This window comes from Cupriavidus sp. FW305-3-2-15-C-LB2 (assembly GCF_058787575.1).
In genome coordinates this window covers 33281-84987 of the sequence record NZ_JBYSZW010000034.1, presented here as the reverse complement: position 1 = coordinate 84987, position 51707 = coordinate 33281, and the positions used below count along the sequence as shown (strand labels likewise).

Genomic DNA, 51707 nt, shown 5'->3' with positions numbered 1-51707 from the left:
GGCCTGGGCGCGCACGGTGGCGGGCAGGCTGAGCATGGCAGGGAAGAGCGCGGCGGCCGGCATGGCCTTGAGCAGTGTGCGCCGGCGGGCGTCGGGTGGGCGGGGCATGTGGTCTCCTTGTCTGGTCTGCGGCAGCGCGGGCGGGCTGGTTGCCGGATGCGTTCGAAGCGTCCCGTGTGGTCCGGGCTTTGCGCGATCGCCGTCCTGTGCTGCATGCGGAAAAGTCTATGGCGCATGTCGGCGCGCATTGATGCCGGCGCCCGGCAAACCGATTCCGAACCGGAATCGCGGACTAAAATGCCCCGGCCACCGTCGCAACATCGCGCTATATCGGCCAACCACAGGAATCGCTGCATGAAGACCGAAGACCTCAGACTGTTCCTGGTGGTGGCCGAGCACGGCAACCTGCACAAGGCTGCCGGCACGCTGGGGCTGACCCAGTCGTCGCTGTCCAAGGTATTGGCGCGGCTGGAGGGCGAGGCCGGACTGCAGCTGTTCGAGCGCATGCCGCGCGGCGTCATGCTGACGCCGGTGGGCCACAAGCTGCTGGCGCACGCGCGGCGCATCGTGCTGGCCAATGACGATATGGAGAACGAGATCAACGACGAGCGCCAGGCGCGCGTCGGCCAGGTGCGCGTGGCGACGCTGCCGCACGTGGTGCCGTCGCTGTTCTCGCCGCTGCTTGAGCAGTTCCTGGCCAGCCGGCCGCTGGCCAGGTTCTCGATCACCACGCACCTGAGCCCGCAGCTGATGGCCGCGCTGCAGGGCGGCGAGGTGGACCTGGTCTGCGCCGCCATGCCGGACGGCGAAACCGATGGCGTCGAGTACCTGCCGCTGGGCGCGCTGACGCTGCAGGTGGTGGCGCGCGCGGGGCATCCGCGGCGCGCGCGCTTCCGCTCGCTGGCCGATCTGGTGGACGAGCACTGGGTGGCGCCCGCCACCTCGCTCTATGTGCGCAGCGGCTTCGAGGGGCGCTTCACCAGCCGGGGCCTGCCGCCGCCGCGCGTGACCGTGGAAAGCACCAGTTCGTCAGTGTCATTCGCGGACCTGCTGCGCAACACCGACCTGCTCGGCATCATGCCGCAGCGGCTGCTGGGCCAGGCGGTGGCGCAGGGCCTGGAAGCCGTGGAGGGCGATGGCATGTGCTGGCAGTATGAGCTGGCCGTGTTCTGGCGATCCAGCGCCTACCTGTCGCCGCTGTGCCGCGACTTCCGCGACGCGCTGGTGCGCTGGTGCGGGGAAGCCGGCATCTGAGCCGATGCCGGCAACACCATGCCTCAATCCAGCCGGATATTGTTTTCCTTGATCACGTTGCCCCAGTACGCCTGGTCCGCTCTGGCCGTCGCCGCGAACGCCGCCGGCTGCGTCGTCTTAACGATCAGCCCCAGCTCGGCGAGGCGCTGGCGGATGTCCGGCGCGGCCATCACCGTTTCCACATCGGCCGAGACCTTGTCGACGATGGCCTGCGGCGTGCCGGCGGTGGTGAACAGGCCCAGCCAGGCCGGGCCGTCCAGGCCCTTGTAGCCGAGTTCCTGGAAGGTCGGCACATCCGGCAGCATCGGCGCGCGGGTATTGCCGGTGACCGCCAGCGGCTGGAGCTTGCCGGTGCGCGCATGCTGGCGCACCGTCATCGGCGACAGCGTTCCCAGCGAGATCTGGCCGCCGATCAGGTCGGTGGCGATGGGGGCTTCGCCCTTGTACGGGACATGGACCAGTTCGGCGCCAGCTCCCTTGAGAAAGACCTGCATATAGAGATGGGCGCCGGTGCCAATGCCATAGGTGCCATAGGAATACTTGTCGGGCTGGGACTTGGCCAGGCTGACCATCTGCGGCAGCGTGCGCGGCATGGCGCTGCTGGCGGTCAGCACCAGGCTCGAGGTGCACAGCTGGCAGATGGCGGTCAGGTCGCGCAGCGGATCGAACGGCGGCTTGGCCACCATATAGGGCGTCTGCACCAGGCTGGGCAAGCCCAGCAGCAGCGTGTAGCCGTCCGCCGGCGCCTTGGCGACCACGTCGGCGCCGATCATGCCACCCACGCCGGGGCGGTTCTCGACGATCACAGGGCGCTGCCACAGCTTGCTGAGCGGATCGCCCAGCGCGCGCGCCAGCACGTCGGTGGCACCGCCGGGCGGGTAGGGCACTACCACCCGCACCGGGCGCGACGGGTAAGCCTGCTGGGCCCACGCCCGGCTGATTCCAAGAGTCGAGGCGGTGGTTGCCAGGGAACCTGCTCCCAGCCAGTGCAGGGCTTTGCGGCGGTCGGCTTGCATGGTGTTTCCTCCAGTCGTTGACATCGTGTCGGTGCGCGGTACGGGTGCGCCAGGGCGCCAGTGACCACGGCAACCTGCAGCCTACGAGGCAGCGCCATGGCGGGGCATCGGCGGGATGGACGAAAAGAGTGGGGAGTACTTACCCGGGGGCCTGTGCGGGAGGGTTATTGCGGCAGTGCCGCAATCCGAGCCGACGTTTCCCTTATGATGGGCGCCGCCGTCTCTGCTGCTTGCCTGCCTGATCCCGTGCGGCGTCCGATCCATTTTTTGCTTTTCCATCATGGCCCGCCTCAAACTCGACCTGCCTGCCGACCAGTTCTGCTACGCCACGCACCTGACCGTGCGCGTGACCGACATCAACTCGGCCAACCACCTGGCCAACGATTCGATGATCTCGATGATCTCCGAGGCGCGGGCGCGCTTCCTGTATGAATTCGGCAGCGAGGATGTGCGGCAGGAAGGCGTCGGCATCATCGTGACCGACCTGGCCACGATGTACCGCAACGAGGCGCATGCGCGCGACCAGCTGCAGTTCGAGGTGGGGGTGATGGACTTCAACAAGTACGGCGGCGACATCATCTTCCGCATCACGCGGCCGGCCGACGGCACGCTGATCGCGATGGCCAAGTCGGGCTTTGTCTTCTTCGACTACGTGGGGAAGAAAGTGGTGGCGATGCCGGAGGGATTCGCCAAGCGGTTCCCGAAGGTGAACTGGATGGAGTAATCGCCTGCGTGGCGCTGTCCTTCAACAGCGCCACGGTTCCTGCAAGAGGTTCGGCTTACGCCTTGCGCTCGCCGCCCAGCGCCTCGGTGAGGTCGCCGAGCATGCCGGAGAGTTCGCCGGCCATCATGGTGAAATCGGCGTCGAAGCGCTCGTCTTCATCGTGCGCCGTGCCATCGGCCTGTTCCTTGATCACGTCCAGCGGCGCCACCTTCTTCACCACCAGCCCGTCGGTCAGCACGAACGAGACCCGGTCGTTCCACGTCATCGCCAGGCGCGTGCAGCGCTTGCCGGCGGCGATATGGCGGCGCAGGTCTTCCGGGTCCAGCGGGTGGCGCACGTAACGCACGGTGGCCTTGCTTTCGGCGCCGGACTGCAGCTCGATTTCCTGGTCGACGCTGAAACCGCCCGGTGCCGCATCGCCGGCCAGCCATTCGGTCATGGCTGCCACCGGCGACTGGTTGACGTGCAGGTTGATCAGCGGCAGCGGATCCAGTGCCTTGAACAGCATGCCGCGCACTTCATCGGCCTTGGCCGTGGCGGCGGCGTCAATGGCAAGCCAGCCGTTGTCCGGGTCGATCCACACACGCGTGTCGCGGCGGATGCTGAAGGCGCGCGGCAGCAGTTCTTCGGTGACCTGCTCCTTCAGTTCCTTCATTTGCTTGCGGCCCGGCTTGTAGCCTTGCTGCTCTTCGATTTCCGCGGCGCGGGCGCGCGTGACCTGGTTGACCACGGTGGTGGGCAGCAGCTTCTTTTCAGTGCGCAGCGTCAGCAGCATCTGGCCGCCGACGGTATGGACCAGCTGGCCGTTGTCACGCGGCGAGGCCCAGCCCTGGGTTTGCATTTCGAGGCTGGTACCGGGGAAGAAGGCGTGCTTCGCCAGGCTGGCTTCAACCTCGTCGGCGCTCAGCGACCACGGGGCGGAGAAACGATGGACCTGCAGATTCTTGAACCACATGGGAATTCGGCCAAAGGGACGAATTCTATCCGTTAGCGGCGCGCGGTCGCGAAAAATGAGGGCGCCGCGCGGAACGCAAGCCGCGCGGCGGTCACCGCAAGCCCGCCCTTACAGGTCGAGCTTGGTGATCTTGCTGCCCTCTAGGCTCAGGCCCGCCATCAGGCCCGCATTGGTCATGACGAAGCCGACGATGGGTTGCTGGGCGGTCTTGGTGTCCAGCACGCCGCTGGCGCCAACCGTTGCCACGGCCACGGTGGCATCGACGCCCGCGACCCAGCCTTCGCTGCGCACGAACTTGTCATAGGTGTCCTGCGTCAGGAACATCAGGATCACGGACTTGGACTGCGCACCGATCTGCCAGCCGACCGAGCCGGAGATCAGGCGGTAATAACCGCGCGTGGCGCCGCCCGAGCGCAGGGCACCGTCGCCATACTCGCCGCCGACGATAAAGCCGGCCGACAGCGTCTTCGGGAACACCAGGATGCCGCGCGCGCGGTTGCCCAGCTCGCGCGACCCCTGGACCGAGCTGTACAGGCGCGACAGCGTGGCGTCCACGCCGGAGTCAAGCTCGCGCCGGCGTGCGGCCTTGTCGGTGGGAGCATCGGGCTTGGTGGTGGTGCAGGCACCCAGGGCCAGGCTGCCGAGGGCCAGACCCGCGCTGGCCGAAAGGAAGGTTCGACGTTTCATCTCGTCTCCTTGGTGTTGTTGTCGTCTTTGAAGCATAGGCGCCGGAAGCACCCGGGCAAATACCGGACCGCGCAGAGACGTTTCCATTTGTGACGAAGGTGGCGCCGGGAGGCCATTCGCGGCAAGAATAGCCAGTCTTGCGCCCGGAACGTCCCATGGCTACCCATGGGACGGCCCAATGCGCCGTGACCGCATCATCCAGCCATGAAAAAACTCCTGACAGCCCTGCCGCTGGCCTTCCTGGCCGCGTGCGCTTCACATCCTTCGGGTTCTTCCAATGACGCCGGCGCCGCAGCTGCCGGATCGCAGTCGGCCGTCGACAGCAGCGGCTGGCAGGCGCTGCGCGCCAAATACATGGACTGCGCCCAGAAGAAGGCCAACGATAACCTGTCGGCCAAGGGCCAGCCCAAGGACGTGGCCAACCTGGCGCTGGCCGCGTGCGAGCCTGAGCTGGGCGCCATGCATGATTCCTTCCGCACCTACCTGGATGGGCAGATGTCGTCGTCGCACGGCAAGAGCAGCGCGCGCCAGGCAGCGGCGCGCGTGACCACCGACACCCGCGAGAAGGCGCGCAACTACCTGGTGCGCTACGTCGAGCGCGAGCGCTACGTGGCCCGCGTGCCCTGAGGGCACGCGCGGCAGCCTGGTCAGAGCATTTCCAGCGGGCCCGGGCCGCCGGGCGGCGGGAAGATGCGGTCGAGCTCGGCCAGCTGGGCGGCCGACAGCGTATGCGACAGCGCGCCCAGGTTCTCCAGCAGGCGCTCGCGCCGGCTGGTCTTGGGGATGGCGATGACGCCGTCCTGCGCCAGCAGCCAGGCCAGCGCCGCCTGTGCCGCCGTCATGCCGTGGTCGCGCGCAAAGCGCTTCAGACCGGGGTTGCCCAGCAGGCGTGACTGCTCGATCGGCGAATAGGCCATCACCGGCACGCCGCGCTGGCGCAGCCACGGCAGCAGGTCCCATTCGATGCCGCGCCGGCCCAGGTTGTACAGCAACTGGTTGATGGCCAGCCGGTCGCCGCCCGGTGCGTCCCACAACTCCTGCATATCGGACAGGTCCAGGTTGCTCACGCCCCAGCGGCGGATCTTGCCGTCGCGCTGCAGCGCCTCCATGGCCTGCACGGTCTCTTCCAGCGGCACGCCGCCGCGCCAGTGCAATAAATAGAGGTCGATGCGGTCGGTGCGCAGCCGCTTCAGGCTGCGCTCGCAGGCCTGCACGGTGCCGCGCCGGCTGGCGTTGAAGGGATAGACCTTGCTGACGAGGAAGGCCTCGTCGCGGCGCCCGGCGATGGCCTCGCCGATCATCTCCTCGGACTGGCCCTCGCCATACATCTCGGCGGTATCGATCAGCCGCAGGCCAAGGTCCAGGCCCAGGCGCAGCGTGGCGATTTCTTCGGCGCGCGCGGCGCGCGACTCGCCCATATTCCACGTTCCCATGCCGAGCGCCGGGACGCGCTCGCCGTCGGGCAGGGTGACTTGCTTCATGTGTCGGCTTCCTGGTTTGCCGGGTCAGGTGCCGGGCGGCACCCAACCACACTAGTTAACAACACCTGGAATGTACAAGCCGCGCGGGCCGGGATTGCTTCAGACCAGTCCGGTCAGAAAATACACCGAGATGACGAAGAACACCGCGGCGGTCTTGATCATTGTGACGGCGAAGATATCGCGGTAGGACTCGCGGTGGGTCAGGCCGGTCACCGCCAGCAGCGTGATCACGGCGCCGTTGTGCGGCAGCGTGTCCATGCCGCCGCTGGCCATCGACACCACGCGGTGCAGTACTTCCAGCGGGATCTGCATGGCCTGCGCGCCCGCGATAAAGGTCTGCGACATCGCCGCCAGCGCGATGCTCATGCCGCCCGAGGCCGAGCCGGTGATGCCGGCCAGCGTGCTGACCGAGACCGCGGCATTGACCAGCGGGTTGGGAATCGCGCGCAGCGCGTCGCTGACCACCAGGAAGCCGGGCAGGGCGGCGATGACCCCGCCGAAGCCGTATTCCGATGCCGTGTTCATCGATGCCAGCAGCGCGCCGCCGACGGCGCCCTTGGTGCCCTCGGCAAAGCGCTCGCGCAGGGCGCCGAAGGCGGTCACCAGCACCACGGCGATGCCCAGCAGCAGCGCGCCTTCCACTGCCCAGATCGCGGTCACGCTGGCGATCTTGGTTTCCACCGGCTTGGGCAGGCCCGGCAGCGCCACGCTGTTGGAAGGGCCATACCAGAGCGGGATCATCCGCGTCAGCCAGAAGTTGGCCACGCCCACCACCACCAGCGGCAGCAGCGCCAGCAGCGGGTGCGGCAGCTTGCCGGACTGGCTGCGCTCGGGCTCGTTGCGCAGGTTGGTGCCGTAGCCTTCGCCACGCGCGGCGGCGGCGCGGCGGCGCCATTCCAGGTAGCTCAGGCCCACCACCAGGATAAACAGCGAGCCGGCCACGCCCAGCACCGGTGCGGCCCAGGAGGTGGTGTTGAAGAAGTTGGTGGGGATGATGTTCTGGATCTGCGGCGTGCCCGGCAGCGAATCCATGGTGAACGAGAACGCGCCCAGTGCGATCGCGCCCGGCATCAGCCGCTTGGGGATGTTGCTCTGGCGGTACAGCTCGGCCGCGAACGGATAGACCGCGAACACCACCACGAACAGCGACACGCCGCCATAGGTCAGCAGCGCGCATACCGTGACGATCACCGCATTGGCGCGCGAGCGCCCGATATAGCGGATCGCCGCGGCGACGATGGACTCGGAAAAGCCGGACAGCTCGACCACCTTGCCGAATACCGCGCCTAATAGGAACACGGGGAAATACAGTTTCACGAAGCCGACCATCTTCTCCATGAAGATACCGGTGAACACCGGCGCGACCGCGGACGGGTCGGTCAGCAGCACCGCGCCCAGCGCGGCGATGGGCGCGAACAGGATCACGCTGTAGCCGCGGTACGCGGCGAACATCAGAAAGGCAAGGGCTGCCAGCACGATCAGAAACGACATCGGATCTCCTTCAGGGTTTCCTTGTCCTGAGGTTCGGTCCGTTGCCGCGCGGGGGCTGGCGCTTGTGGCGCCTTGTCTCTGTCAGTCCGTCAGGAAAAGGGATCAGCCGGCGACTTTGCCACAGCTTGGCCCGCGGCGTAACCTCCGGTCTCGCCGCGGGGGCACTGGGATGACAGTTGCCGGCATGAAGGAGATGCGCCGTTTCAGCCGTGCTGGTGGCGGTACTCCTGCGTGCGCCCGCCGTAGCCATAGGCCGCGGCGCGGGCGTCGATCACGTGCACGTACGACACCGGATGCAGCTTGCCCAGCAGCCCCGACATGGTCTCGAACACGGCCTCGATGAACTGCGCTTTCTCCGCCTTGGTGTTGGTTTCATCGGTCACGCTGATGTCCAGGTGGAAGGCGTTGCGGCCCTGCTCCGACAGCGGCACGTCGGCGATGATCCAGCTGTCGTGCGGGATGTACTGGACCGTGACGGCAATCACCTCGCGCTTCTTGCCGAGCACGCGCTCGGTCAGGTCGGCGATCGCCCTGGCGCTGCGGCGGGTGAGGTCGGCATCGGGTTGGCCGGACAGGTGCAGGACGATGTGGGGCATGGCTGGCTCCTTGGTTTTTCGTGGGTTGGTGATGCCATGGTAGGGGGTGGTGTAGTATCGGAAAAGCGGGAATATTCGATGCGTAACATCGGATTATCCGAAGTAATGCCACCCTTGCCGGAGCCTTGCCATGCGTGGATTCGAAACCGACCAGTTACGCACCTTTGTCACGGTCGCGGACAGCGGCAGCCTGTCGGCGGCCGCGCCCAGGCTGTTCCTGTCGCAGTCGTCGGTCAGCGAGCAGCTGCGCAAGCTGGAGGAGCGCGCCGGCGTGCCGCTGCTGTCGCGCGGCCGGCATGGCGCGGTGCCGACGCCGGCGGGCGAGCGGTTGCTGGAACACGCGCGGCGCATCCTGGCGCTCAACGAGCTGGCCCTGCAGGACCTGCGCGGCCACGCGCTGGCGGGCGAACTGCGGCTGGCCGTGACCGACTACTTCCGCCCGGGCGAGATCGCCGGCATGTTGCGGCGCCTGCGCGAGCGCTACCCCTACCTGCGCCTGCACGTGACGGTGATGAAGAGCGCGGCGATCGACGCCGCCGCGGAGATGGACACCTTCGATATCGGCCTCAGCATGCGCCTGCCGGGCACGCGCGGGCAGGGCACGCGCGGCACTATGCTGCGGCGTGAGCCGCTGGCCTGGGTAGCCGCGCCGGCCGAGGCCGACAGCCTGTCCGCGACGCTGCCGCTGGTGCTGCTGCCCGATACCTGCTCGCTGCATCAGTACGTGGTGCAGCTGCTGCTGCGCAAGCGGCTTCCGTTCGAGATTGCGCACTCCGCGTCAGGCGTGGCGGGGCTGCATCTGGCACTGGCGGCGGGGCTTGGGATGTCGTGCCTGAACGCCTCGGCGATCGGCCCCGGCGTGGCGCCGCTGGACGCCGCCACCATTGCACGGCTGGGGCTGCCGCGGCTGCCTGAGGCGGAGTTCTTCCTGCTGCCCGCGCGGCGCGGGGAGTCAGCGTTTGTAGCCGAGGCGCGCGATGCGCTTGCCGGGCAGCTGGGCTAAGAGACGGGCATTCAGTACGACACCTCAAGTCGGGGAATGGATCACAAGACGGACTGTGGCAACCGCCACTTGTGCCGAAAGCAACATATATTGATCGCGAATAGGAATAATTCGCAATCTCGTTGACCCTGGCAATCCTGTAATCGATAATGCGCCCGCGTTTTCAAAACTATTACAGCCGATTACAGGGAAATGAGAATAAAACTTCACCCGATCTGTGCCGCGGTGGCGGGGAGCTTCGTATTTCAACCGGTGCTGACGTGGGCCCAGGCCGCGCCAGGCGCTTCGGCGCAGTTGCCTGAGGTCACGGTCAGGGCCGATGTCAGCCGCGAGCTTGGCACCGGCTATAACCCGCCCAATGCGGTCAGCGCGACCAAGACCGAGGCGCCGCTGCGCGACATCCCGCAGACCGTCAACGTGGTCACCGCCGATGTCATGCGCGACCAGCACGCCACTTCGATGCAGGATGCGCTGAAGAACGTGCCGGGCGTGTCGTTCTCGCACGGCGACGGCCAGCGCGACCAGGTGTCGATCCGCGGCTTTTCCGCCATCGCCGACCAGTTCGTCGACGGCATCCGCGACGATGCGCTGTACTTCCGCGACATGTCCAATGTCGACCGCGTCGAAGTCATCAAGGGTCCCGCGGCGGTGCTGTACGGGCGCGGCTCGTCGGGCGGCCTGATCAACCGCGTGACCAAGAAGCCGGGCATCGACGTCACCGACTTCGCACTCAGCTACGGCATGTGGGCCGACCGCCGCGCCGAAGCCGACGTGGGCCGCGTGTTTGCCGACGGCGCCGCCGCCTTCCGCGTGACCGGCGCGGTGGAGAAGGCCAACAGCTACCGCTCGCAGCAGTTCCTGGACCGCTCGGCGATCGCGCCGTCGCTGGAGCTGCGCATCGCTCCCGAAACCACCGTGCTGTTCCAGGCAGACTACCTGGAAGACCGCCGCGTGACCGACTTCGGCATCCCGGCCTACAAGGGACGCCCGGTGGACGTGCCGGCCTCGCGCTACTACGGCGCGGCCAACGCGCGCGATGCCGACTACTCGCAGTCGCGCGTGTTCTCCGGCACCGCCACGGTCAACCATCGCTTCAATGAGAACTGGTCGATCCGCAACGCTACGCGCTACTACCACTACTCGCTGGACCGCAACAACACGCTGACCAACACGGTGAACGAGGCGGCGCGCACCCTCACCATGAACCACGGCAATGTCCGCCGCGAGGAACATGGCTGGTTCAACCAGACCGACCTGACCCAGAAGGCCACCTTCCTGGGCATGAAGCACGAGATCCTGTACGGCATGGAGATCGGCCAGCAGAACAAGGACCAGGTCAACAACACCAAGCCGGTGGTCGGCGCCAACGGCCTGCCGATCGCTTTCGACCTGTTCAACCCGGTGTTGGTGGCGCTGCCGCGCCAGGCACCCGGCACGCCGGGCACGTCGAACCTTGGCGTGTTCAATACCCTGGCGTTCTACACCCAGGACATGATCACCTTCAGCGAGCAGTGGAAGGCGCTGCTGGGCGTGCGCTACGACAACTTCCAGCAGGAGACGCAGACCCGCATCGCCGGCCAGCGCAATCTGTCGCGCACCGACACCGCCTGGAGCCCGCGCGCCGGCCTGGTGTGGCAGCCGTCGAAGTCGCAGTCGTACTACGTGTCCTGGAGCAAGTCGTTCCAGCCCTCCGGCGAGGCTTTCGCGCTGGCGGCCAACAATGCCGACCTGGCACCGGAGACCACCAACAACACCGAGGTGGGCGCAAAGTACGACTGGCTGAACGGCAAGGCGAGCACGACGATCTCGGTGTTCAGGCTGGAGCGCAGCAATATCAAGATCGCCAACGCCACCAACACGGCGCTGCTGCCGATCGGCGAACAGCGCACCGACGGCATCGAGATCTCCGGCGCGGCTGAACTCGGCGGCGGCTGGCGCATGCTGGCCGGCTACGCCTACCTGGATGCCACCGTCACCAAGTCCACCGCCGCGCTGCAGGGCAAGCGCGCCACCATCACGCCGCGCCACTCCGGCAACGCGTGGCTGACCAAGGACCTGGGCCACGGCTTCGGCGTTGGCGCCGGCCTGAACCTGGTGGGCGCGCGCTATGCCGACCCGCTGAACACCGTGACGCTGCCCGGCTATGTCACCGCCGATGCGATGGCCTGGTACCGCCGCGGCGCCTTCGAGGCACAGCTGAACCTGTACAACCTGTTCGACAAGGGCTACATCGTGTCCGCGCATGGCACCAGCCCCAACCTGAACATGCCGGGTGCCCCGCGCAGCGTGATGGCCACCCTGCGCTACCGGATGTAAAGCGCAGCATCGTGGACAAAAAAACCGGGCGGTGATGAACCGCCCGGTATTTTTCGACTGCCGTTTCTCGTTCGGCGGGGACACGCAACGGCATGCCCCGGAGAAACCCTGAGTCCCGCGCCGTGCCGGCAGGGTCAGTGGTCGCGTTCCCAGGTCTGGGTGCGGCCGATCAGGCTGATGCCGATGAAGCCGCGCACGTTGAGCTTGTTGCCGTCCTCGGCCAGCGACATCTTGCTCTTGTAGACCTTGCCGTTCTCCGGATCGAGGATCTCGCCGCCGCTCCACTCGTTGTCGCCGGTCTTGCGCAGGCCGGAGAGGATGGTCATGCCGATGACGGGCTGGTCCTTGCGTGCGTCGGTGCACTTGTCGCACACGCGCGGCTTGCCGTCGCTCTCGACGAAGGTCTTGACCAGGCGTCCGCTGAAGACGCCGTTCTTCTCGGTGATCTCCACCAGCCCGCGCGGCTTGCCGGTGTTGTCGTCGATGGTCTTCCACATGCCGCTGGGCGTGGCCTGCGCCATCGCCGCGGCGCTGCCGAGCAGGGTTGCGGCGATCACGGCGGCGCGCAGGGTCGAAGCAAGGGGGGAATGGATGCGCATGATGTCTCCTTTGAGGTTCGTAGCCACGCCAATCTACTGGCGCCGGGGGCGCGCCGCAATCCGGCGCGGCGCGGCGCGCGCCTTTCCGCGGCCATTGCCTGCTACCCGGAAAGCCGCATGCAGCCGCCGTTTGCGGGTTATTGTGATGCAGCAAAAGGCGCCGGCGGGCGGGCGCTGAAGCAATCCTCTAAGCGGACGTACGACGCGCTGCCGGCAGGGCGAGGCGAGTGGCGCGCAGAGTCGCGAGGGGGATTGCGCGAACACGCGAGGCACGGCGCGCGCGATCCGGATCGCTCGGCAAGCGCGCGGATCGAACACGCATGCCGATGGCTTGATCGAAGCGTCTGCCGAAGTGTTGCCGCGATGCTTCGCGAGCGTCGCGGCTTGGCTCGATCGCAACGCTTTGATGACCTCGCGATGCCTTCGCGCTGTTGCGTCGATGCAAACCGTTGCGTGCACGCATCACTCTTGGATGGTGTGTGCGACGGTGTCGCGCGAAGCGCGAAGCGAGCATGGCCGAGGCCTGGTCGCATAACGGCGCGTGCGTGCGCTGCCGACTGTGTAAAGCATGCAGGGCGTGTGTCGCGCAGCGCGGCGCGCGCGCGATCAGGAACGTGTCCACGCCAGTCGAAGGCTGCCGCACGCGTATCGGTGCATCGCCCGCAAAGCCTTTGTCCATGCGGCTTTTCGGAAAACGCGATGACGCGCGCAGCGGCATTGCGCAGTCGTCAGGCGCGCGTTGCGATGCTGGTCGTCAGGGTTTGTCGCGGCGTGTAAAAGCTGCGATGCGCGGTGCGTGCGATGGGGTGTCGCGCTGCATGTGCGAGCGTGCGAAACGAGCGTCGGCACCAGCGTGCGAGCGACGCGTTGCGATGCTATCGGCAACGTCTTCGTGACCCTGCGCGTGAGAACTAGTTCGAGCGATACATGCAGGCAAGTTTTTTTGCACTTTTTTCTTAACATCATCGTGCAAACGAATTATGATTCGCCTTGACAAGAGTCTCACTTCATTGCAGAGAAGCAGGAAGCAAGATGGAACGACGAGCGCGATGCGCGCTTCGATGCAGTGACGAAGGTAGTAGCTGAGGAGCACGAGAACTTTGACGCAGACCAGGCCGGACCGGCTTCTTAAAACGCGTGCAGTCTCCCTTGGTCCATTAACGGGTTGGACCCGCTACCACCGAATGAATGCCGTCTGCCGTGCGCGAGGCCAAGCCCGCACCGCGGGCCAGCTGTCCGATATCTCCTCATTTCTGGCCGTGCGCCGGCTCAACGGGCGGTGCGGGCTGATCGAATATTCCAGGGCGCGGCACGTGCCCGAGACCCGCTTGCGGGCTCGCTCCGGCCGCCAAGTCACCGCCAGGGGCGGTGCGCCTGCAACCAAATTCATTAGCGTGCAGCAGTGGTCGGGCCGCACGCCGATGAATCGCTCGCTCGACTGGGGCCGCGCTGCTGTAGTGCGCCTCGGGTCGGTCGGGTCGCCAACTTAGGTCATTCGATATTCACTCTCTAGTGAAGGAGTTATCCATGGCAACTGCTGCAAAGAAAAAGCCGGCGGCTAAGAAGGCCGCCAAGCCGGCCGCCAAGAAGGCTGCTGTGAAGAAGGTAGCCGCCAAGAAGGCAGCACCGGCCGCCAAGAAGGCACCGGCCAAGAAGGCCGCTGTGAAGAAGGTCGCAGCCAAGAAGGCGCCGGCCAAGAAGGCCGCCGCCAAGAAGGCCCCGGCCAAGAAGGCCGCGGTGAAGAAGGTAGCCGCCAAGAAGGTCGCGACCAAGAAGGTTGCAGCCAAGAAGGCTCCGGCCAAGAAGGCCGCGGTGAAGAAGGTAGCCGCCAAGAAGGTCGTGGCCAAGAAGGCTGTCGCCAAGAAGGCTCCGGCCAAGAAGGCTGCAGTGAAGAAGGTTGCTGCCAAGAAGGCTGCGCCGGCCAAGAAGGCTGCCGCCAAGAAGCCGGCTGCCAAGAAGGCTGCTGCCAAGAAGCCGGCTGCCAAGAAGGCTGCCGCCAAGCCTGCCGCGGCCCCTGCCGTTGCTCCCGCTTCGGCTGCCAAGACCGCGCTGAACCCGGCTGCTGCCTGGCCGTTCCCGACGGGCAACCGTCCGTAAGCTGCTCCGCCACGGAGTGGACCTTACACGTTCCGCAAGGAACCGCACCGGCACGCAGCGCGTGCCCGCATGACCGGATACTGCGTATCCGGTCCGCAAGACACCAGGTCTTGCCGACCCGCCGATGGCATCCGCCCGGCGGGTTTTTTCATGGGCGCGCGCCCGCGCGCGGAGCGGTCCGCCGCAATGTTACGGAATTGCAAAGCCGAAAAAAAGCGCCGCGACCCTTGCAGGTGCGGCGCGTTCTGCTGCGCCCTGGCGCGGCCCTGCGGGGCCGCGAGGGCTCAGTGCGTGACCCGGGTCACGCCGCCCGAGGACAGCAGCCGTACGCGTTCGCCAGGGCGGAAGGCTTCGTCGGCCTCCTGCGTGATCGCGCGCATCTCGCCGTTGTCCAGGCGCACGGTGATTTCCAGCCCGCGGCGCTGGTTGATCTTGTTCTCGGCCGCGCTGCCGGCAATGCCGCCGAGCACCGCACCAAGGATCCCGGCCGCCACCGCGCCGTTGCCGCCGCCGATGGTGCTGCCTGCGGCAATGCCGCCGATGGCACCGCCCGCGAGCGTGCCGGCACCGCTCTGGCCACCCTGGATGGTGACCTCGCGGATGCCTTCGACCACGCCGTAGCGCACGGTCTGTTCACGCTGCGCCTGGCCCGTGCCATAGACGCTGTTGGAGTTGGATTGGGTAGCGCAGCCGGCAACCAGGGCGGTGACGGCAAGGACGGCAACGGCACCGCCACGTAGCTTGTTGTTCATGTCGTTTCCCGAGAAGAAGCCACGCGCTGGCCGCAGGTCAGGCGTAGCGGTACCCGAATGCAGACTGGAACCGGTTGCCGATTTCCTCGCGCGACAACCAGTGATTCTGCGGACCCTGTTGCGCGATCTTGACCGAACCCATCAGCGATGCCAGGCGGCCAGTCGTTTCCCAGTCTAATCCGTTTTCAATGCCGTAGAGCAGGCCGCCACGGAAGGCATCGCCACACCCGGTCGGGTCCACGATGCGCTCGGCCGCAACCGCCGGAATCGCGTACTGGCGACCCTCGGCAAAGATGCTGGCGCCGCGCTCGCCGTGCGTGACGATGAAGGCACGAACCTTGGCGGCAACCTCGGCGCTGGTCCAGGCGGTGCGGGACAGCAGGACCTGCGCCTCGTAGTCATTGACTGTCACGTAACTGGCGAGTTCAACGAACTCGCGCAGGTCTTCCCCGTTGAACAGGGGCATGGCCTGACCCAGATCAAAGATGAACGGCACGCCGGCCTCGGCGAACTGGCGCGCGTGGTGCAGCATGCCCTCGCGGCTGTCGGGCGCGACGATGCCCAGGCCCGGCGCGCTGGCGCCGCCCAGCGCATCCTTGACGTGGTTCAGCTGCGACTGGCTCATTGCGCCAGGGTGGAAGGCGGTGATCTGGTTGTTGTCCAGGTCAGTGGTGATCATGGCCTGCGCCGTGAAGGTCTCCGGCAGCACGCGGATGTGGCCGGTGGGGATCTCCAGCTTGCGCAGGTAGTCCAGATAGGGTTCGGCATCGGCGCCGACGGTGGCCATCACCACGGGATCGCCGCCCAGCATCTTCAGCGTGTAGGCGATGTTGCCGGCGCAGCCGCCGAACTCGCGGCGCATGCCGGGCACCAGGAACGAGACGTTCAGCATGTGGATCTGGTCCGGCAGGATGTGTTCACGGAAGCGTCCATCGAACGTCATGATGGTGTCGTAGGCGACGGAGCCGCAGATCAGGCTGGCCATGCTCTCTCCAGGTGTTGGGGTGATTGGTGGAATGGAGCCCTTGCGGGCAGTATCGGTCGGGCAGAAAACAAAAAGCGGCCGCCCCGGGATGCGGGCGGCCGCTGCCGCCCCGGCGCCCCCCTGCCGCCCGGGAACCCGCGGGTTCCCGGGCGTGCCGCTGATTTACTTCAGCGCGGCCAGGGCTGCGTCGTAGTCCGGCTCGGTCTTGATTTCCGGCACCAGCTGGCTGTACTTGACGGTGTCGTTCTCGTCGAGCACCACCACGGCACGTGCGGTCACGCCGGCCAGCGGGCCGGACTTGATGTCCACGCCGTAGTTGCCCTTGAACTCGGCGCCGCGCATGGTCGACAGCGGCACCACGTTGGCCAGGCCTTCAGCGGTGCAGAAGCGGCCCATGGCGAACGGCAGGTCGGCCGAGATCGTCAGCACCACGGTGTTGGCGAGGCCGCTGGCGGCTTCATTGAACTTGCGCGCGGAGGCCTGGCACACCGGGGTGTCCAGGCTCGGGACGATGTTCAGCACCTTGCGCTTGCCGGCGAAGTCAGCCAGCGTGACGTCCTTCAGGTCCTTGCCGACCAGCGAGAAGGCGGGGGCCTTGTCGCCGGCTTGCGGGAACTTGCCTGCGACTTCGATGGCGTTGCCGCCGAGGGTGACGTTGCTCATGTCTACTCCTTGTTGTCTGATGGATTTCCGGTTCGTGTCCGGAGCGGGGGGCGCGGCCTGCCGCCGGACTCGGATCCGGTCCGGCGGCGGGCCAGGGATTCAGGGGTAAAAAATCAGCACGCGATAGTTGGCCGGCGCCTGCTGCGTCCGGAATCGTACCCGAACCGGCAGCTCCATGCCCGCGCGAAGACCCTGCGCGGCAAAGGCCTTTTGCGACGGCTCCAGGTACTCCGCGGGTTGCAGCACGCGGCGCAGCAGCAGCTGGTCCTGCAGGTCGGTCATCACCAGCTCGATCGCGGGCAGGGCGGTGCTGGCGCGGCCCAGGTTGCGCAGCGTGACCGACAGCAGGTAGGTGTCGCCGTCTTCATCCTGGCGCTGCAGCTGCGAGGTCTCGATGCGCAGCGCATCGATGTCGCGCCATGGCGGCACGTCGCAGCCCAGCGGCGCGCAGGCGGCCTCGAGTGCCGGGCGCAGCATCGGGAACTGGCCGGCCAGCTGGCTGCGTGCCAGGTAGACCACTTGCACGGCAGCGGCGATGGCAAGCACCACGGCGGCCACGCGCCAGGCGGAGCGGGGCACCGTCACGGGCTTGCGGGGCTGCCGTTCGCGCTCGCGCTCGCGCTCACGCGCGTGGCGCAGGAAGTCGGGGGCGAAGACCGGGCCGGCCGGTGCTTCGGTGCGTGCCCAGCGGCGCGTGGTCTGCTCGCGCGCGACGGCGCCGCCGGTGACGCTGGACGGCTGTCCGGTGTCGGGGGCGTTGTCGTCGTCGCCAACGGTGGGTGAGGTGGGCGCGGCAGGCGAGGTGGCAAGGCGGGCCGATGCCTCATCCGGCCATGCGGTCGGCTCGGACCCGGCATCGGCAGACGCCGCGCGCAGGAACTCGCTTGCGCTGGGGATGTTGGCAGCGGGTGCCACTGGCACGGGCTTGGCGTCAGCATCAGCCGGTTGCGGTGCTGCCGGTGCCGCCGCAGCGGCCGGGGAGGGGGGCGGTGCGGCCGGGGTATCGAGCGCGCCGTGATCGAGTGCCGGCCAGGCGGACGCGGACGCCGCTTGTGCCGGCTGTGCCGGCGCATCCTCGGCGGGTTTCGGTGCCGTGACGGGGGCGGGCCCGGCCGCCTCCGGGCCGGCAGCCTGGCGTTCCGCCTCGCGCGCATCGCGATGGGCGACGGCTTCGTTGGCTTCGCGCAGCGCCTGCTCGATCTCTACGTCTTCCATGCCGGCGGGTGCCGGCATGGCCATGTCCTCCGGCGACGACATCAGCATCGTCGGCGCATCCAGCGCCGGCACGTCATAGCCGGGGTCGATGGTCGGGGTGAAGGCAGGCTGCGGCGCAGGCGCGGCTTTAGCCGATGCGGGCGCCGCCGAGGGGGCGGGAGGGGTGGCCGGCGAAGCAGCCGCCGATGGCGCCGATGACGCCGATGATGCAGCGCCGGCCGGCAGCGGAATCTCAATCAGGTGCTCGCGCGCGTCGAACACCGTTTCGCACTGGCCGCAGCGCACCAGGCCCTGGCGCAGGCGCAACTGGTCGGCGACCAGCCGGAAGGCGGTACGGCAGGCCGGGCAGCGCGTGACTAGCTTGACGGCGGCCATCGGTGTGAATCAGGGTTGGGCGCCGCGGGTGCCATGCAGGCACACCCAGCCTTCCTCGCTGCGCCACACCGTCAGCGGCAGCCAGGGCGCGTAGGCCGCGGCGACTTCATCCGCCTGGCGTTCCAGCACGCCGGACAGCACCAGCCGTCCGCCGGCGCGCACGCGCGCGCTCAGCATGGCGGCCATCAGCTTGAGCGGATTGGACAGGATGTTGGCGACCACCAGGTCGTAGCTGGCCTCGGACACCGATTCGGGCAGCGCGAACGAGGCTTCCACGCGGTTGCGCTCGGCGTTGTAGCGCGACGCTTCCACCGCGTTGGGATCGATGTCGATGCCGACGGTATCGCCGGCGCCCAGCTTGCGTGCCACGATGGCCAGGATGCCGGAGCCGCAGCCGTAGTCGAGCACGGTTTCGCCCGGCTTCAGGTTCTGCTCCAGCCACTGCATGCACAGCCGCGTGGTGGGATGGCTGCCGGTGCCAAAGGCCAGGCCGGGGTCCAGTTCCAGCACCACGGCATCGGGCTCGGGTGCATCGTGCCACGACGGCACCACCCAGATGCGCTCGCCGATGCGGATCGGCTCGAACTGGGATTGCGTCAGCCGCACCCAGTCCTGGTCCTCGACCGCGCGCAGCTGGTAGGCCGGCACCGGGTCGATGCCGAGCTGGTTGGCGGCTGCCGCCACCACCACGGCCGGATCGGCATCGTCGCCGAACAGCGCCACCACGCGCGAGCGGTTCCACGCGAGTTGCTTCGGTTCCAGCCCGGGCTCGCCAAAGAGCGGCTGCTCGTCGGGCGTGTCGGCATCGGCGTCTTCCACCGAGACCGACAGCGCGCCGAGGTCGAACAGGGCATCAGACCAGGCTTCGGCCTGGTCCTGCGCCACTTCGATCACACATTCCTGAAATGCCACGGGCTTCCTTGCTTGCTGCTTGTGTATTGCGGATAACGTTGCGTTGCGTCAGGCCTTCGCGCGCTCCGCCAGGCGATGCTCGAGATAGTGGATGCTGGTGCCGCCTTCAACGAAGTTGGCGTCCATCATCAGCTCGCGGTGCAGCGGCACGTTGGTCTGGATCCCGTCCACCACCATTTCCGACAGCGCGATGCGCATGCGGGCAATGGCCTGCTCGCGCGTGGCGCCGTAAGTGATGATCTTGCCGATCATCGAATCGTAGTTGGGCGGGACGAAGTAACCATCATACGCGTGCGAGTCGACCCGCACACCCGGGCCGCCGGGCATGTGCCAGGCGGTGATGCGGCCCGGCGACGGCGTGAACTTGAACGGATCCTCGGCGTTCACGCGGCATTCGATCGCGTGGCCACGGAACTGCACGTCCTTCTGGCGCAAGCGCAGCTTCTCGCCGAAGGCGATGCGGATCTGCTCCTGGACGATGTCGATGCCGGTGATCATCTCGGTGACCGGGTGCTCGACCTGCACGCGCGTGTTCATCTCGATGAAGTAGAACTCGTTGTTCTCGTACAGGAACTCGAACGTGCCGGCGCCGCGGTAGCCCATCTTCTTGCAGGCCTCGGCGCAGCGGTCGCCGATGCGCTCGATCAGGCGGCGCGGAATGTGCGGTGCGGGAGCTTCCTCGATCACCTTCTGGTGGCGGCGCTGCATCGAGCAGTCGCGCTCGCCCAGCCAGATCGCCTGGCGGTGCTGGTCGGCGAGGATCTGGATTTCCACATGGCGCGGGTTCTCAAGGAACTTCTCCATGTAGACCTCGGGATTGCCGAAGGCGCGGCCGGCTTCTTCACGCGTCATGTTGACGGCGTTGATCAGCGCGGCTTCCGTGTGCACCACGCGCATGCCGCGGCCACCGCCGCCGCCGGCGGCCTTGATGATCACCGGGTAGCCCACGCGGCGCGCGGTGGCCAGGATTTCCTTGGGGTCGTCGGGCAGGGCGCCGTCCGAGCCGGGCACGCACGGCACGCCGGCCTTGATCATGGCTTGCTTGGCCGACACCTTGTCGCCCATCAGGCGGATGCTGTCGGCGGTCGGGCCGATAAAGACAAAGCCGGATTTCTCCACGCGCTCGGCAAAATCGGCGTTCTCGGACAGGAAGCCGTAGCCGGGGTGGATGGCCTGCGCGTCGGTCACTTCGGCGGCCGAGATGATGGCCGGCATGTTCAGGTACGACAGCGGCGACGGGGCCGGGCCGATGCAGACGGCTTCGTCTGCCAGGCGTACATACTTGGCCTCTTTGTCAGCCTCGGAGTACACCACGACCGTCTTGATGCCCAGTTCGCGGCAGGCGCGCTGGATGCGAAGAGCGATTTCGCCGCGGTTCGCGATCAGAATTTTTTCAAACATGGTCTCTCTCTGCGAGAACAGTAGCGGTCCCGCTGCGCGCCGCAATGGCACGCCGGGCGCGCGGCCCGGGGGCTGTCGCCGCCGCGGCCGCCATACTGCGCGGAACTGCATGGAACTGCACGGAACGGGCCGCGAAGCCCACAACGTCCCTGGCGCCAAACAACGCCATGGCATGCCGCGCGGGCGCTGCTGCGGGGGCCACTTGCGTGGCCGGTGGCAGCGTGCGGCGTGGCATGCCGGTCAGGATCAGCCGATCACGAACAGCGGCTGGCCGTATTCGACGGCCTGGCCGTTCTCGACCAGGATTTCCTTGATGACGCCGGCCTTGTCGCACTCGATTTCGTTGAGCAGCTTCATGGCTTCGATGATGCAGACGGTCTGGCCTTCCTTGACCGAGTCGCCGACGTTGACGAACGGCGCGGCACCCGGCGACGGCGCGCGGTAGAACGTGCCCACCATCGGCGAGGTCACCACGTGGCCGGCGGGCAGCTGGGCGGCGGCGGGCTCTGCAGCCGGAGCCACGGCACCGGCGGCCGGTGCGGCGGCCGCGGCGGGCGGCAGCGCCTGCATCTGCGGCATGGCCATCGGCGCGGCGACGATTTGCGGCGGTTGCTTGACGATGCGTACCTTGCCGTCGCCTTCGGTGACTTCCAGCTCGGAGATGCCGGATTCGGCCACCAGGTCGATAAGCGTCTTCAGCTTGCGCAGGTCCATCTTTTTATCCTCCTGAATCGGGTTATCCGGCCGCGCTGCCCGGGACGGGCCGCGGCGGAAGAATCGTGTTGCCGGCCACCGGAAATCCGCGCCCGCCGTGCCGAGGCACGCCAACGGGCGCAGGCCGCCGGGCGGCGCGCGCAGGTTGTTGAAAAAATCTTGGGAGTTCAGCTCCCCGAACTCTCGGGTGGCGGCTGCTCCTGGCCCAGCACATAGTCCAGCGCCAGCAGGTAACCCTGCCAGCCAAGCCCGCAGATCACTCCGACCGCCACGTCGGAGAAATAGGAGTGGTGGCGAAAGCTTTCGCGCCGGTGCACGTTGGACAGGTGCACCTCGACGAACGGGATCGCCACGCCGGCCAGGGCATCGCGCAGTGCCACGCTGGTATGCGTGTAGGCAGCCGGGTTGATGATGATGAACTCGACCCCTTCCGCGCGTGCGGCGTGGATGCGGTCGACCAGTGCCCCCTCATGGTTGGACTGGAACGTATCCAGCGAAACGCCGGCTTTTGCCGCGCGTTCGGCCAGGGCCGCGTCGATGTCGGCAAGCGTCGTGTGCCCGTAGGTTTCCGGCTCGCGCGTGCCCAGCAGGTTCAGGTTCGGCCCATGCAGGACCAGCACCTTGCGGTAGCGGGCTGAGCGACGGATAGAGCGGGTTGCAGTCACGGCGGCTCGACCAGATCAACGAAATTGCGCGGAGATTACCGTAGCTTAGAGGGATTTGTCTAGCGCGCGATACAAGGCTTGGCGACCTTGCGCGGCGCTTTGGCGGCCCTTTAAGCACTTTCCGGCAGTTTTGGCGCCCCGGCGAAACAAATCGCTGAAGAAAAACGAAATTCAGCGAATTTGGCGGAAGAATAGCTCAGGCTCGTGGCAGCACGGCCCGCAGTTCCTCGGCCGTCACCCGTCCCATCTTGCGGTACTTGACCGATCCGTCCGGGTTGATCACCACCGTGTAGGGCAGGCCGCCGGCGCTGTTGCCGAAGTTGCGCGACAGCTCGGTGCCGGCAAAACCGGCCACGGCGAGCGGGTAGGCCACCGGGACCTTGGTGGTGAACTGCTGGATATTGGCGGCTGAATCGATGCCGATGCCGACAAACTCCACCTGGCGGTCCTTGTATTCCTCATGCAGCGCGGTCAGCTCCGGCATTTCCTCGACACACGGCCCGCACCAGGGCGCCCAGAAGTTGATCACCACGGTCTTGCCGCGCAGCTTGCCCAGGTCCAGGTCGGCGCCGGCGGCGTCGGGCAGGCGTGTCTGGAAGAAGGTTTCCACCGCCTGGTCGCTGGCGGGCTTGGGCGAGAACACGAAATGGCCGGCCAGTGCGCCAGCGGCGCAGGCAACCACGGCCACGGCGATCCACAGCCAGAGGCGGGAGCGGCGGGCGGGCGAGGAAACGGTTTCAGTCATGGGATGGCTTGGACCAGTGAAGTGGGGCGGGCCGTCAGGCCGGGTCGGCATCGCCGGGCGCGTCCACCAGCGCCCGTACCGCCTGCAGGTCGGCGCGGGCCGGGCGCCCCGAGGCGTCGGCACGCACGGCGCCGCGTTCGTCGACGGCATCATACAGTGCAATATGAATGCCGACTGGGGCACCCAGTTCCGCGCGCACCTCGCCGGCGAGGAGCCGCGCCTCGCGGCGGTCGGGCCACTGGCCCTTCCACAGGAAGCTGAGGGTCTCGACCTCGCCGCGGCCGCCGAAATGCCGGCTCTCGCTGGTCTCGAAGTCCACGCCGGCGTTGATCAGGTACAGTGCCGCGTCCTTGGCGCTGTCGCAGAAGCACTGCAGATAGATATCGGAGTGCTCGGTGGCGGTGCCGTTGAGCACGGCGCCGACCAGGTAAGGCCGGAACGGCGCCAGGTCTTCCATGGCCAGCACCGCCAGCCGGCGCAGCAGTGCCAGCACGCGGGGCTGGCTGTCGGCGTGGAACAGCGCCTGGTAGGCGCGCACTTCGGCTTCGACCTGTTCGTTGTCGGGCAGCCATTCGCCGGGCACGCGCTGCTCGCCCAGCACCTGGCGGGTGGCCTTGCGCTTGGCGGTGGCGTAGTCGGCACCGTCCTCGGCGATCATCCGGGCGGCAGCCTGGGCGATTTCCTCGCGCAGGCGGGTGGGGTCGGGGGTGGTGCGTCGGGTCATGCCCCATGATACCGGACGCTCCCGCGCAACCGGTGCGCGCGCTGCCGCAGTGCAGCGAAGGCCGCGGGCGCTCGGGTACAATCGGAGGCTTCCTGCCCGGCCACCGCACCGCAAGACACGGCCTGAAACAGCCGCCGTGCCGCCGCGCCACGCCGGGTGCCGAATCCCCACGCCTGCGGGCTTCAAGTCTTTCCGGGAACCCATGCATATTCATATCCTTGGCATCTGCGGCACCTTCATGGGCGGCCTGGCGGTGCTGGCCAAAGAGGCCGGCCACCGCGTCACCGGCTGCGATGCCAATGTCTACCCGCCGATGAGCACCCAGCTCGAGGCCCAGGGGATCGAGCTGATCGAAGGCTTCGACCCCGCGCAACTGTCGCTGGAGCCGGACCTGTTCGTGATCGGCAACGTGGTCTCGCGCGGCAATCCGCTGATGGAGGCCATCCTCGACCGCAACCTGCCCTATGTGTCGGGTCCGCAATGGCTGGGCGAGCACGTGCTGGCGCGCAAGTGGGTGCTGGCGGTGGCCGGCACGCATGGCAAGACCACCACCACGTCGATGCTGGCCTGGATCCTGGAGGATGCCGGCTACAACCCCGGCTTCCTGGTGGGCGGGGTGCCGCAGAACTTCGGCATCTCGGCGCGCGTGACCGAATCGGACTTTTTCGTGATCGAGGCCGACGAGTACGACACCGCCTTCTTCGACAAGCGCAGCAAGTTTGTCCACTACCGCCCGCGCACCGCGATCCTGAACAACCTGGAATACGATCACGCCGACATCTTCCCGGATCTGGCGGCGATCGAGACCCAGCTCCACCACCTGGTGCGCACCGTGCCCGGCCAGGGCCGGATCGTCGTCAACGGCGTGGAGGAAAGCCTGGCACGCGTGCTGGAGCGCGGCTGCTGGAGCGAAGTCGAGCAGTTTGGCGTGGGCGACTGGCGCGAGAGCGATGCCGCCGCCACTGCGGCGCCCGGCAAGGATGCTTTCGACGTCTGGTTTGGCGACGCCGTTCAGGGCACCGTGGTGTGGGACCTGCAGGGCACCCACAACCGCATGAATGCGCTGGCCGCGATCGCCGCCGCGCGCCATGTGGGCGTGCCGGCCGCGCAGGCGATCGAATCGCTGTCCCGCTTTGCCAACGTCAAGCGCCGCATGGAAGTGCGCGGCGTGGCGGGCGGCGTGACCGTCTATGACGATTTCGCCCACCATCCGACCGCGATCCAGACCACGCTGGACGGGCTGCGCCGCCGCGTCGGCGATGCCCGCATCCTGGCGGTGCTGGAGCCGCGCTCCAACACCATGAAGCTGGGCGTGATGAAGGCGCAACTGCCGGCCAGCCTGGAGCAGGCCGACCTGGTGTTCGGCTACGGCGCCCCGGCCGGCAAGGACGCGCTGGGCTGGGACCTGGCCGGATCGCTGGCGCCGCTGGGCGACAAGGCCGCCGCCTTCCAGGACCTGGGCACGCTGGTGCAGGCCGTGCGTGCCGCGGCGCAGCCGGGCGACCACGTGCTGGTGATGAGCAACGGCGGCTTCGGCGGCGTGCACCAGAAGCTGCTGGACGCCCTGGGCCAGGGCGCCGCAAGCTGACCGGCGGGAAGGACCACCATGCTGCTGTACCTGCACGGATTCCGCTCCTCGCCCCAGTCGTTCAAGGCCCGGCTGGTGCAGGAGCGCATGCGCGAGTGGGGCGTGGGCCGCTACTACGCCTGCCCCACGCTCAATGTCTCGCCCGAAATGGCCATTGCCCAGGCGCAGGCTGCGATCCGCGCCGCGCAGGCCGGCGGCGACCAGGAGATCGCCATCGTCGGCTCGTCGCTGGGTGGCTTCTATGCCCGCTGGCTGGGCGAGCGCCATGGCTGCAGGACCGTGCTGCTCAATCCGGCCATCCATCCCTGGACCGACCTGGAAGCGTACCTGGGCGAGCAGCCGCTGTGGCACGGCGGCGGCTCGGTCACGGTCGAGCGCCGCCATCTGCAGGAATTGCTGGACCTGCGCGTGGACACCATTACCGATCCCGGACGCTATTACCTGCTCGCCGCCACCGGGGACGAAGTGCTGGACTACCGTGAGATGGTCGCGGCCTGCCCGGGCGCAAACATCCGCGTGATCGAGGGCAGCGACCACGGCATCAGCGAATTTGCCGACTACGTCGACGATGTGCTCGCCTTCTGCGGCTATGGCCCCGGCGGCAAGGTGCCGGCGGGCACAGGCCCGGCATGAGCGCGCAGTCCGCGCGCCGCTGCAGCTGGAGCCCGCACCTGGCCTTTGATGCAGCCATCACGCCCAACCTGCGGCGCTGGGTGACCGGTGACGACGGCTCGCTGACCGCGCGCCTGGTGGCAGCATCGGAGCGCTTTCGCGTGGCGCGCCTGCTGCAGCGCCCGCAGCGCCCGCTCGCCGATGAATGGCAGGTGCTGGGCCAGCACGACCGCACCCCCGCGCTGACGCGCGAGGTGCTGCTGATCTGCGACGATATTCCCGCCATATTTGCCCATACTGTGGTGCGCCAGCGCCATGCGCGCCGCGACTGGCCGTTCCTGCGCGGGCTGGGCGAGCGCCCGCTGGGCGGCCGGCTGTTTGTCGACCCGGCGGTGGCGCGCGAGCCGTTCCAGTTTGCGCGGCTGCTGCCGCACCATCCGCTGCGCCAGGCCTTGCAGCGTGTGCTGCCGGCCATGGCGCCACTGCCCATGCTGCCGGCGCGGCGCTCGGTGTTCCGGCGCGGCGACGGCGTCATGCTCGTGACAGAAGTGTTCCTGCCGGACCTGCTGTCGCGGCCATCCCCGGGGACCGAGGCGATTCCGCATCCCAGGTATTTGCGGACTACAGACCGAAGCCCCTCTACACACACTACCGAAACCAAGAAAGAGACCACGAGATGAAACTGCAGGGTCGGGTTGCCATCATCACCGGTGCCGCCGCCGGCATCGGGTTTGCCACCGCGCAGCGCTTTGCCGCCGACGGCGCCATTGTCGTCCTGTGCGACGTGCAGGAAGCGCGCGTGCGCGAGGCCGCCGACAAGCTGGCCGCCACCGGCGCCACCGTGTCGGCCTACCGCGTCGACGTGACCCGGCGCGACGAAGTCGATGCCATGGTGGCCGCCGTGCTGGCCGCGCACGAACGCGTCGACATCCTCGTCAATAACGCCGGCATCACCAAGGATGCACGCCTGGGCAAGATGACCGAGGCCCAGTTCGATGCCGTCATCGACGTCAACCTGAAGGGCGTGTTCAACTGCGCGCAGGCCGTGGCCGGCCTGATGAGCGAGCAGGGCAAGGGCGTGATCCTGAACGCTTCCAGCGTGGTCGGCCTGTACGGCAACTTCGGCCAGACCAACTACGCCGCCAGCAAGTTCGGCGTGATCGGCTTTACCAAGACCTGGGCGCGCGAGCTGGGCCCCAAGGGCGTGCGCGTGAACGCGGTGTGCCCGGGCTTCGTCAATACCGAGATCCTGCAGACCGTGCCGGAAAAGGTGCTGGACGGCATGAAATCGTCGTGCTGGCTGCGCCGCCTGGCCGAGCCGGCCGAGATCGCCAGCATCTACGCCTTCCTGGCCAGCGACGACGCCAGCTACGTCAACGGCGTGGCGATCGAGGCCAGCGGCGGCATGTCGCTCTGAACTGCGTGGGTGCACGCACCCCGCCGGGGCGCCGGCCCCCGCAGGCGCCGGAGCGGGGTGCGGTATCATTCCACGTCTCAGGCCGTATCGATACGGCGTGGCCCGCGGCCAGCGATTTGCACGCCGCGCGCCGCACTCGCTTCCGTTCGCACGCATTTGCGCCCGGTTGCACCATTTCTCCCACAGGACCCGCCCCGGCGCTGCCTCTTGGCGGCCAGACGCGGTTCCGCGCATTTCTGAAAGTACCGATCGATGCAGTTGCTGTTCGAAGAAGGCGGCGAAATCCGCGCCGGCACCGTGCTGAACCAGCAGGGCGAGGCTTACCAGGTGGAGCTGCCAGCCGGCAAGCGTACCAAGGTCAAGTCGCGCGACGTGCTGCTGCAGTTCGCGCAGCCGTCGGCAATCGAGCTGGTGCGCCAGACCGGCGACATGATGGCCGAGATCGACCTGGACTTCCTGTGGGAATGCGCGCCCGAGGCTGAATTCGGCTTCACCGAGCTGGCCGCCGAGTACTACGGCGCCGAGCCCGGCCCGGTGCAGCAGGCGGCGCTGGCGATGGCGCTGCACGGCAACCCGGTGTACTTCCGCCGCAAGGGGCGCGGCCGCTACCAGCGCGCGCCCGAAGACCAGCTCAAGGCGGCGCTGGCCGCGCTCGAGCGCAAGCGCCAGCAGGCGCTGGTGCAGGCCGAGTACGAAGAGCAGCTCAAGGCGCTGACGCTGCCTGAGACCTTCCGCAACAAGGTGCTGCAGCTGCTGTTCAAGCCGGACAAGAACAGCCTGGAATACAAGGCCATGGACGCCGCCTGCACCGCGCTGGGCATGACCCCGATGCGGCTGATGGTGGCCGCCGGCGGCGTCGCCAGTGCGCGCGCGCTGCATGAGGCCAAGTTCCTGGCCGAGTGCTTCCCCAAGGGCACGGGCTTTCCGGAAACCGACGTGCCCGAGCCGCCCGCCGACCTGCCGGTGGCCGACGTGGAGGCATTCTCGATCGACGACGTCACCACCACCGAGATCGACGATGCGCTGTCCGTGACCAGGCTGCCCGACGGCAAGCTGCGCATCGGCATCCATATCGCCGCGCCCGCGCTGGGCATCCGCCGCAGCGAACCGCTCGATGCGGTCGCGCGCCAGCGGCTGTCCACGGTCTATTTCCCGGGCGACAAGATCACCATGCTGCCCGACGCCGTGGTGGAGCGCTACACGCTGCAGGAAGGGCGCACGTGCCCGGCGCTGTCGCTGTATGTGACGGTGGACCCGACCGTGTGGCTGATCACCGGCAGCGAGACCCGCGCCGAGATGGTGCCGATCGCCGCCAACCTGCGCCACAACCTGCTCGACGATGTCATCACCGAGGCTGCGCTTGCCGCGGGCACCGGCGACTACCCGTTCCGCGACGCGCTGACGCAGCTGTGGCACTTTGCCGGCTACCTGTACGACGAGCGCCAGAAGGCGCGCCTGGCCAGCGGCCTGCGCCCCGAGACCCACAACCGCGCCGACTTCAATTTCTACCTGGACGACCAGGCCGACGGCAGCCAGCGCGTGCGCATCGAACAGCGCAAGCGCGGCTCGCCGCTGGACAAGATCGTTGCCGAGCTGATGATCCTGGCCAACAGCACCTGGGGCAAGCTGCTGGCCGACAACGGCGTGCCGGGCATCTACCGCACGCAGAAGGCGTGGGGCATGCACCGCACCCGCATGCAGACCTACCCGGCACCGCACGAGGGCCTGGGCGTGGCGCAGTACGCTTGGAGCACCTCGCCGCTGCGCCGCTATGTCGACCTGGTCAACCAGTGGCAGATCCTGGCGGTGGCCCAGCACGGCGTGACCGCCAAGCTGGTGGCGCCGTTCAAGCCCAAGGACGCCGACCTGCTGGCCGCGGTGGCGGACTTCGAAGGCACTTACGCCGCCTACGCCGACCACCAGTCGACCATGGAGCGCTACTGGTGCCTGCGCTGGCTCAAGCAGGAAAAGCGCGAGCGCATGGTGGCCTCGGTGCTCAAGGAAGGCGCGGTGCGCTTTACCGAGATCCCGCTGGTCACGCGCGTGCCCGAACTGGTGCAGGCGCAGCGCGGCACGCAGGTGCTGCTGGAGATCGGCGAGACCGACGAGATCACGCTGGAAGTGTCGTGCCGGGTGCTGGAGATCTTCGCCGGTGAAGGCGAAGTGCCCGAGGAAGAGCTGGAAAGCGACGAGGAAGCCGCGGAGCTGTCCGCCGAAGCCGCTGCCGACGCGGCCGCCGAGGAAGCGGCCGAGCAGGCCGCCGGGGTCTCGGACGAAGCCCCGGCCGAAGCGGGCGACGACGATGCCGGCGCGGCGTCGGGCGAGCGCGACACCGGCACCCCGGCGGTCGGCTGAAGCCTTCGGAAATCGGCGGCGCTCACTTACAATGCCTGTCTGATCCGGGGTCCGCGGCCCCGGTCTTGCCAGGCCGCCGGCCCGGACCGGTTCGGGCCGCCGCCCACCCTTCAGCCACCCTCCATCCATCGTGAACGCCACACTCGCCGCTCCCCGCCACTGGTGGCATGCCAGGTGGCACAACAGCAGTACGCTGGCCAAGGCGCTGGCCATTTCCGTGGCCGTGCACGTGCTGCTGCTGATGGTGCGGGTGGCCGCGCCCGAGGTGTTCGAGATCAAGCGCAGCGATGCCGCGCTGGACGTGGTGCTGGTCAATGCCAAGTCGGCGCAGAAGCCGCGCAACCCGACCGCGCTGGCGCAAGCCAACCTGGACGGCGGCGGCGACCATGACCTGCAGCGCGCCACCACGCCGCTGCCCGCGCAGACCCAGACGCAGGAAGGCGACCTGGTGCGCCAGGTGCAGCGCCGCGTCGAGCAGCTGGAACAGGAGCAGCAACGCCTGCTGACCCAGTCGCGCGAGGCCGCGCCGTCGGTGCGCAACCAGCCGCTCAAGCCCGGCGAGAAGCGCCAGGACACCCCGCAGCGCGGCCAGGACGAGCGCACCTCGACCGACGAGATGGCCAGGCTGGAGGCCGAGATCGGCCGCAACCTGGACCACTATGCCAAGCGACCCAAGCGCTTCCAGCTGACCGCCACCAGTGCCCAGGCGGTCGACTACGCGCAGTACTACGACCGCCTGCGCCACAAGATCGAGGCGCGCGGCACCACTGACTTCCCGCAACGCAACGGCAAGCCGCTGTACGGCCAGCTGATCCTGGTGATCAACGTCAACCGGCTCGGCAAGCTCGGCTACAACCGCGACGGCTACAACGTCGATGCCATCGACGTGGTCAAGAGCTCGGGCGATCCCGCGCTGGACCGCCAGGCCGTGGCGATCGTGCGCGCGGCCGCGCCGTTCGGCCCCTTTACCGCCGAGATGGCGTCGCGCCAGGACATCCTCGAAGTCATTTCCACTTTCAAGTTTTCGCGCAGCGGGCTGGAAACCCGCTTGCAGGCACGCTGATGACATCCACTGATTCTTCCCAAGCCACTTCCGACCGCTATGTGGTGATCGGCAACCCGGTTGCGCACAGCCGTTCGCCGGCGATCCACGCCGCCTTTGCGCGCCAGACCGGCGAAGCCGTGCAGTACGACCGCCTGGAGGCGCCGCTGGACGGGTTTGCCGATGCCGTGCGCCAGTTCTTTGCCGAGGGCGGCTACGGCTGCAACGTGACGGTGCCGTTCAAGCTGGAGGCCTATGACCTGGCCGACCGCCTGACCGAGCGCGCCGAGGCCGCCGGCGCGGTCAACACGCTGTGGATCGAAGAGGGCCTGATCCACGGCGACAACACCGACGGCATCGGCCTGGTGCGCGATATCCAGGACAACCTCGACACGCTGATCGAAGGCAAGCGCGTGCTGCTGCTGGGCGCCGGCGGCGCCGCCATGGGCGCGATGCTGCCGCTGATCGAATGCCGGCCGTCGCGCATCGTGGTGGCCAACCGCACCGCGTCGCGCGCGAGCGACATGCTGGAAGAGTTTGTCGAAGCCGCCGACCAGTACGGCGTGGAGCTGTGGGGCGGCGGGCTCGATGCGCTCGACGGGCTGTCCGAGGACGAAGCCGTCGACGTGGTCATCAACGCGTCGTCCAGCAGCCTGCATGGCGAAGTGCCGCCGGTACCCGAGTTCCTGCTGGGCGAAGGCGTGCTGGCCTACGACATGATGTACGGCGCCGAGCCCACGGTGTTCCTGCAGTTCGCCGCGCGCTGTGGCGCGCGCACCAGCGACGGCCTGGGCATGCTGGTCGAACAGGCGGCTGAAGCGTTCTACATCTGGCGCGGCGTGCGCCCCCGCACCGCCCCTGTGCTGGCCGAGCTGCGCGCCGCGCTGCAGGCCGAACGCAAGGGCTGACCGGGGCGCCGCCAGCCGTGGCCAACCGCAACCGCGCAGCCAGCGCCAGCCGCGGCGTAGCCCCCGCACGCACGGTGTTCAACCCGGTCCGCTGGCTCGGCTACCTGCTGGGCTGCGTGGCGGCGGGCGTGGTGGCGATGCAGCTGTACTTCTTCATGCAGATCGCAAGCTGGCAATACATAAATCCTACGACGACCACGTTCATGCGCGCCGAGCGCTGGCGCCTGTGCGGCATCAACGTCTGGAACTGCGGCATCGACCGGCAATGGGTGCCGTACGACCGCATCTCGCGCAACCTCAAGCGCGCGGTGATCGCCAGCGAGGACGCCGACTTCGTCAACCATCCGGGCTATGAGCTGGATGCCATGCTCGATGCCTGGGAGCGCAACAAGAAGCGCGGGCGCATCGTGCGCGGCGGTTCCACCATCACGCAGCAGCTGGCCAAGAACCTGTTCCTGTCGTCCGAGCAGCACTACCTGCGCAAGGGCCAGGAGCTGGCCATCACGTGGATGCTCGAGTTCTGGCTGGACAAGCAGCGCATCTACGAGATCTACCTGAATTCGGTGGAGTGGGGCGAGGGCGTGTTCGGCGCGCAGGCCGCGGCGCAGCACTACTTCCGCACCAGCGCCGACAAGCTCAGCGTGGGCCAGTCCGCGCGCCTGGCCGCGGCGCTGCCGGCGCCCAAGTGCTTCGACAAGAAGGAATACTGCGCCAACGTGCGCGTGAATTTCCGCGCCAAGGCGGGGATCATCGCGCGGCGGATGGGGGCAGCCACGCTGCCCGACTGAGGGCTTGCTCCCCTCTCCCACTTGTGGGAGAGGGGAGCAAGGCAGCGGCAGATTCAGCGCCTCAGCTCAGCCACCCCTTCCTGCGGAAATACACCAGCGGAATCGCCGCCGACACCGCCATCAGCGCAATCGCCCACGGATAGCCCGCGCCCCAGTCCAGCTCCGGCATGAACTTGAAGTTCATGCCGTAGATGCTGGCGATCAGCGTGGGCGGCATCAGCGCCACCGACACCACCGAGAACAGTTTGATGATCTTGTTCTGGTTGATGTTGATGAAACCGACGGTCGCGTCCATCAGGAAGTTGATCTTGTCGAACAGGAACGCGGTGTGGTTCTCGATCGAGTCGATGTCGCGCAGGATCTGGCGGGCCTCGTCCTGCTGCTCGGCCGACAGCAGCTGGCTGCGCATCAGGAAGGACACCGCACGGCGCGTGTCCATCACGTTGCGGCGGATGCGCCCGTTCAAGTCTTCCTCGCGGGCGATGGTTTCCAGCACGTCGGCCGCGGCGGCATCGGTCACGTTCTCGGCCAGCACGCGGCGGCTCGCTTCTTCGAGCCGCTCGTAGATTTCCTCGATCGAGTCGGCGGAATACTCGGCGTCGGTCGCGTACAGGTCCATCAGCACGTCCTTGGCATTGCGCACCGAGCCCGGGCGCATGCGTGCGCGCAGCCGCACCAGCCGGAACACCGGCAGGTCTTCGTCGTGGATGGAGAACAGCACGTCGCGCGTCAGCACGAAAGCCACGCGCACGTTGCGCGACAAGGCCTCTTCCTCGTCCAGCAGGAAGTCGGTGCGGATATGGATATTCTCGTCCTCGCCCTCGAAATATCGCGCGGACGCTTCCAGGTCGCCCAGGTCTTCCAGTTCGGGAAGGGCGACGCCATAGGCTTCCTTGATCCAGTTCAGTTCCTCGTCGTCGGGATTGACGACATCGATCCAGATCGGCTTGTGCTGCAGCAGCTCATTGCGCTCGTCGACCTGCTCCTGGGCAAGCCGGCCTTTCTGCAGGACGAACAGGTTGATCATCCCCGGGATTCCTTATTGCTGATTGCGACGAAAAACAAAGACAAGCGCGAAGACAAGCGCAGGCGGCTCGCCGCATTCCCAGGTAGTCCGTCATGCCCTGCATGGCCTGGCGAGACGCCGGAAGGCGCCCTGCCAGGGCCGGGCCACGGGCAAGCGTGATCGCGCTGTACCGCGGCTGCCGTTCGGCACGGCGGTACAAGGCGATGGCGTTTGCCTGGGTTGGCTGGCTAGCCGGGAGAGGGAAGATCCGCACGCGATGCGGCGCGCATGGATGGCGCCGCCGGTGGCACGGAAAGACACTCGCCCGCAGTGTTCTGCTGCGGGCGAGGCCGACGAGGCGCGGAGCCGGGTGCTCCGGGCGGGTCGTCGTTACGCAGCCCGCAGTGACATGGCATTCGCAGAGGTCGCAGCGCTGCTGCGGCAACTCGAACACCCGATGCTACTGCCCACGTAATTTCTCCGGGATTGTGATGGCCGCGAGTGTAGCCCAACGTAGGGTGGCTTGTTAAGTGAAATCTCCGCGCACGCGGCCCGCTGTTGCCCGCTCACGACCGGCGGCGCGCCCACCCGGCGATCAGCCCGGCGCGCCCTGCAACCGGCGCCAAAGCAGCGGCGCCAGCATCACCGAGGACAGCGCCAGGAACATCAGCACGATCGCGGCGTAGTCCTGCCAGTGCGGCTGCTCGCCCAGCATCCACATGCCCGAGAACACGCCGACCACCGGAATGAACATGATCGACAGGCTCGACACCACCGGCGGCAGGCTGCGCGCCAGCCCGAACCAGACCAGGTGGCAGAAGGCGAAGACCACCACCGCGTTGTAGGCGATGGCGCCCCATTCGACGGCGGTGGGCATGCGCCAGCCGTCTTCCAGCAGCAGCGAGCCGACCGCCAGGAAGGGCAGGGTCACGGCCAGCATCCAGAACGTCATGGCGCCGATGGGCACGTCGGTCGGGGTGCGTTTTATCAATTGGGTGCCGAAGCCCCAGCCGGCCGCGGCCAGCAGCATCAGCAGCGTGCCGGCCGGGCTGCCGGTCAGCGCGGCGAGCTCGCCGGAAAGCAGCAGCACCGTGCCGGCCAGCGCGCAGCCGATGCCCAGCCAGGCCCAGGCGCCGATGCGCTCGCGGAAGAACACCAGGCCCCAGACCACTGCCCAGATCGGCATGGTGTAGCCCAGGATGGCGGCCCGGCCCGAGGACAGCATCTTGACCGCGCAGATCGCAAACAGGTGCCAGACCACCATGTTGGGAATGGCCAGGCGGACCACCGTGCCCCATTCGCGCCGCGGCAGGGCCAGGGAATCGCCGCGCAGCCGCAACGCCAGCCCCAGCGCCACCAGCCCGCCCGCCATGCACAGCAGGCGGAAGCCCAGTGCCGGAAAGTGCGCTACGCCTACCTTCATGATGGGCCAGTTGATGCCCCAGGCAAGCGTGAGCACGACAAGCAGGAAGATACCGCGGCGATCGAGAGACATGACGGGACGCGGCTGTGCGTCATGCCGCGCTTTGTTTTGAGAGGAAGCGCAAAACCATAGCACGTAGCGGGTAAAATTGCCGGAAGCGACATATGCTGCAGGGATGAAAGGTTTTCACGCCGCTGTGGCCAACCGCGCCGGCCGGGCCAATGGGGCGCCGGCGCCACCAGGATATTCCGAGTACCCATGACTTTCACCGAGCAGCTTGCTGCCGCCTGGCAGCGCAACGATTCCCTCCTGTGCGTCGGGCTCGATCCTGACCCGCAGAAGCTGCCGCTGTCCCTGACCGGGGCGGGCGGCGCCATCTTTTCGTTCTGCCGCGAGATCGTTGACGCCACCGCCGACCTGGTCTGCGCCTTCAAGCCGCAGATTGCGTACTTCCACTCGCAGCGCGCCGAAGACCAGCTCGAGCAGCTGATCCACTATATCCACGATGCCCACCCCGGTATCCCGGTGATCCTGGACGCCAAGCGCGGCGACATCGGCTCGACCGCCGAGCACTACGCGCTGGAGGCCTTCGAGCGCTACCATGCCGACGCGGTCACGGTCAGCCCGTACATGGGCTTCGATTCGATGCAGCCGTACCTGGCCTATCCGGACCGCGGCGTGATCGTGTTGTGCCGCACCTCCAACCCGGGCGGCTCGGACGTGCAGTTCCTGCAGGTTGACGGCAAGCCGCTGTACCAGCTGGTGGCCGAGGCCGCGCGCGAGCGCTGGAACACCACCGGCCAGATGGGCCTGGTGGTCGGCGCAACCTTTCCCAACGAGATCGCGCGGGTGCGCCAGATCGTCGGCGACATGCCGCTGCTGATCCCGGGCATCGGCGCCCAGGGTGGCGACATCGAGGCCACGGTCAAGGCGGGGCGCACCGCGGACGGCACCGGCATGATGATCAACTCGTCGCGCGCCATCCTCTACGCCAGCCGCGAGAAGGATTTTGCGGCGGCGGCGCGCAATGTCGCGCTGCAGACGCGGGAGACCATCAATCGCTATCGCCACGGCTGAAACCGGTCGTAGACAATAAAAAACCGCGCCAGAAACGGCGCGGTTTTTTATTGGGCGGAGGTTGCCGGGCGCCGGCCTCAGGCCTCGTTCCGGATCAGCTCCAGCAGTCCCCGCATGGCATGCTCGGCCGCCTGCCGGCGGATCTGGCCGCGGTCGCCGCGAAAGCGCTGGGTCTCGGTATGGGTGGTGATGCGGTTGCTCCAGCCGAAGCAGACCATGCCCACCGGCTTTTCCGGGGTGCCGCCGTTGGGCCCGGCCACGCCGGTGATCGACAGCGCCACCTGGGCGCGGCTGTTCAGCAGCGCGCCTTCGGCCATGGCGCGCGCCACTTCCTCGCTGACCGCGCCGTGGTCGCGGATCAGCTTGGCCGGCACGCCCAGCATGGTGGACTTGGCCTCATTGGAATAGGTGACGAAGCCGCGCTCGAACCAGCCGGACGAGCCGGATACATCGGTAATGGCGGCAGCCACCAGCCCGCCGGTGCAGGATTCGGCAGTGGCCAGCATCAGGGATTTGTCGGCAAGGGCGACGCCGGCCTGGATGGCGAGCTGGTCGAGCAGGCGGCTGACAGACATGGTGGATACAGGTAGTTTTGAGGGGAATCAGCTTGCAATGGCTGGCGATACGGGCTCAGAACGAGCGCCACAGCGCAAACACCAGCAGCGTGTAGAAGGCCGCGAAGATGTCGTCGAACATCACGCCAAAGCCGCCGCGCAGGCCCGGGCCCTTGAGCGTGCGGTCATAGTGGCCGATCGGCGCCGGCTTGGTGATATCGAACAGCCGGAACCACAGGAAGGCGGCGAACTGCCCCCAGAAGCCGGTCGGCATGACAAAGGCCAGTACCAGCCAGAAGGCGACGATCTCGTCCCAGACCATGCTGCCATGGTCGTGCACGCCCATGTCGCGCGCGGTGCGCGCGCACGCCCACAGGCCGACCAGGAAGCCGCCGGCGATGATCCACAGCCAGGTGGTGGGCTCGATCCACAGCGAAATCACTACGAAGGACAGCCACGCGTAGAGCGTGCCGACCGTGCCCGGCGCAACGGGCGACAGGCCCGAGCCGAAGCCGAAGGCGATCAGGTGGGCCGGATGGTCCAGCATGAAGCGCGCGCTCGGGCGCGTGACCTTGACGGTCTGGCCGGCTTCCAGGGTCAGGGCGGGGTCGCGCGGCGCGGCCCCGGGAGGCAAGGTGGACATCAAAATTGGCTCGTGTGTGCAGATACTGCTTATGGTTATGGCCGGCTTGCGCTGCCATGCTTGCGGGACTCCCGTGCCCGCGCAGCGCGCCGATGCCGGCATCATGACATGCCCGCGACCCGGTGTCAGGGGGCAGCGAAGTGGTCGAAGCTGGCGCCTTGGTACCGGGTCGGGTTGCCGGTACTGTCGACCAGCCGCAGGCCGGGCTCGGGCGTGATCGCGCCGACACGTGCGAGCGGCAGCGCCAGGCGTTCGCTAATCGCCGCAATGGCGTCGCGGCTGCCGGCGGGCGCGGTGAAGCACAATTCGTAGTCGTCGCCACCGGCCAGCACGCATTCGCGCTGGATGGCATCGGGCTGGCTGGCCAGCACTGCCGAGCGCGGCAGCGCATCGACGTCGACCAGCGCGCCGACCTGCGAGCGTTCCAGGATATGGCCGAGGTCGCCGACCAGGCCGTCGGAAATGTCGAGTGCGGCATGCGCCACGCCGCGCAGAGCCATGCCCAGCGCCACGCGCGGTGTGGGCGTGTCCATGCGCGGGCGCACCTGGCTGAACTCGGGCTCAGGCAGCAGCCATTCGCCGCGGCAGTCGCCCAGCGCCAGGCGGGCGTCGCCAAGCGTGCCGGAAATCCAGATATCGTCGCCGGGCCGGGCGGCGTCGCGGCGCAGCGCGGCACGCAGCGGCACGTCGCCGAATACCGTCAGCGAAAGCGTCAGCGGGCCGCGCGTGGTGTCGCCGCCGACCAGTTCGCAGCCGTGGGCGTCGGCCAGCGCCAGCATGCCGTCGGCCAGTTCGGCCAGCCAGGCGGGGTCGGCCTCGGGCAGGGCCAGTGCCAGGGTGAAGGCGCGCGGCTCGGCGCCCATGGCGGCCAGGTCGGACAGGTTCACGGCCAGGGCCTTGTGGCCGAGTGAGCGCGGCGCCACGTCCGGGAAGAAATGCCGGCCGCTCACCAGCATGTCGGTGCTGATGGCCAGGTGGTGGCCGGGGCGGCCCTCGATCAGCGCACAGTCATCGCCCACGCCGAGCGCGGCCTTGCGCACCGGCCGCGTGAAAAAGCGGCGGATCAGGTCGAACTCGGAAAGCGGGGCTGGCTGGGCGTGGGACATCGTCGTCAGGAAGATTCGCCCGCCGGGTGGGACGGATCGGGGGCTGCGCGTTGCGCGAAGATGAATGGCGATCCGGGGCAATCCCGCGGCGCGTGCGCAGCGCGTCAGGATGGGGCGCGTCCGGCATTTCAGCAAGATACTGCCGCGCACGACAGCCATGACCATCGCGCGGTACGCCGCTTCTGCCGGCAGGCGCTACGCTTGCTGGTATTGCCCGGGGGGATGGGGCATATTGTACCGAATCGCAAAGGTGCCCCAAGTAAAAGGCTTATTGTGAAATAGTATTTCACTATATAAAATGCTGGGTTCCAAAGGAAGAGAAGGGCGGACACGTGGAGCCGGTCCGCCGATCGTCCCCCGCCTCGTCAATGACGGCTCCACCGATTGGAAGATGCGCCGATGACCAGCCCTCAGCAGTCCCCGTCCCAAGACGATCTGAAACAGCAGCAGCGTGAGGCGCTGCGCAAAGCGGCGCTCGAGTACCACGAGTTTCCCACCCCCGGCAAGATCTCGGTCACGCCGACCAAGCCGCTGTCGAACCAGCGCGACCTGGCCCTGGCCTATTCGCCGGGCGTGGCCGCCGCTTGTGAAGAGATCGTTTCCGATCCGGCCAATTCCTTCCGCTACACCGCCCGCGGCAACCTGGTCGCGGTGATCACCAACGGCACCGCCGTGCTGGGCCTGGGCGACATTGGCGCCGCGGCTTCCAAGCCGGTGATGGAAGGCAAGGCTGGCCTGTTCAAGAAGTTTGCCGGTATCGACGTGTTCGATATCGAAGTCGATGAGAAGGACCCGGAAAAGCTGGTCCAGATCATCGCCGCGCTGGAGCCCACCTTCGGCGGCATCAACCTCGAAGACATCAAGGCACCGGAGTGCTTCTACGTCGAGCGCAAGCTGCGCGAGAAGATGAAGATCCCCGTCTTCCACGATGACCAGCACGGCACCGCCATCGTGGTGTCCGCGGCCATCATCAACGGCCTGAAGGTGGTCGGCAAGGACATCAAGAAGGTCAAGCTGGTGGCCTCGGGCGCCGGCGCGGCCGCGCTGGCCTGCCTGGACCTGCTGGTCGACATCGGCCTGCCGATCGAGAACATCTGGGTGACGGACCTGGCCGGCGTGGTCTATGAGGGTCGTACCGAGCTGATGGACCCGGAAAAGGCGCGCTTCTCGCAAAAGACCGACAAGCGCAAGCTGGCCGAAGTGATCGACGGTGCCGACATCTTCCTGGGCCTGTCCGCCGCGGGCGTGCTCAAGCAGGACATGGTCCAGCGCATGGCCGACAAGCCGCTGGTGCTGGCACTGGCCAACCCCAACCCGGAAATCGCGCCGGAGCTGGTCAAGGAAGTGCGCCCTGACGCCGTGATGGCCACCGGACGCACCGACTACCCGAACCAGGTCAACAACGTCCTGTGCTTCCCGTTCATCTTCCGCGGGGCGCTGGATTGCGGCGCCACCACCATCACGCGCGAGATGGAAATCGCCGCGGCCAATGCCCTGGCCGAACTGGCGCGCCAGGAGCAGAGCGACATCGTCGCCACTGCCTATGGCATCCAGGACCTGTCGTTCGGCCCCGAGTACCTGATTCCGAAGCCGTTCGACCCGCGCCTGATCGTCAAGGTGGCGCCGGCCGTGGCCGAGGCCGCGATGAAGTCTGGCGTGGCCGCCCGTCCGATCGAGGACATGGACGCCTACCGCCTGCAGCTGCAGCAGTTCGTGTACCACTCGGGCACGCTGATGAAGCCGATCTACGCCGCCGCGCGCAAGGTCGAGATGGATAAGAAGCGCATCGTCTTCGCCGAAGGCGAGCAAGAGCGCGTGCTGCGCGCGGTGCAGGTGATCGTCGACGAAAAGCTGGCCAACCCGATCCTGATCGGCCGCCCGGCCGTGCTGCAGCACCGCATCGAGCGCTTCGGCCTGCGCCTGCGCGCCGGCGTGGACTTCACCGTGGTCAACCCCGAGCACGATGAGCGTTTCCGCGACTATTCCGACGCCTATTACCGCATGATGGCGCGCGAGGGCATCACGCCCGAGTACGCCAAGCTGGAAATGCGCCGCCGCACCACGCTGATCGGCGCGATGCTGGTGAGCAAGGGCGAGGCCGACGGCATGATCTGCGGCACCGTCAGCAACACCGCGGCGCACCTGCGCTATATCGACCAGGTGCTGGGCGGCACCAACAAGGTCTACGCGGCGATGAATGGCCTGGTGCTGCCGGGCCGCCAGATCTTCCTGGTGGATACGCACGTCAACGTCGACCCGAGCGCCGAAGAGCTGGCCCAGATCACGCTGATGGCCGCCGAGGAACTGAAGCGCTTCGGCATCGAGCCCAAGGTCGCGCTGCTGTCGCACTCGAACTTCGGTTCGTCCGAAGCGCCTTCGGCCCGCAAGATGCGCGAAACCCTCGCCATCCTGCGCGATCGCGCCCCGGACCTGGAGATCGACGGCGAAATGCACGGCGACAGCGCGCTCGACCAGAAGCTGCGCGACCAGCTGGTGCCGGATGGCGCGCTCAAGGGCGAAGCCAACCTGCTGGTGTGCCCGAACATCGACGCGGCCAATATCTCGTACAACCTGCTCAAGGTTGCCGCGGGCAACAACGTCGCGATCGGGCCGATCCTGCTGGGCGTGAAGGCGCCGGTGCACATCCTGACGCCGTCGGCCACGGTGCGCCGCATCGTCAACATGACCTCGCTGGTCGTGGTGGATGCCTCTGCCAAGCGCTAAACCGCTTGGTATGGCCGGTAGCCGGCCAATGTGACGAAAAGCCGGGTTCGCCCGGCTTTTTTTGCGTCCATATGTGCATGGTTAGTATGCGCACACATACGCTTAACATATTGAAACAATTGAAGAATTACCGCTGCCGCCGGGCCGGGATTGATTAATTGCGTGCATGCGCGTAACCTTACGCCTTTGATACAGGCGCTCGCCATGAGCGCCCCGGTGCGGCCGGCATCCATCGCGCTCCTCTACGGGTGGCGCAGGGCGCTGGCCAGGGTGGCCCGGACAGATCGTCTACCCAACCAGCGGCAGGCTCGATTTCCGGTTCAACCAAGACAAGCAACGTGGGTTTCCAAGTTTCTCTGATGCGGCACGCATCGCGCATGCTGGCCCGGTCCATGACCGGCGCGGCGCTGGTGCTGGCCCTGGCGCAGCCGACGCTGGCGCGGCAGGTGCAGACCGAAGGGATGGGAACCATTGCAGTGCAGCAGTTGCCCAACGATGCACGGCAGACCCTGGAGCGCATCGAAGCCGGCGGCCCGTTCCTGTATGACAAGGACGGATCGAGATTCGGCAACTACGAACGCATCCTGCCTCAACGTGAACGCGGGTATTACCGCGAATACACGGTCAAGAGCGCCAGGAGCCGGAACCGGGGAGCCAAGCGGATCGTCTGCGGCGGAGAACAACGCGCTGCCAACGATTGTTACTACACGGAAGATCACTACAACAGCTTCAAACGGATACTCAAATGATGACTGACATTTTCGGATTGGGCGACGCCCTTGCCGCCCGCGAAGAGCGCGGCGCCGGAGATGGCTGGCAGCGGGCTCAGCAGCAGGCCCAGAACCTATACGACAACGTGCTGATGATGCCGAGCCAGGAGCTCATGCAAAAACTCCCGCCCGCGACCGCGCCCGTGGCCATGCCCGCCGGTCCCGGTTGGAACGACGGCACCAGCGAGGGGGCCATGAACCTGTTCAAGACGGTGCGTCCGAACATCGTCCAGTCGATCCGCGCCTTCCGCGTGCCTGAGCTGGCCCAGGCGGCCGCCGATCTCGGGCAGCATTTCCTCTATGCCAATTGCGCCCATTGCGCGAGCAAGGCTGAGGTCCTGGAAACCATCGCCACGTCGTTCACCTTCCCGAAGCACTTCGGCAAGAACTTCGACGCGCTGGCTGACTGCCTGACCGACATGATCTACAAGGCAGGCCCGCAGCCGGGCTTTGTGATCGTGCTGGAAGGCTTGCCGATCGCGCAGAAGTTCGACAAGGAAGGGCGCGAGGTGCTGCTCGACGTATTCCGCGACGCTGCCGAGTTCTGGGGCGAGCGCAAGGTGCAGTTCCGGGTGTTTTATTCGTTCGCCTGAGAGCACTGCCTGAGCCCTTGCAAGGCGAATCAAGCAAAAAGCCCGCAATTGCGGGCTTTTTGCTTTCCGGCGAGGTGCTGGTCCTATTCCTGCGCCGGCAGATGCCCATGCGGCGTGAGGCGGTCGATCAGTTCCGGCAGCCCTTCGCTCAGTTGTGCGGCCACGTCGTCCTGCGACATGCCGGTGGTCTGTGCCAGCGATTCGAGCGCGCCGGTGTCGCCCAGCGCGCTGCTCAGCGCCGACGGCGTGACCGGCTGGTTGGCGCCGCTGCCGATCCACGAGTTCACCTGTTCGCCCAGCCCGGCCTGCGCCAGGATCTGCTGCAGCGCGCCGATGCCGCCGGCGGCCGCGCCCAGTGCCTGGCTGTTGGCCGGCGCGCCACCCTGGCCGCCAAGCAGGCCGCCGAGCAGCGAGCCAAGGTCCAGGCCGCCGGTGGCGCCGCCGGGCGCAGCGCCGGCACCGCCGCCGCCGAGCATGCCGCCCAGCAGCCCGCCGAGGCTGCCCAGTCCGCCCAGGCCGTCATCGACAGGCGCCGCATCGCCTGCTTGTCCGCGGCTACGCATGGCCAGCGTTGCCAGCAGGCCAAGCGCCATCATCAGCTTGGGGTCGAGCCCTCCGGTACTGCCTGCCTCGCCACGCGCGCCGCCGAGTTGTCCGAGCACACCGCCCAGCACGCTATCGAGTAGTCCCATGGTCGACTCCTTTCAGTCAGGGTTGCAAGGTTGACGCGATGACCGGATGGCCGCCGCCGTCAGAATCCGCCAAGCAAGGCGTTAAGGGTTGCCAGGCATGCCAGCCCGGCGGTTTCAGTGCGCAGGATGCGGGGGCCGAGCGACACGCCGGTGAAACCCGCCTGTCTTGCCGCCTGCTCTTCGTCGGGCGCCAGGCCGCCTTCGGGGCCGATCAGCAGCGTAACGCCGCCGGCCAGCAAGCTTTCGCGCTGTTCGGCGATGAACGCTGGCAGCGAATGCGTGGCGCGCGGCGATACCAGCAGCCTGGCACCGCCAGCCGCGGACTGCGCCAGCCATGTCTCAAAGTTAGCGACCGGCGCAACCTCCGGCAAGCGATTGCGGCCGCATTGCTCGCAGGCGGCCTGCACCAGCGCCTGCCAGTGCGCGTGGCGCTTGTGCGCGCGCTCGCCCGACAGGCGCACCACCGAGCGGCTGGCCTGCAGCGGCTGGATTGCCGTGACGCCCAGTTCGACCGCCTTTTCGATCAGCCAGTCCATCTTGTCGCCGCCGGCCAGGCCCTGGGCCAGCGTGACACGGAAGGGCGGCTCGGCTTCGGCCGCGTCATGCGCGCCGATGCGCGCCAGCGCGTGGCGCTTGCCCAGCTCGACCAGCGTGGCCGCGTGGCTGCCGCCGCGGCCGTCGAACAGCGTCATGGCGTCGCCCGGCACCAGGCGCAGCACCTGCACGTGGCGCACCACCGGCTCAGGCAGCGGAAAATCGGATTCGGCGGCCAGGACGGTGTCCGTGCCGCCGACGAAGAAGCGTGGTGCCATCAGCTTGCCTGGCCTGCTGCCTGTTCCAGCGGCTTGCCGAAGCCCCAGCGGTAGCCGTCGGGATCTTCAACCATGCAGTAGCGGTCGCCCCAGAACTGGTCGGCCGGCGCCATCAGGCTGACCGCGCCGGCGTCGACCGCGCGCTGGTGCATGGCGTCGACATCGTCGCAATAGACATAGAAGGTCTGCGGGCACTCGACGCCCAGCGAGCGCGGCGTGCGCGCGGTGCTGCCCCAGGCGCCCTCGGGCGCGAACATCACCACCAGTTGGCCCTGGTAGTGCATCTCGGCGTGGGTCGGCACGCCGTTTTCGTCGACCACGTTGCCGGCGGTGAAGCCGAAGGCGCGGCTGTAGAAGTCCAGTGCGGCGCGCCCGTTGGCGACGGTCAGGTAGGGGGTGAGCCAGGGGGTGTTGGCCGGTCTGGTCATGATCGTCTCCTGAGTGCGGGAAACCCGGCGCGGCTGGCGTGCCGCGCGGTGCGAGAGTGCATCTTACGCGTGCCGCGCTACGCTGTCGAAGTGCGGCGCAGCGGTGAAGCTGGCGCTGTCGGGGTGAAGCATCAGGCATGTGAGGGGCCGGATAGTTCCGGTGCCGTGGGCGGGGCCGTGCCAGGCGGCCTGCGGTGATCGCGCGGACTGCGCCGCGGGGGCTGTCCGGGAGTCCGGAAAACCCCCTAGCTTCTGCTAAAATTGCGGTTTTCCTGCCGTCACCGTCAGGCTCACGCCCGCTCACGTCCAAGACCGCCCGCATGTCCGCCCTTGCCCATCCCGCCACAAGCCCTTTTGCTTCCCAGCCCGCCAAGCTGATGGCCGACGCCATCCGCGTGCTTGCCATGGACGCCGTCCAGCAGGCCAATTCCGGCCACCCCGGTGCACCGATGGGCATGGCAGACATCGCCGTGGCGCTGTGGGGCCGGCACCTGAAGCACAACCCGGGCAACCCCCAGTGGGCCGACCGCGACCGCTTCGTGCTGTCCAACGGCCACGGCTCGATGCTGATCTATTCGCTCTTGCACCTGACCGGCTATGAACTGCCGGTGGAAGAGCTGAAGAATTTCCGCCAGCTGCACAGCAAGACCGCCGGCCACCCGGAATACGGCATCACCCCGGGCGTGGAAACCACCACCGGCCCGCTCGGCCAGGGCATCACCAACGCAGTCGGCATGGCGCTGGCCGAACGCCTGCTGGGTGAAGAATTCAACCGCCCCGGCTACGACATCGTCAACCACCACACCTATGTGTTCCTGGGCGACGGCTGCCTGATGGAAGGCATCAGCCACGAGGCCTGCTCGCTGGCCGGCACGCTGAAGCTGAACAAGCTGATTGCGCTGTGGGACGACAACGGCATCTCGATCGACGGCGACGTGGTGCACTGGTTCAATGACGATACCCCGAAGCGGTTCGAGGCCTACGGCTGGAACGTGATCCGCGGCATCGACGGCCATGACGTGACCGCCGTCGACATGGCGATCTCGCAGGCCAAGGCCAGCGACAAGCCGACCCTGATCTGCTGCCGCACCAAGATCGGCAAGGGCGCCCCGAACAAGGAAGGCGGCCACGACGTGCACGGCGCCCCGCTGGGCGGCGCCGAAGTGCTGGCCACGCGCGAGGCGCTGGGCTGGGCCCACGCCCCGTTCGAAGTGCCGGCCGAGGTTTACGACGCCTGGGACGCCAAGGCCAACGGCCAGGCGCTGGAGCGTGCCTGGAACGCTCTGTTCGATGCCTACGCAGAGCGCCACCCGTATGAGGCCGGAGAGTTCCGCCGCCGCATGAAGGGCGAACTGCCGGGTTCGTTCGACGCCGCAGTTGAGGCCTTTATCGCCAAGTGCGAGGAAAAGGCCGAGACCATCGCCACCCGCAAGGCCAGCCAGAACACCATCGAGGCCTTCGGCCCGGTGCTGCCCGAGTTCCTCGGCGGTTCGGCCGACCTGACCGGCTCGAACCTGACCAACTGGTCGGGCAGCCAGGCCGTGCGCGTGGATGCCTGGGGCAACCATATCAACTACGGCGTGCGCGAGTTCGGCATGAGCGCCGTCATGAACGGCATCACGCTGCACGGCGGCTACATCCCCTACGGCGCCACCTTCCTGACCTTCTCGGACTACAGCCGCAATGCGCTGCGCATGGCGGCGCTGATGAAGATCCGCTCGCTGTTCGTGTTCACCCATGACTCGATCGGCCTGGGCGAAGACGGCCCGACCCACCAGTCGATCGAGCACGTTGCCAGCCTGCGCCTGATCCCGAACATGGATGTCTGGCGCACCGCCGACACCACCGAGACCGCCGTGGCCTGGGCCGAGGCGATCCGCCGCGAGAACGGCCCGAGCTGCCTGATCTTCAGCCGCCAGAACCTGCCGTTCCAGCGCCGCGACGACGTCACGCGCGCCAATATCGCGCGCGGCGGCTACGTGCTGCGCGACAGCGTGAACCCGAAGACCAACCGTCCGGACGCCGTGATTCTGGCTACCGGCTCGGAAGTCGGCCTGGCCGTCGGCGCCGCCGATGCACTGGCCGCCGAAGGCGTGCACGTGCGCGTGGTGTCGATTCCCGCGACCACCGTGTTCGACAAGCAGGACACCGCCTACAAGGCCAGCGTGCTGCCGGCCGGCGTGCCGCGCGTGGCGGTCGAGGCGGGCGTGACGGACTTCTGGTGGAAGTACCAGGTCCAGGCGGTGGTGGGCATTGACACCTTCGGTGAGTCGGCCCCGGCCGGCGTGCTGTTCAAGCACTTCGGCTTTACCGTCGACAACGTTGTCCGAACGGTAAAGGACACCCTTATCTAAGCATCCGGGCGCTGGAGCCGCGTGGTGCGCCGCGCGGCCCGTGCGGCGCCCACCGGTTTCAATCGATCCTCAGGAGAGACAGTCATGACCATCAAGATCGGCATCAACGGCTTCGGCCGCATCGGACGCATGGTGTTCCGCGCCGCAGTCGCCAACTTCAAGGACATCGAAGTCGTTGGCATCAACGACCTGCTGGAGCCCGACTACCTGGCATACATGCTGAAGTACGACTCGGTGCATGGCCGCTTCGACGGCGAAGTGTCGGTCGACGGCAACACCCTGGTCGTCAACGGCAAGAAGATTCGCCTGACCGCGGTCAAGGATCCGGCCGAACTGAAGTGGGGCGAGATCGGCGCCGATGTGGTGGTCGAATCGACCGGCATCTTCCTGACCAAGGAAGGCGCGCAGAAGCACCTCGACGCGGGCGCCAAGAAGGTGATCATGTCGGCCCCGTCCAAGGACGACACCCCGATGTTCGTGTACGGCGTGAACCACGAGTCGTACAAGGGCGAGGCGATCATCTCCAACGCCAGCTGCACCACCAACTGCCTGGCACCGGTGGCCAAGGTGCTGAACGACAAGTGGGGCATCAAGCGCGGCCTGATGACCACCGTGCACGCTGCCACCGCCACCCAGAAGACCGTTGACGGCCCGTCCAACAAGGACTGGCGCGGCGGCCGCGGCATCCTGGAAAACATCATCCCGTCGTCGACCGGCGCCGCCAAGGCCGTGGGCGTGGTGATTCCGCAGCTGAACAAGAAGCTGACCGGCATGTCGTTCCGCGTGCCGACCTCGGACGTGTCCGTGGTCGACCTGACCGTCGAGCTGGAAAAGTCGGCGACGTACGAAGAAATCTGCGCCGAGATGAAGGCCCAGAGCCAGGGCGCGCTCAAGGGTGTGCTGGGCTACACCGAAGACAAGGTCGTCGCCACCGACTTCCGCGGCGATGCCCGCACCTCGATCTTCGACGCCGAAGCCGGCATCGCGCTGGACGGCACCTTTATCAAGGTCGTGAGCTGGTACGACAACGAGTGGGGCTACTCGAACAAGGTGCTGGAAATGGTCCGCGTCGCGGCCAAGTAATCCGGCAGCTTCCGCAGTAAAGGAAAACGCGCCTTCGGGCGCGTTTTTCATTTTCCGGCGCTGTGATCAGCCAGCTGGGCGGGGCGCCAGTGGGCGCGCGTCGATTGCGTCGCCGTCCACCAGGAAATGGCCGCCAGCCACATGGTGGATGGTGCGCAGCGCATCATGGCCGTCGAAATGCCAGCGCCCGTTGCTGAACACGCGCGAGTCCGCATGAGCGGCCACGACTTCGCCAAGGAACAGGTCGTAGGTCTGCTGCGTGGCCGGCTCTGGCAGCAGCCGGCATTCCAGCCAGGCCGCGCAGCCCTCCAGCAGCGGCGCGCCCACCGCCGTGCCGGCAAAGGTGCCAAGGTCGTAGGCGTCGAACTTGTCGGTGCCTTCCTGCTCCATCAGCGCCAGGCCCGAGCTGGAGCCCAGTGCCTCGGTCAGGTCGACCTGGCTGACGGTGGGAACCTGCAACACGAACTCGCCGCTGTCTTCCAGCAGGCGCCGGGTCCAGGTGCTCTTGTCCAGCACCACTGCCACCTTGGGCGGGGCGAAGTCGAGCGGCATGGCCCAGGCGGCGGCCATGATATTGCGCTTGCCGCCGGCGGCGGCGCTGACCAGCACAGTGGGGCCGTGGTTCAGCAAGCGGTAGGCTTTCGGGAGTGATACGGGCAGGCGGAAATGTTCAGGCATGATGGCCGGGATCGAGCCGTCAGAAAAGAATGATAAAAATGGGAACGGCGGACCCACTATACCCGGATGTACGAGTGCATGTTGCGGCGCGGGAAATGTTCACATATGCGGTCAATTGTGGAAAAAGAGCGCAATTTTTCAGAAATATGGCGTAGACGGCCATTTCAGAAATGCCGAATTTGCTTTCCGAGCTTGTTTTTTCCTCTTACACTATTAAGACGCCGTTGAAATCTGATGTGCAGCCAGTGCAAGTGGTGGGGCCATCTAGCTAAGAATAATCTGACCGAGGCCTGATCATGGTGAACGTAGACACGAAGCTTTTAGTGATCTTCACCGAACTACTGAGCAAGCGAAACGCCACTTATGTAGCGGAAAAGATGCATATGACCGCACCGGCCGTATCACACTCGCTGGGCAGGCTGCGTGAAATCTTTGACGATCCGCTTTTCATCCGCGTCCCGCATGGCCTGACGCCAACGCCGCGTGCGCTGGAACTGGGCCCGAAGATCCGCGACATGCTGGACTTGTGGTCGTCGATCAACGAGGGCGATGCCGACAATTTTGATCCGGCCATTGCCACCGGCACGCTGAGCATCGGCTTCGCTGCTGAACTGGGCGACACGGTATTCAACCGTTTTGTGCTGCGTATCAAGCAGCTGGCGCCGGACCTGCATATCAAGCTGGTCGAGTCCCATTCGTGGGAAACGGACGTCGCCTCGATGCGTGCCAATGAACTTGACCTGGCCTTTTCGCCGTTCCCGACACGCCACCCGGAAATCGTCGAGGAAATGGTGACGTCGCTGAACCTGTGGGTTTGCGCGCGCAAGAGCCATCCGGTGCTCAAGAACCACTGCTCGCTGGAGCAATACCTGGATTGCGGCCATATCTTCATGGCGCATTCCGGCGGCTCCGGCCGCCCGGCGCCGTCGCTGATTCCGCTCGACTACGCGCTGCAGCAGCGCGGGCTCAAGCGCAATGCGACGCTGACGGTACATTCATGGCGTGCCCAGGCCGAACTGGCCTCGCAGACCGACATGATTTTCACCGTCAATGCGCTGACCAAGGACATGGCCTGCGAGACCTATGGCCTGAAGGCCTTCCCGCTGCCGTCGGAACTGAACACCACGCTCGGCCTGAACATGTTCTGGCACCGCAGCCGCAACACCCATCCGATGCTGGTGTGGGCGCGCAACCTGTTCCGCCAGGTGGTGGGCGAGTTTGTCGGACTGCCGCCGGCACGCCCGGCACGGGTGGTCACCGAACAGGACCTGCAAGACCTGCAGGCACCCTGAGCAGCATCCTGCGGCGAGCAGCCCAAACAAAAAACCGGCGCCAGGCGCCGGTTTTTTGTTGCCCGTCTGCGCTCCGCGGTGGAGCGTGCAGGCTTATCGTTTGGGTCTGTGGGGACAGTCTGTTTTGGTGCAATTGCCGTACAGCGACAGTGCATGTTCCTGCAGCGTAAAGCCGCGCTCGCGCGCGATGCTTTGCTGGCGGTGCTCGATTTCAGAGTCGAAGAACTCCTCGACGCGGCCGCAGTCGAGGCACACCAGGTGGTCATGGTGCTTGCCTTCGTTGAGTTCGAAAATCGCCTTGCCGGATTCAAAGTTGTTGCGCGAGAGCAGGCCCGCCTGCTCGAACTGGGTCAGCACGCGGTAGACGGTGGCCAGGCCGATGTCCATATGCTCGTTCAGCAGGATACGGTAGACGTCTTCCGCGCTCAGGTGCCGCTGCTCACTGGTCTGAAAAATTTCAAGAATCTTCAGCCTGGGCACGGTCGCCTTCAGGCCGATGTTCTTGAGGTCCGCCGGACTCGGCATGTGGGTGACTCCCTAGAGTACAATGACTGGATAGTTGAATCATAAGGGTTTTGGCAGCAAAAGTCGCTCGCGGTAGTGATGTCCCAGGTCGACGTCACGCGCCCGGCACGGTTGCCGTCCCATGTGGTTGTCGCGGCAGGCGCAACAGGCGTGTGTGGTGCAATCGGCGCATATTGCGCCGTTTTTGTGCCCGCTTTGCGGTACCGTGCCGCGGTACTTTTCTTTCCCTCCCGGAAGCGAGATACATGCGTTCTATCCGTTCGTCCGCCATGCGCCCGACGCTGGTTGTCCCCCTGCTGGCCGCGGCCCTGCTGGCCGGCGCCTGCTCAGCCTACGATTCCACCTCGCGCAAGGTAGCCAACGCCATCACGCCGTACCGGATCAACATCGTGCAGGGCAATTTCGTCTCGCGCGAGGCCGTATCGCAACTGCGCGAAGGCATGACGCGCGACCAGGTCAAGTTCCTGCTCGGCACGCCGCTGCTGAATGACGTGTTCCACGCCAACCGCTGGGACTATGTGTTCTCGTTCCGCCGCGGCAATACCCCGGTGGTGCAGCAGCGCCGCTTCACGGTGTTTTTCGAAGGCGACCGGCTGGTCAAGTTCAGTGGCGATGAACTGCCGTCCGAGTATGAGCTGATTGCCGAGATCGACGGCATGAAAAAGGCGCTGAAGGACCAGACGCCGGGCAAGATCTCCACCGGCGCGACAGCCGCCGCGGCCGCCCCGGCCGAAGCGCAGACCACGGTGGAGAACTTTGTGCCGCGGCAGGCGCAGCAGCCGGAGGCGGCACCCGCCCCTGCGGCATCGCCGGCCGCTCCCACCGAGGCAGCGGCGCCGGCCCAGGCCCCCAAACCGGCCGCCAACTGATCGGCCGCACGGCGCGCCGGCAGCGGCGCGCCACCAGTTTTCCGGGCCGGTCAGGCATGGCCGGCTCGATCACTTTCCGCGCATTGCGCATATTCCGCTGAGCCAGACACCATGAACATCGCCATTGCAGGCGCATCGGGCCGCATGGGCCGCATGCTGATCGAACAAGTGCTGAACACCGAGGGCGTGAGCCTCGCGGGCGCGCTCGACGTGCCGGGCTCGCCGGCGCTGGGACAGGATGCGGGCCTGCTGCTGGGCCGGCAGACCGGTGTGGCGATCAGTTCCGATGTGGAAGCGGTGCTGGCCGGCGCGGACTGCCTGATCGATTTCACCCGTCCCGAAGGCACGCTGGCCCACGTGGCCGCGGCGAAGAAGCTGGGCGTGAAGATGGTGATCGGCACCACTGGCTTCGACGAGGCCGGCAAGGCCGCGCTGGCCGAGGCCGCCAGGTCGATCGGGATCGTCTTCGCCGCCAACTTCAGCGTCGGTGTCAACGCCACCTTCAAGCTGCTGGAAGTGGCCGCCAGGCTGCTGTCGACTGGCTATGATATCGAAGTGATCGAGGCGCATCACCGCTTTAAGGTCGATGCCCCGTCGGGCACCGCGCTGAAGATGGGTGAAGTGATTGCCGATGCGCTTGGCCGCGACCTCAAGACCTGTGCCGTCTATGCCCGCGAAGGCCACACCGGCGAGCGCGATCCCAACTCGATCGGTTTTGCCACCGTGCGCGGCGGCGATATCGTCGGCGACCACACCGTGATGTTCGCCGGCATCGGCGAGCGCATCGAGATCAGCCACAAGTCTTCCAGCCGCCAGTCGTATGCCGACGGTGCCGTGCGCGCCGCCCGTTTCCTCGCCGACAAGCCCAACGGCCTGTTCGACATGCAGGACGTGCTGGGCCTGAAGTAAGGCGCCGCGGGGCGCGCAGGGCCGAAACTGGCCTGCCGCCACGGTTATAATCGTCTTCTTTCGCATTGCACGCCCGGCGGGGGCCCCCC

General features: G+C 67.1%; 50 protein-coding genes. 23 read left to right on the top strand and 27 right to left on the bottom strand.

Features of this window, described 5'->3' with window-relative positions; genetic code table 11:
* The first annotated feature begins 354 nt into the window (after window positions 1-354).
* Complete coding sequence (locus AC3WRR_RS22975; protein ID WP_010813164.1) at window positions 355-1254, top strand: LysR family transcriptional regulator; 900 nt, start codon at window positions 355-357, stop codon at window positions 1252-1254.
* 23 nt (window positions 1255-1277) lie between these two features.
* On the opposite strand, the gene AC3WRR_RS22970 is transcribed toward AC3WRR_RS22975, so the two are convergent.
* The gene (locus tag AC3WRR_RS22970; RefSeq protein ID WP_439668255.1) at window positions 1278-2270 is read right to left on the bottom strand and encodes a Bug family tripartite tricarboxylate transporter substrate binding protein; all 993 of its coding nucleotides are present in this window, start codon (window positions 2268-2270) and stop codon (window positions 1278-1280) included.
* A gap of 280 nt (window positions 2271-2550) precedes the next feature.
* Here AC3WRR_RS22970 and AC3WRR_RS22965 point away from each other — a divergent pair, with 280 nt between their 5' ends.
* Window positions 2551-2994 (top strand): thioesterase family protein, encoded by a 444-nt coding sequence (locus tag AC3WRR_RS22965; protein WP_010813166.1) that lies wholly within the window; start codon window positions 2551-2553, stop codon window positions 2992-2994.
* A 55-nt stretch (window positions 2995-3049) separates the two neighbouring features.
* Here the strand turns inward: AC3WRR_RS22965 and AC3WRR_RS22960 are convergent, their stop codons facing one another.
* Both AC3WRR_RS22960 and AC3WRR_RS22955 read right to left on the bottom strand, forming a co-directional pair.
* A complete protein-coding gene (locus AC3WRR_RS22960; RefSeq protein ID WP_439668254.1) occupies window positions 3050-3949 on the bottom strand; it encodes a recombination-associated protein RdgC in 900 nt (299 codons plus the stop codon).
* Between the two features lie 108 nt (window positions 3950-4057).
* Window positions 4058-4636 (bottom strand): BPSL1445 family SYLF domain-containing lipoprotein, encoded by a 579-nt coding sequence (locus tag AC3WRR_RS22955; RefSeq protein WP_492298223.1) that lies wholly within the window; start codon window positions 4634-4636, stop codon window positions 4058-4060.
* 204 nt (window positions 4637-4840) lie between these two features.
* On the opposite strand from AC3WRR_RS22955, the gene AC3WRR_RS22950 reads away from it, so the two are divergent.
* Window positions 4841-5263 (top strand): hypothetical protein, encoded by a 423-nt coding sequence (locus tag AC3WRR_RS22950; RefSeq protein ID WP_492298221.1) that lies wholly within the window; start codon window positions 4841-4843, stop codon window positions 5261-5263.
* 20 nt (window positions 5264-5283) lie between these two features.
* Here the strand turns inward: AC3WRR_RS22950 and AC3WRR_RS22945 are convergent, their stop codons facing one another.
* The 3 genes from AC3WRR_RS22945 to AC3WRR_RS22935 form a co-directional block, all read right to left on the bottom strand.
* The gene (locus AC3WRR_RS22945; protein WP_492298219.1) at window positions 5284-6117 is read right to left on the bottom strand and encodes an aldo/keto reductase; all 834 of its coding nucleotides are present in this window, start codon (window positions 6115-6117) and stop codon (window positions 5284-5286) included.
* 99 nt (window positions 6118-6216) lie between these two features.
* Window positions 6217-7608, bottom strand: coding sequence for a GntP family permease (locus AC3WRR_RS22940; protein ID WP_010813171.1), 1392 nt, complete (start codon window positions 7606-7608; stop codon window positions 6217-6219).
* Window positions 7609-7811: 203 nt separating this feature from the next.
* Window positions 7812-8204 carry a tautomerase family protein gene (locus AC3WRR_RS22935; RefSeq protein WP_011616031.1) on the bottom strand — a complete coding sequence of 131 codons (393 nt, stop codon included), beginning with the start codon at window positions 8202-8204 and terminating at the stop codon, window positions 7812-7814.
* Window positions 8205-8334: 130 nt separating this feature from the next.
* On the opposite strand from AC3WRR_RS22935, the gene AC3WRR_RS22930 reads away from it, so the two are divergent.
* Together AC3WRR_RS22930 and AC3WRR_RS22925 are read left to right on the top strand one after the other, a co-directional pair.
* A complete protein-coding gene (locus AC3WRR_RS22930; protein WP_492298217.1) occupies window positions 8335-9207 on the top strand; it encodes a LysR family transcriptional regulator in 873 nt (290 codons plus the stop codon).
* 192 nt (window positions 9208-9399) lie between these two features.
* A complete protein-coding gene (locus AC3WRR_RS22925) occupies window positions 9400-11523 on the top strand; it encodes a TonB-dependent receptor (protein ID WP_492298215.1) in 2124 nt (707 codons plus the stop codon).
* 134 nt (window positions 11524-11657) lie between these two features.
* Here the strand turns inward: AC3WRR_RS22925 and AC3WRR_RS22920 are convergent, their stop codons facing one another.
* Complete coding sequence (locus tag AC3WRR_RS22920; RefSeq protein WP_010813175.1) at window positions 11658-12122, bottom strand: DUF2147 domain-containing protein; 465 nt, start codon at window positions 12120-12122, stop codon at window positions 11658-11660.
* 1527 nt (window positions 12123-13649) lie between these two features.
* On the opposite strand from AC3WRR_RS22920, the gene AC3WRR_RS22915 reads away from it, so the two are divergent.
* Window positions 13650-14219: a histone H1-like DNA-binding protein gene (locus AC3WRR_RS22915; RefSeq protein ID WP_454749664.1), complete on the top strand. Its 570-nt coding sequence runs from the start codon at window positions 13650-13652 to the stop codon at window positions 14217-14219.
* A 284-nt stretch (window positions 14220-14503) separates the two neighbouring features.
* Here AC3WRR_RS22915 and AC3WRR_RS22910 read toward each other — a convergent pair whose 3' ends face one another.
* The 10 genes from AC3WRR_RS22910 to AC3WRR_RS22865 form a co-directional block, all read right to left on the bottom strand.
* On the bottom strand, window positions 14504-14971 hold the full coding sequence (locus AC3WRR_RS22910) for an outer membrane lipoprotein (protein WP_010813178.1): 468 nt from the start codon (window positions 14969-14971) through the stop codon (window positions 14504-14506).
* A 37-nt stretch (window positions 14972-15008) separates the two neighbouring features.
* Window positions 15009-15956, bottom strand: coding sequence for a carbohydrate kinase family protein (locus AC3WRR_RS22905; protein ID WP_492298212.1), 948 nt, complete (start codon window positions 15954-15956; stop codon window positions 15009-15011).
* Window positions 15957-16118: 162 nt separating this feature from the next.
* Window positions 16119-16619, bottom strand: coding sequence for a thiol peroxidase (gene tpx / locus AC3WRR_RS22900; protein ID WP_010813180.1), 501 nt, complete (start codon window positions 16617-16619; stop codon window positions 16119-16121).
* 99 nt (window positions 16620-16718) lie between these two features.
* Window positions 16719-18209, bottom strand: coding sequence for a DUF3426 domain-containing protein (locus AC3WRR_RS22895; RefSeq protein WP_492298210.1), 1491 nt, complete (start codon window positions 18207-18209; stop codon window positions 16719-16721).
* A gap of 9 nt (window positions 18210-18218) precedes the next feature.
* Window positions 18219-19121, bottom strand: coding sequence for a 50S ribosomal protein L11 methyltransferase (gene prmA / locus AC3WRR_RS22890; RefSeq protein WP_010813182.1), 903 nt, complete (start codon window positions 19119-19121; stop codon window positions 18219-18221).
* Between the two features lie 48 nt (window positions 19122-19169).
* A complete protein-coding gene (accC, locus tag AC3WRR_RS22885) occupies window positions 19170-20522 on the bottom strand; it encodes an acetyl-CoA carboxylase biotin carboxylase subunit (protein WP_010813183.1) in 1353 nt (450 codons plus the stop codon).
* Between the two features lie 246 nt (window positions 20523-20768).
* Entirely contained in the window at window positions 20769-21236 is a 468-nt protein-coding gene (gene accB, locus AC3WRR_RS22880; RefSeq protein ID WP_010813184.1) for an acetyl-CoA carboxylase biotin carboxyl carrier protein, read from the bottom strand.
* Between the two features lie 167 nt (window positions 21237-21403).
* Complete coding sequence (aroQ, locus tag AC3WRR_RS22875; RefSeq protein WP_011616025.1) at window positions 21404-21901, bottom strand: type II 3-dehydroquinate dehydratase; 498 nt, start codon at window positions 21899-21901, stop codon at window positions 21404-21406.
* Between the two features lie 196 nt (window positions 21902-22097).
* Window positions 22098-22646 carry a TlpA family protein disulfide reductase gene (locus tag AC3WRR_RS22870; protein WP_010813186.1) on the bottom strand — a complete coding sequence of 183 codons (549 nt, stop codon included), beginning with the start codon at window positions 22644-22646 and terminating at the stop codon, window positions 22098-22100.
* A gap of 34 nt (window positions 22647-22680) precedes the next feature.
* Entirely contained in the window at window positions 22681-23370 is a 690-nt protein-coding gene (locus AC3WRR_RS22865) for a hypothetical protein (RefSeq protein WP_011616023.1), read from the bottom strand.
* A gap of 202 nt (window positions 23371-23572) precedes the next feature.
* Here AC3WRR_RS22865 and mpl point away from each other — a divergent pair, with 202 nt between their 5' ends.
* The 8 genes from mpl (at window position 23573) to mtgA (ending at window position 32080) form a co-directional block, all read left to right on the top strand.
* The gene (mpl, locus tag AC3WRR_RS22860; protein WP_492298208.1) at window positions 23573-24958 is read left to right on the top strand and encodes a UDP-N-acetylmuramate:L-alanyl-gamma-D-glutamyl-meso-diaminopimelate ligase; all 1386 of its coding nucleotides are present in this window, start codon (window positions 23573-23575) and stop codon (window positions 24956-24958) included.
* An 18-nt stretch (window positions 24959-24976) separates the two neighbouring features.
* A complete protein-coding gene (locus AC3WRR_RS22855) occupies window positions 24977-25591 on the top strand; it encodes a YqiA/YcfP family alpha/beta fold hydrolase (protein ID WP_011616022.1) in 615 nt (204 codons plus the stop codon).
* The gene (locus tag AC3WRR_RS22850) at window positions 25588-26250 is read left to right on the top strand and encodes a chorismate--pyruvate lyase family protein (RefSeq protein WP_010813190.1); all 663 of its coding nucleotides are present in this window, start codon (window positions 25588-25590) and stop codon (window positions 26248-26250) included. The genes AC3WRR_RS22855 and AC3WRR_RS22850 overlap by 4 nt, the downstream gene beginning before the upstream one ends.
* Entirely contained in the window at window positions 26247-26987 is a 741-nt protein-coding gene (gene fabG / locus AC3WRR_RS22845; RefSeq protein WP_010813191.1) for a 3-oxoacyl-ACP reductase FabG, read from the top strand. The genes AC3WRR_RS22850 and fabG overlap by 4 nt, the downstream gene beginning before the upstream one ends.
* A gap of 252 nt (window positions 26988-27239) precedes the next feature.
* The gene (locus AC3WRR_RS22840) at window positions 27240-29342 is read left to right on the top strand and encodes a ribonuclease catalytic domain-containing protein (protein WP_010813192.1); all 2103 of its coding nucleotides are present in this window, start codon (window positions 27240-27242) and stop codon (window positions 29340-29342) included.
* A gap of 130 nt (window positions 29343-29472) precedes the next feature.
* The gene (locus AC3WRR_RS22835; RefSeq protein WP_010813193.1) at window positions 29473-30405 is read left to right on the top strand and encodes an energy transducer TonB family protein; all 933 of its coding nucleotides are present in this window, start codon (window positions 29473-29475) and stop codon (window positions 30403-30405) included.
* Entirely contained in the window at window positions 30405-31292 is an 888-nt protein-coding gene (gene aroE, locus AC3WRR_RS22830; RefSeq protein ID WP_010813194.1) for a shikimate dehydrogenase, read from the top strand. Before AC3WRR_RS22835 ends, aroE begins: the two co-directional genes overlap by 1 nt.
* A 74-nt stretch (window positions 31293-31366) precedes the next feature.
* On the top strand, window positions 31367-32080 hold the full coding sequence (gene mtgA / locus AC3WRR_RS22825) for a monofunctional biosynthetic peptidoglycan transglycosylase (protein ID WP_037023622.1): 714 nt from the start codon (window positions 31367-31369) through the stop codon (window positions 32078-32080).
* A 61-nt stretch (window positions 32081-32141) separates the two neighbouring features.
* Here the strand turns inward: mtgA and corA are convergent, their stop codons facing one another.
* The gene (gene corA, locus AC3WRR_RS22820; protein ID WP_010813196.1) at window positions 32142-33107 is read right to left on the bottom strand and encodes a magnesium/cobalt transporter CorA; all 966 of its coding nucleotides are present in this window, start codon (window positions 33105-33107) and stop codon (window positions 32142-32144) included.
* A 574-nt stretch (window positions 33108-33681) separates the two neighbouring features.
* Window positions 33682-34581, bottom strand: coding sequence for a DMT family transporter (locus tag AC3WRR_RS22815; RefSeq protein ID WP_011616020.1), 900 nt, complete (start codon window positions 34579-34581; stop codon window positions 33682-33684).
* Window positions 34582-34767: 186 nt separating this feature from the next.
* On the opposite strand from AC3WRR_RS22815, the gene pyrF reads away from it, so the two are divergent.
* On the top strand, window positions 34768-35586 hold the full coding sequence (pyrF, locus tag AC3WRR_RS22810) for an orotidine-5'-phosphate decarboxylase (protein WP_010813198.1): 819 nt from the start codon (window positions 34768-34770) through the stop codon (window positions 35584-35586).
* Between the two features lie 77 nt (window positions 35587-35663).
* Here pyrF and AC3WRR_RS22805 read toward each other — a convergent pair whose 3' ends face one another.
* The 3 genes from AC3WRR_RS22805 to thiL all read right to left on the bottom strand — a co-directional run bounded on the left by AC3WRR_RS22805 (window position 35664) and on the right by thiL (window position 37889).
* Window positions 35664-36161 carry a CinA family protein gene (locus tag AC3WRR_RS22805; protein WP_010813199.1) on the bottom strand — a complete coding sequence of 166 codons (498 nt, stop codon included), beginning with the start codon at window positions 36159-36161 and terminating at the stop codon, window positions 35664-35666.
* Window positions 36162-36216: 55 nt separating this feature from the next.
* Window positions 36217-36783 carry a phosphatidylglycerophosphatase A family protein gene (locus AC3WRR_RS22800; protein WP_439668246.1) on the bottom strand — a complete coding sequence of 189 codons (567 nt, stop codon included), beginning with the start codon at window positions 36781-36783 and terminating at the stop codon, window positions 36217-36219.
* A gap of 125 nt (window positions 36784-36908) precedes the next feature.
* Entirely contained in the window at window positions 36909-37889 is a 981-nt protein-coding gene (gene thiL, locus AC3WRR_RS22795; RefSeq protein WP_010813201.1) for a thiamine-phosphate kinase, read from the bottom strand.
* Window positions 37890-38288: 399 nt separating this feature from the next.
* Between thiL and AC3WRR_RS22790 the strand changes: the two genes are divergently transcribed.
* The 3 genes from AC3WRR_RS22790 to AC3WRR_RS22780 all read left to right on the top strand — a co-directional run bounded on the left by AC3WRR_RS22790 (window position 38289) and on the right by AC3WRR_RS22780 (window position 41976).
* A complete protein-coding gene (locus AC3WRR_RS22790; protein WP_010813202.1) occupies window positions 38289-40613 on the top strand; it encodes an NADP-dependent malic enzyme in 2325 nt (774 codons plus the stop codon).
* 377 nt (window positions 40614-40990) lie between these two features.
* A complete protein-coding gene (locus AC3WRR_RS22785; RefSeq protein WP_011616017.1) occupies window positions 40991-41362 on the top strand; it encodes a guanyl-specific ribonuclease in 372 nt (123 codons plus the stop codon).
* Window positions 41359-41976: a barstar family protein gene (locus tag AC3WRR_RS22780; RefSeq protein ID WP_010813204.1), complete on the top strand. Its 618-nt coding sequence runs from the start codon at window positions 41359-41361 to the stop codon at window positions 41974-41976. Before AC3WRR_RS22785 ends, AC3WRR_RS22780 begins: the two co-directional genes overlap by 4 nt.
* A gap of 83 nt (window positions 41977-42059) precedes the next feature.
* Here the strand turns inward: AC3WRR_RS22780 and AC3WRR_RS22775 are convergent, their stop codons facing one another.
* Genes AC3WRR_RS22775 through AC3WRR_RS22765 form a run of 3 tightly spaced genes read right to left on the bottom strand, consistent with a single transcriptional unit; the run spans window position 42060 to window position 43908 of the window.
* Entirely contained in the window at window positions 42060-42668 is a 609-nt protein-coding gene (locus AC3WRR_RS22775; protein WP_010813205.1) for a YidB family protein, read from the bottom strand.
* 59 nt (window positions 42669-42727) lie between these two features.
* On the bottom strand, window positions 42728-43480 hold the full coding sequence (locus AC3WRR_RS22770; RefSeq protein WP_058698820.1) for a 16S rRNA (uracil(1498)-N(3))-methyltransferase: 753 nt from the start codon (window positions 43478-43480) through the stop codon (window positions 42728-42730).
* The gene (locus AC3WRR_RS22765; protein ID WP_010813207.1) at window positions 43480-43908 is read right to left on the bottom strand and encodes a VOC family protein; all 429 of its coding nucleotides are present in this window, start codon (window positions 43906-43908) and stop codon (window positions 43480-43482) included. The genes AC3WRR_RS22770 and AC3WRR_RS22765 overlap by 1 nt, the downstream gene beginning before the upstream one ends.
* Before the next feature lie 320 nt (window positions 43909-44228).
* Here AC3WRR_RS22765 and tkt point away from each other — a divergent pair, with 320 nt between their 5' ends.
* Window positions 44229-46262: a transketolase gene (gene tkt, locus AC3WRR_RS22760; protein ID WP_011616013.1), complete on the top strand. Its 2034-nt coding sequence runs from the start codon at window positions 44229-44231 to the stop codon at window positions 46260-46262.
* Between the two features lie 84 nt (window positions 46263-46346).
* Window positions 46347-47345 carry a type I glyceraldehyde-3-phosphate dehydrogenase gene (gene gap / locus AC3WRR_RS22755; RefSeq protein WP_010813209.1) on the top strand — a complete coding sequence of 333 codons (999 nt, stop codon included), beginning with the start codon at window positions 46347-46349 and terminating at the stop codon, window positions 47343-47345.
* 66 nt (window positions 47346-47411) lie between these two features.
* On the opposite strand, the gene AC3WRR_RS22750 is transcribed toward gap, so the two are convergent.
* On the bottom strand, window positions 47412-48023 hold the full coding sequence (locus AC3WRR_RS22750) for a flavin reductase family protein (protein ID WP_492298206.1): 612 nt from the start codon (window positions 48021-48023) through the stop codon (window positions 47412-47414).
* Window positions 48024-48319: 296 nt separating this feature from the next.
* Between AC3WRR_RS22750 and AC3WRR_RS22745 the strand changes: the two genes are divergently transcribed.
* Window positions 48320-49315 carry a LysR family transcriptional regulator gene (locus AC3WRR_RS22745; protein ID WP_037023510.1) on the top strand — a complete coding sequence of 332 codons (996 nt, stop codon included), beginning with the start codon at window positions 48320-48322 and terminating at the stop codon, window positions 49313-49315.
* A 93-nt stretch (window positions 49316-49408) separates the two neighbouring features.
* On the opposite strand, the gene fur is transcribed toward AC3WRR_RS22745, so the two are convergent.
* The gene (fur, locus tag AC3WRR_RS22740; protein WP_010813212.1) at window positions 49409-49840 is read right to left on the bottom strand and encodes a ferric iron uptake transcriptional regulator; all 432 of its coding nucleotides are present in this window, start codon (window positions 49838-49840) and stop codon (window positions 49409-49411) included.
* Window positions 49841-50085: 245 nt separating this feature from the next.
* Between fur and AC3WRR_RS22735 the strand changes: the two genes are divergently transcribed.
* A complete protein-coding gene (locus AC3WRR_RS22735) occupies window positions 50086-50709 on the top strand; it encodes an outer membrane protein assembly factor BamE (RefSeq protein WP_011616010.1) in 624 nt (207 codons plus the stop codon).
* Between the two features lie 111 nt (window positions 50710-50820).
* Window positions 50821-51618, top strand: coding sequence for a 4-hydroxy-tetrahydrodipicolinate reductase (gene dapB / locus AC3WRR_RS22730; protein ID WP_010813214.1), 798 nt, complete (start codon window positions 50821-50823; stop codon window positions 51616-51618).
* The last annotated feature ends 89 nt before the right edge of the window (window positions 51619-51707 follow it).

What these genes read in the sequence shown, in the direction of transcription:
- AC3WRR_RS22800 (WP_439668246.1), bottom strand. Translation starts at nt 36,783, where the DNA reads ATGTCCACCTTGCCTCCCGGGGCCGCGCCGCGCGACCCCGCCCTGACC.
- AC3WRR_RS22910 (WP_010813178.1), bottom strand. Translation starts at nt 14,971, where the DNA reads ATGAACAACAAGCTACGTGGCGGTGCCGTTGCCGTCCTTGCCGTCACC.
- fabG (WP_010813191.1), top strand. Translation starts at nt 26,247, where the DNA reads ATGAAACTGCAGGGTCGGGTTGCCATCATCACCGGTGCCGCCGCCGGC.
- AC3WRR_RS22960 (WP_439668254.1), bottom strand. Translation starts at nt 3,949, where the DNA reads ATGTGGTTCAAGAATCTGCAGGTCCATCGTTTCTCCGCCCCGTGGTCG.
- AC3WRR_RS22780 (WP_010813204.1), top strand. Translation starts at nt 41,359, where the DNA reads ATGATGACTGACATTTTCGGATTGGGCGACGCCCTTGCCGCCCGCGAA.
- pyrF (WP_010813198.1), top strand. Translation starts at nt 34,768, where the DNA reads ATGACTTTCACCGAGCAGCTTGCTGCCGCCTGGCAGCGCAACGATTCC.
- AC3WRR_RS22965 (WP_010813166.1), top strand. Translation starts at nt 2,551, where the DNA reads ATGGCCCGCCTCAAACTCGACCTGCCTGCCGACCAGTTCTGCTACGCC.
- AC3WRR_RS22955 (WP_492298223.1), bottom strand. Translation starts at nt 4,636, where the DNA reads ATGAAACGTCGAACCTTCCTTTCGGCCAGCGCGGGTCTGGCCCTCGGC.
- AC3WRR_RS22790 (WP_010813202.1), top strand. Translation starts at nt 38,289, where the DNA reads ATGACCAGCCCTCAGCAGTCCCCGTCCCAAGACGATCTGAAACAGCAG.
- AC3WRR_RS22975 (WP_010813164.1), top strand. Translation starts at nt 355, where the DNA reads ATGAAGACCGAAGACCTCAGACTGTTCCTGGTGGTGGCCGAGCACGGC.
- AC3WRR_RS22950 (WP_492298221.1), top strand. Translation starts at nt 4,841, where the DNA reads ATGAAAAAACTCCTGACAGCCCTGCCGCTGGCCTTCCTGGCCGCGTGC.
- accB (WP_010813184.1), bottom strand. Translation starts at nt 21,236, where the DNA reads ATGGACCTGCGCAAGCTGAAGACGCTTATCGACCTGGTGGCCGAATCC.
- AC3WRR_RS22870 (WP_010813186.1), bottom strand. Translation starts at nt 22,646, where the DNA reads ATGACTGAAACCGTTTCCTCGCCCGCCCGCCGCTCCCGCCTCTGGCTG.
- AC3WRR_RS22930 (WP_492298217.1), top strand. Translation starts at nt 8,335, where the DNA reads ATGCGTGGATTCGAAACCGACCAGTTACGCACCTTTGTCACGGTCGCG.
- tpx (WP_010813180.1), bottom strand. Translation starts at nt 16,619, where the DNA reads ATGAGCAACGTCACCCTCGGCGGCAACGCCATCGAAGTCGCAGGCAAG.
- AC3WRR_RS22770 (WP_058698820.1), bottom strand. Translation starts at nt 43,480, where the DNA reads ATGGCACCACGCTTCTTCGTCGGCGGCACGGACACCGTCCTGGCCGCC.
- thiL (WP_010813201.1), bottom strand. Translation starts at nt 37,889, where the DNA reads ATGTCCCACGCCCAGCCAGCCCCGCTTTCCGAGTTCGACCTGATCCGC.
- AC3WRR_RS22865 (WP_011616023.1), bottom strand. Translation starts at nt 23,370, where the DNA reads ATGACCCGACGCACCACCCCCGACCCCACCCGCCTGCGCGAGGAAATC.
- accC (WP_010813183.1), bottom strand. Translation starts at nt 20,522, where the DNA reads ATGTTTGAAAAAATTCTGATCGCGAACCGCGGCGAAATCGCTCTTCGC.
- tkt (WP_011616013.1), top strand. Translation starts at nt 44,229, where the DNA reads ATGTCCGCCCTTGCCCATCCCGCCACAAGCCCTTTTGCTTCCCAGCCC.
- gap (WP_010813209.1), top strand. Translation starts at nt 46,347, where the DNA reads ATGACCATCAAGATCGGCATCAACGGCTTCGGCCGCATCGGACGCATG.
- AC3WRR_RS22805 (WP_010813199.1), bottom strand. Translation starts at nt 36,161, where the DNA reads ATGTCTGTCAGCCGCCTGCTCGACCAGCTCGCCATCCAGGCCGGCGTC.
- AC3WRR_RS22840 (WP_010813192.1), top strand. Translation starts at nt 27,240, where the DNA reads ATGCAGTTGCTGTTCGAAGAAGGCGGCGAAATCCGCGCCGGCACCGTG.
- fur (WP_010813212.1), bottom strand. Translation starts at nt 49,840, where the DNA reads ATGCCGAGTCCGGCGGACCTCAAGAACATCGGCCTGAAGGCGACCGTG.
- AC3WRR_RS22905 (WP_492298212.1), bottom strand. Translation starts at nt 15,956, where the DNA reads ATGGCCAGCCTGATCTGCGGCTCCGTCGCCTACGACACCATCATGACG.
- corA (WP_010813196.1), bottom strand. Translation starts at nt 33,107, where the DNA reads ATGATCAACCTGTTCGTCCTGCAGAAAGGCCGGCTTGCCCAGGAGCAG.
- AC3WRR_RS22745 (WP_037023510.1), top strand. Translation starts at nt 48,320, where the DNA reads ATGGTGAACGTAGACACGAAGCTTTTAGTGATCTTCACCGAACTACTG.
- AC3WRR_RS22765 (WP_010813207.1), bottom strand. Translation starts at nt 43,908, where the DNA reads ATGACCAGACCGGCCAACACCCCCTGGCTCACCCCCTACCTGACCGTC.
- AC3WRR_RS22945 (WP_492298219.1), bottom strand. Translation starts at nt 6,117, where the DNA reads ATGAAGCAAGTCACCCTGCCCGACGGCGAGCGCGTCCCGGCGCTCGGC.
- AC3WRR_RS22855 (WP_011616022.1), top strand. Translation starts at nt 24,977, where the DNA reads ATGCTGCTGTACCTGCACGGATTCCGCTCCTCGCCCCAGTCGTTCAAG.
- AC3WRR_RS22925 (WP_492298215.1), top strand. Translation starts at nt 9,400, where the DNA reads ATGAGAATAAAACTTCACCCGATCTGTGCCGCGGTGGCGGGGAGCTTC.
- AC3WRR_RS22735 (WP_011616010.1), top strand. Translation starts at nt 50,086, where the DNA reads ATGCGTTCTATCCGTTCGTCCGCCATGCGCCCGACGCTGGTTGTCCCC.
- AC3WRR_RS22940 (WP_010813171.1), bottom strand. Translation starts at nt 7,608, where the DNA reads ATGTCGTTTCTGATCGTGCTGGCAGCCCTTGCCTTTCTGATGTTCGCC.
- AC3WRR_RS22850 (WP_010813190.1), top strand. Translation starts at nt 25,588, where the DNA reads ATGAGCGCGCAGTCCGCGCGCCGCTGCAGCTGGAGCCCGCACCTGGCC.
- AC3WRR_RS22915 (WP_454749664.1), top strand. Translation starts at nt 13,650, where the DNA reads ATGGCAACTGCTGCAAAGAAAAAGCCGGCGGCTAAGAAGGCCGCCAAG.
- AC3WRR_RS22920 (WP_010813175.1), bottom strand. Translation starts at nt 12,122, where the DNA reads ATGCGCATCCATTCCCCCCTTGCTTCGACCCTGCGCGCCGCCGTGATC.
- mpl (WP_492298208.1), top strand. Translation starts at nt 23,573, where the DNA reads ATGCATATTCATATCCTTGGCATCTGCGGCACCTTCATGGGCGGCCTG.
- AC3WRR_RS22750 (WP_492298206.1), bottom strand. Translation starts at nt 48,023, where the DNA reads ATGCCTGAACATTTCCGCCTGCCCGTATCACTCCCGAAAGCCTACCGC.
- AC3WRR_RS22935 (WP_011616031.1), bottom strand. Translation starts at nt 8,204, where the DNA reads ATGCCCCACATCGTCCTGCACCTGTCCGGCCAACCCGATGCCGACCTC.
- AC3WRR_RS22895 (WP_492298210.1), bottom strand. Translation starts at nt 18,209, where the DNA reads ATGGCCGCCGTCAAGCTAGTCACGCGCTGCCCGGCCTGCCGTACCGCC.
- AC3WRR_RS22785 (WP_011616017.1), top strand. Translation starts at nt 40,991, where the DNA reads ATGCTGGCCCGGTCCATGACCGGCGCGGCGCTGGTGCTGGCCCTGGCG.
- AC3WRR_RS22775 (WP_010813205.1), bottom strand. Translation starts at nt 42,668, where the DNA reads ATGGGACTACTCGATAGCGTGCTGGGCGGTGTGCTCGGACAACTCGGC.
- AC3WRR_RS22815 (WP_011616020.1), bottom strand. Translation starts at nt 34,581, where the DNA reads ATGTCTCTCGATCGCCGCGGTATCTTCCTGCTTGTCGTGCTCACGCTT.
- dapB (WP_010813214.1), top strand. Translation starts at nt 50,821, where the DNA reads ATGAACATCGCCATTGCAGGCGCATCGGGCCGCATGGGCCGCATGCTG.
- aroE (WP_010813194.1), top strand. Translation starts at nt 30,405, where the DNA reads ATGACATCCACTGATTCTTCCCAAGCCACTTCCGACCGCTATGTGGTG.
- AC3WRR_RS22970 (WP_439668255.1), bottom strand. Translation starts at nt 2,270, where the DNA reads ATGCAAGCCGACCGCCGCAAAGCCCTGCACTGGCTGGGAGCAGGTTCC.